The sequence below is a fragment of the Nocardia sp. NPDC003963 genome, assembly GCF_053605105.1.
The window spans coordinates 207-46,444 of the sequence record NZ_JBSGIP010000045.1 but is presented as its reverse complement, the minus strand read 5'-3'; the positions used below and the strand labels follow the sequence as shown (position 1 = coordinate 46,444).

Below are 46,238 nucleotides of genomic sequence, written 5' to 3'. Positions count from 1 at the left end.
GTTCAGGCCTCGAAGCGCATGCGCCGAAGGCGCGAGTCTCGAGGCCCGAACGGCGGGACACCAGGGGGCCTCAACCCCCGCGACGCCGAAGGCGGCGCCAAAAACACAGCGATCAGGTCGCCCCCATCGGCGAGGCCGGTTCCGCCATCCGACCCGAAACCCATCTCACCGACCGATGCCACCGCCCGCCCCGACCCATACCCCCGGCGAACCGGCCGACCGTCAATCGATCGGGTGCACCGTCAACGGCTCCCCGTCGAACCCGACCTCGAAAAAGCCGCTGTCCGATTTCGCTTCGTTCTCCACGAAGATCCTCAGCTTCGGGGCCGGTTCGCCGTACGAGGAGGTCTCGTATTCGGCCGAGATATGGCCGATCGCCCCACCCGGGGCGTTCGCCGTCGCGGCCGCCCCGGCGAGCAGTCCGGCCAGCGCGATCAGATCTATTTTCCCCAGGTCCAGCGTGGGTTCCTCGGGCCGGCGGGTAGTGCTGGTGGTCCAGCCGTCGAACTTCCCGTCCCGGTAGGTGTAGGAGGTCTTCACCCGGGTCGTGGCGTCGTACCGCTCGATGGATACATGTTCGGGATAGAACGAGACCTTGTCGGCGATCGTATCGCCGAATTCGGCACCGTAGGTCGCCACGAAACCGGCGATACCGGCGGCCGTCGTCGTATCCGGCAGCTCCGGTCTCGCGAATCCGGAGGTCTCCCGATCCGTGAGACCGGCCGCCCCGCCGAGCACCAGCGCGGCGGCGGTCACCGCCGCGACGATCGCCCATCGCCGGGATCGTCGCTGCCCGCGCAGCACCGGCACCTTCGCCAGATCGCCGGGTATCTGCAGATCGTCGATCAGCGTATCGAGGTCACCGAATGTCTTCGCCTGCATCGCGGCCGCGGTTCGCTGCTCGTGTTCGCCCGCGGTGAGCTGGCCTTCGGCCAGCGCGGTATCGAGCAGTCCGCAGATATCGGCACGGTCGCTGTCGCGTGCCCGGAGCCGGTTCGTCGCCACGCGCTCTACCCTTCGAAAGCCCGGACGCGCAGAACCGCGCCGGCCGGATCGGTGTATATCGAGCCCGATTCGTGGAACTCGTTGTCCACCAGGATCCGGACGATCGGCCGGCCCGCGAGATCACCGGAGGTCTCGACCTCGATGCTGATCATGGAGACCGCGCCCTCGGGGACCCGGGTGGTCCGGACCGCGGTGGCCGCCACCGCGGCGACAGCGGCCGGGTCCAGTTGCCCCAGATCCAGCGCCACCGTATCGGCGCGGCGGGTGGTCACCGAACCGGACTGCGTGAAACCACCACGGAAGTCGTAATCGATCTGCCGGTTCGGCGCCCCCGGGACCGCCCGGTCGATCGAGGCGAATTCGGAGTAGAAATCGACGGAGTCCGCTGCCGTATCCCCGAACTTCGCCCGGTATCGGTCCAGGAAGTGCGCCATACCTTCGCCGGTCAGGAGGTCGGGTGTCGCGATCACCACGGGGGCCACCTCGTACCGGTCCGGTGCCGGCCCCGCCGCGGCTTCCGGTGCGGGTGGATCCGAGCCGGGGCTCGTCACCGCGAACCCCACGAAGGCGGCCACCAGTCCCAGCGCGACCATCAGTGCCGCGAACGGCCCCGAACCCGGACGGGTGGCGGATACCGGACGGGTTCGTACCGACCTGCTGCCCTGCAGGTCGGACACCAGATCCGACAGCTCGCCGAGCGTACGCGCCGAACCCAGGAGTTCGGTCAGGACTCGATGTTCTTCCTCGGACAGCTGGCCGTCGCGCCGGCCGGCATCGATCAGCTCACCGGCGTTCGCCCGGTCGGAGTCGCGGGCTTTCGTGCGCGGCGGGTAGTCCGTACCCGATCCGATCCGGCGTATCGCGGGCCCGGTCCGGCGGGCCGCCCCCGGCGGCGGCGCATCCGTACCGGCGGGCGGTTGCAGGTCGGCCACCAGGACACGCAGGTCACCGAGGGTTTTCGCGGTCCGGGCCTGCGCCACCCGGTCGTGGTATTCGCCGGCTCCGAGCTGTCCCTCCGCGTATGCGGCGTCCAGCAGGGTGGACGTCTCGGCGCGATCGATATCCCGGGCGCGGATGGCATCGGCGGGTACTGCGGTGGACACCTTCGGATCGTACGGGTCGGGCGGTGCCGGTAGGTCGCCTCCGTCAGCTGTTCACACGCCCGCGGCCACCTGGAAACCGGCGCTCCGATGGCCCAAGTGCGCCAATCGGTGGCCTGCTTCCGCCTGCGACCGGGAACCGCCGGCAGCCCACGAGTCGAAAACACCCGGCCGCGGTGACCGGAAAAACCCGCGTGGTGCGAATATGCCTCGGACCCCGGGAAGTCCGGCCGGACCCACGCGACCGGCCCCCGGCACGGAGTTCGGGCGAACGGATCCAATGCAGCCGCGGGCGGCGCAAATACAACACCGCTACTCTGGGAGCGTGCGAATTCAGCGGCAAGTGGTCGACTATGCGCTCCGGCGCAAGTCGCTGCTGGCTGACGTCTATGCGGGCCGTGTCGATGTCGCCGAGGTATGTGACGCCAATCCCTACCTGCTGCGTGCGGCCAAATTTCACGGCCGGGGGAGCGAGGTCACATGCCCTATCTGCCGGAAGGAACAACTCACCCTCGTATCCTGGGTCTACGGCGACGGCCTGGGGCCGGTCGCGGGTTCCGCGCGCAGCCCGGAAGAGCTGGTACGCCTGGCCGAGACCCGAGAGGAATTCTCGGTTCACGTGGTCGAGGTGTGCCGGACATGCAGCTGGAATCATCTGGTGCAGTCCTATGTGCTCGGGAAGACGCCGCAGGGCCGGCGTTCCGGTTCCCGGGTGAACCGGCGCACCGCCGCGGAATGACCCCGTCCGGCCCGACGATGGTGCACGCGCCGTGCCCCCCGGGGCGCCGCGGAGCGAGCCCATCAGACCGATACGAGCTTTGGAGACCTTGTCAGTGACTTCGCCCTACGAGCCCCCACCCGGCGATGACCCGCGCGGTGGTCGCACCCAGCGCGGACCGCTTCCGGGTCGAGAGCCGCAGCAGCGACCGGGGGTGCCCAACCGGGGTCCCGCACCGAACGCGAACGCGCCGCGCCCCGGACCGGGCGGGCGGCCACCGACACCCGGCGGGCCGCGTCCGGGCCCGGGTGGGCCGCGACCGGGCCCGGTGACAGGTCCACGACCCGCCGCGAACGGACCACGTCCGGGGCCGAACGGGCCGCGCCCCGGACCGAACGGCGCGGGGCGCCCGCAGGCACCCGGACCGCGCCCCGGCCCCGACGGCCGCCGCCCGGGTCCGAACACCGGTGGGATGCCCGGCGCACCGCGGGGTCAGCAGCCGCCGCAGCGCCCCGGCGGCCCACCGCCCGGCCGGCCCGCACCGGGTCAGCCGCCCAATCAACCCACGCAACGCATGGGCCGTCCCGGGGAGCCGGGTGCGCCGCGCGGCGAGCAGGGCACCGCGAAGATGGCGCAACCCGGTGCGCCCGCCGAAACCACCCGCCGTGAACGCACCGCGACCGGTCCGCGACCGGTGACCGGAAGGCCCGGCCCGAACACCGGTGAGCGCCGGGCCGTCGGCCCCGACGGCCGGCCGACCCGGTCCGGTGCCGCGGGCGGTCCGCCGCCGCGGCGCCCGGGTGGCCGTTCCGGCGGCCCCGGCGGTCCGGACGGACGCGGTCCGGGGCAGAAACGCAGGAACTGGTGGAAGATCGCGCGACGGACGGCATACGTGCTGGTCGCGCTCGCCATCGTGGTGCCCAGCACGGTGTTCCTGGTCGCCTACTCGACGGTTTCGGTGCCCGAACCGGGCGATATCCAGAACAACCAGGTCGCAACGATTCTCGCCGCCGACGGGGAGACCGAGATCACCCGGGTGGTTCCGCCGCAGGGCAACCGCACCGATGTGACGATCGATCAGATTCCGCCCCATGTGCGCAACGCGGTGATCGCCGCCGAGGACCGGGACTTCTACAGCAACCCCGGTTTCTCGATCTCCGGTTTCGCCCGCGCCGCCCGCGACAATGTGCTCGGGCGCGAAAGCGCCGGTGGTGGTTCGACGATCACCCAGCAGTATGTGAAGAACGCGCTCGTCGGTGACGAACGCAGCCTCACCCGTAAGCTGCACGAGCTGGTCATCTCGGCGAAGATGGCCCGGCAGTGGAGTAAGGACGAGATCCTCACCGCCTACCTGAACACCATCTATTTCGGGCGCGGCGCCTACGGTATCGATGCCGCGGCCAAGGCGTACTTCGCCAAGCCGGTGGCCGAGCTGAGCCCCGCCGAGGGCGCGGTACTCGCCGCCACGATCCAGCTGCCGTCGCTGCTGGATCCGGAATCCAATCCCGAGGGTGCCGAGACCCGCTGGAACTACGTGCTCGACGGTATGGTCGCCGGCGGAAATCTGGACCGCACCGAACGCGCGGGCATGACCTATCCCCAGGTGGTGTCGTCCGCGGCGGCCGGTCAGAAGACCGATTCGACCGGGCCGGAGGGGCATATCAAAGCGCAGGTGCTGCGCGAACTCTCCGAGGCCGGGATCAGCGAACAGCAGCTGAACACGGCGGGCCTGGAGATCACCACGACCATCGACGCGAAAGCACAGGCGGCGGCGGTGGACTCCGCGCGCAAGAACATGGAGGGCGAGCCCGACAAATTGCGGACCGCGGTGACTTCCATCGACCCGAAAACAGGCGCAGTGCGCGCCTATTACGGTGGCGAGGACGGTTACGGATACGACTTCGCGAACGCCGCGCTGCAGACCGGCTCCTCGTTCAAGGTGGTCGGCCTGGCCCAGAACCTGGAGAACGGTGTCCCGCTGTCACAGATGTACGACAGCTCGCCGATCACGGTGAATGGTATCGAGATCACCAACGTCGAGGGTGAGCAGTGCGGGGTCTGCACCATCGCCGAAGCGCTCAAGCGCTCGCTGAACACCAGCTTCTACCGGATGCAGCTGGATATGCAGAACGGTCCGCAGAAGATCGCCGATATGGGTCACAAACTGGGCATTCCCGAGGAGCTTCCCGGCGTCGGCCCCACGCTGACGGAGCCCGGCGGCGCCGGCCCGAACAACGGAATCGTGCTCGGCCAGTACCAGGCCCGCCCGCTGGATATGGCGTCGGCCTACGCGACGCTGGCGGCATCGGGTATGTACCACAAGCCGCATTTCGTGACCAAGGTCGTATCCGCGGACGGTACGGTACTGCTCGATCGTGGTGACGTGGCGGGTGAGCGGCGAGTCTCCGAAGCTGTCGCCGACAACGTCACGGCGGCCATGGAACCGATCGCCGGGTACTCCCGCAACCACGGGCTGGCCGGCGGCCGGGCCTCGGCCGCCAAGACCGGTACCGCGCAGCTGGGTGACACCGGGGAGAACAAGGACGTGTGGATGGTGGGCTACACACCGTCGCTGTCCACCGCCGTCTGGGTGGGCAGCACCGACAACTCGCCGCTGCGCAACTACGGCGGCGCGATGATCTACGGTTCCGGCCTGGCGTCGGATATCTGGAAGGGCACCATGGACGGCGCCCTCGAGGGCACCCCCAACGAGAAGTTCCCCAAACCGGCGCCGATCAAGGGTCAGGCCGGGGTGCCGAAGTGGACAGCTCCCTATACGGCGCCGTCGACCACGAATCCGACCTTCGAGCCGCCGGTGGTGATCCAGCCGAGCCAGGTGGAGATCCTGCCCGGTATCACCATTCCGGTGCCCGGTATGCAGCCCAATCCGCGGAGCCAGCAGCAACCGCAGAGCCAGCCGCAGGGCAACGGCGAAGGGCCGATGCCCGGTCAGCCGACCGCCGGGCAGACGAGTACGGCCCCGACGGTCACCCAGTCGCCGAGCGCCGGCGGTGGAACCGATTCCGGCGATGGTGGTGACAGCGGCGGCGACAGCAGCGACAGCAGCCGTCCGGACGGCGGCGGATAACCCGCAACTCTGTCCGGGGGTCCGGCTCGGTCCGGGCCGGGACCCCGGTAACAGGTAACGTCGGGTGCCGTGAGCGAGCAGCGACTGGTGGGTGGGCCGGACGACGGTATGGATCCCGGAAACGGGCGAACCGACCGGCCCACCACAGCCGCGTACGACTCGCCGGCCCCGCTCGCCCACGATCTCCGCTCGGCCGACGCGCGCGATAAGCCGAGCCGCAACGATTCGATGACCGCCCAGCTGTGCACGGTTGTGGGCGGTCCGGTCGGCGACCACGCGCTGATCGGACGTACCCGGTTCTGGACCCCGATGCGGGTGCTGCTGGCGTTCACGGTGATCTTCCTGGCCTTCGGCTGGTTCGCGAAGGCCGGATGTATCCAGCAGACCACCACCTCGGGCGGGCTGCTCACCCTCGACTGGAACAACGGCCGCCAGTACACGGCCATGTGTTATTCCGATACCGTCCCGCTCTACGGCGCCGAAAGGCTGAACGAGGGGGCGTTCCCGTACAAGAAATCCTGGGTGGAGGAGACTCCCGGCGGGGATACCGAGGTCCGGCATATGGAGTATCCGGTGCTGTCGGGCATGTACCAGTACGTCTCCATGCTGGTGGCCAAGAGCTGGGATGCCAGCCCGCTTCCGGGTGCGCTGCAGGTGGTCCTGTACTTCAATGTGGTGGCACTGGGGCTGGCGGTGGCCTGGCTCGCCACCATCTGGGCGACGGCGCTGCTGGCCGGGCGCCGGATCTGGGATGCGGCGCTGGTGGCGTGTTCACCGCTGGTGATCGTGCACGCCTTCACCAATTTCGACTTCCTGGCGACCGCCTTCGCCGCGCTGGGCCTGCTCGCGTGGGCGCGGCGGCGGCCGTTGCTGGCCGGGGTCCTGTTGGGCCTGGGTGGCGCGGCGAAGCTGTATCCACTGCTGCTGCTCGGCCCGATCCTGGTGCTGTGTCTACGCGCCGATCCGATGCATCGCACCCCGCGGGCGCACCAGGCGACACGCCTACGCGATATCGACAGTGCTGCGGCGCTGCGCACCTGGCTCGAGGAGATCCCCGCGCGGACCCGGTTGCTGGGCACTCGCCCGCTGGGCGCGGCGGGTCTGACCGCCGGTGGCGCACTGGTCACCTGGGCGGCCGTAAATCTGCCGATCGCCCTGCTGTACCCGCAGGGCTGGCGGGAGTTCTTCCGGCTCAACACCACCCGGCACGCCGATCCGGATTCGCTCTACAACGTGGTGATGTCGTTCACCGACTGGTCCGGTTTCGACGGTGTGCTGCAGCACGGGGAACCGCCCACCGTCCTCAATCTGGTGTCGCTGCTGCTGTTCGTGGCGGCCTGTCTGGGTATCGCCTATATCGGCCTGACCGCGCCGCGCCGCCCCCGGCTGGCACAGCTGTGTTTTCTGGTGATCGCGGCGTTCCTCTTGACGAACAAAGTGTGGAGTCCACAGTATTCGCTGTGGCTGGTGCCGATCGCGGTACTCGCGCTACCGCATCGGCGGGTGCTGCTGGCCTGGATGACGATCGACGCCCTGGTCTGGGTGCCGCGCATGTTCTACTACCTCGGCGTGGACCGCAAGGGGTTGCCGGAGCAGTGGTTCACCGCGACAGTGCTGCTGCGCGACCTCGCGGTGATCGGGCTGTGCGCGCTGATCATCCGGCAGATCTACCGGCCCGAGCAGGATCTGGTGCGCCGGGACTATCTGGACGACCCGGTCGGCGGGGTGGTCGACAACGCTCCGGACCCACTGCTGCCGTGGCTACCGGAGGCATTGCGGCCCAGGATCTCCCGCGATACCCATTGGACCGGCGCCGCGGCCGCGAACCGCACCCGTTCGGGGGATCCCGCCACCGCGACGGCTGCTGTCCGGACAGCGCGGGAGCCGGCCCCCGCCGCGCGGCCACCCGCGCATCTGAGCTGACACCCGGCTGCCGGTATATCCACTTACCGATCCGGCGCCGGGCCCGACACCCGCGGTCCGCCTCAGCCGGCCCGCAGGATCCGCGCTCGCTGTTCGGGTTCCTGCGGTAGCAGATCCAGATCCAGTTGCCAGGCATTACCGGTCCACGGGTCGAACAGCGGTGTTCCGGTCGCCGTCGGCAGGTGGCGGCAGGCCCGCGAGAGGCCGGCCACTGTGCTGTCGCTCGAATCGGATTCGTTGCTGCCGACGATCACGGTCGACAGTCCGATCAGTTCACCACGCGCCAGCAGCGCGACCAGTCGCTGTGCGTCGGCGGCCTGGTAGCCGTGCGGGAAATCCGCGGCGAGCAGGATACGGTGCTCGGCCGGTGGGCTGGCCTGCCCGGCGTTGTAGGCCATCTCCGCAAGTTCGGCGGCGTCTACCAGTTGCTGCAGTCGCGGGGAGATATCGGCATGATCGGTGATCGGCGGGCCGGCCAGTACGGGCGCGAGCATACCGGTGAAACCGCCGAAAGCGCCGGTGAGATCGATGATGTCGACCAGGGTCCGGCGGCCCGGGGCGGCCCGCAGCAGCCGGGCCAGCAGCGCACCGATCACCGGCGCGGCGGCCGCCGAGGATTCGGTATCGACCCACAGCGGCCGGTTCAACGGAACCGGGACACAGTACGGGACCCGCAGCGCGCCCCGGTCGAATGCGTAGAGCTCGCCGAGCCGGATTCCGTCGGCCGGCGCGGCCGGGCGATCCCAGGCGGGTGAATTCCACGAGGCCAGCGCGGCCGGGAGTGCCGCGTCCGCTTCGCGCAGTTCGCGCTGCAGCTGGGCGCTGTCGCGCTGGTGATTGCTCTCGGCGGTATTCGCGAGCTCGTCGTGACGCCGCTGGGCGGCCGCCCGCGCGGCTTCGGCGGCGGGGGTGTTACGGGTGGTGGGATCGGAGACCGCGGCCGAGAGCTCCTGGTCGAGCCGTTCGGCCGCGTAGCCGCGCGCCGATTCCAGCGCGGCTGCCGAACGCGCGGCATCCTCGAAGATCATCCACAGCCGTTCCAGTCCGTGCCCGACCTCGAGGGGCGGCATATCGGCCGGCGCGGGAGCCGCGGTGGGAGCTACGACGGTCGCGTCGAGCACCGTGGGTGCCATGGCGGCCGCGGCCGGCGCGGCGGTGACGTAACCATCCGCGCCGTGTATCCGCAGCAGTTCCGCGATACCGCCCGCGTAGCCCTGGCCCACCGCGCGCACTTTCCAGCCCGCGCCACGCCGGTACAGCTCGAAGCAGATCAACGCCGCTTCCCCGGCCTGCGGAGCGATCACGAACTCGACTGCCGGAGTGTCGTTCTCCGACAACGTCGCGGTGACCACGCCGAGCCCGCTCTGCGCGGCGACGACCAGAAGTACCGCCTGGGCATCCGCACGTACCTCCGCCGGCGTGACGACGACGGCCGCGGCCGCCTCGTCGACCCGGATCCCGGGCCCCGCCGGACGTTCGGACACCAGCACATCGGCAGCCGAGCCGACCCGCAGATCGGTGCCCACCACCAGCGCCGAAACCGTCAGCGGCACTGCCGCGTTCACCCGGAATCCGACGATCCCACCGCTGAGCGCGATGTTCTGCCCCGCCTGCAACTGCTTCATATCCTGTCCCCCGGCGCTGTTCATGCCGGCAGGAACCGGCCCAACTGCGGAATCGCCTCGCCCGGATGTTTGGCGTTGAGACCTTCGCCGATGGCCTGCATCTTCCAGTCGGCGCCGACGCGGAAGAGTTTCGCCATGGCCATCGCGGTGGTGGGGGTACCGCCGGTGAGCGAATACCGGGCCAGTTCCGCGTTGCTGGCGCCGTCGATCAACCGGCAGAACGCGTTCTGCACCTGGCCGAAGGTATGACCCTTGTAGGAGGTCACGACGAAGATCAAGTTGTTGACATGGGCCGGGATCCGCGTCAGGTCGACCAGGATCACCTCGTCGTCGCCCGCGCCCTCACCGGTCAGGTTGTCGCCCTGGTGCCGGATCGATCCGTCCTTGGAGGTCAGCTGCCCGTAATAGGCGACATCGACCGGATTCATATCGGCGAACATGACCACCGAGGCGTCGAGGTCGATATCCACGGTGCGGCTACCGAACATGCCGCGCTGCTGCACCGGATCCCAGCCCAGCCCCATCTTGACGAAGGTGAGCGCGGCACCGTCCTCCTTGCGGAGGCTGACCCGCTGACCTTTCTGCAGGCTCACCGGGCCGGTTTTGCTCAGGCTGATCTCGCCCGGCTGCTGCTGGGTGGGTGCCTGCGGCGGGGGCTGCTGCGGATAGCCGGGTCCCGGCGGCGGCGGATAGCCCCCACCGGGCGGCGGAAAACCACCACCCTGGGGCGGATAGCCCCCGCCCTGCGGCGGGTAGGGCGGGGCCGGCGGCGGCTGCTGGGCGGGGTAGGCCTGCTGGGTGGGCGGCGGCACCGGCGCGGTCTGCTGCACGGGCGGCGGCGGAGGTGGCGGCGCGGCAGCCGGGGCGGCCTGTGTCTCGGCCGGGGAATCGTCCACCGTGACACCGTGGTCGGTGACCAGCGCGGCGAAACCGCCCGCGTAGCCCTGCCCGACCGCACGCACCTTCCACGCGCCCTGGCGCCGGTACAGTTCGAGCGCGATCACGATGGACTCGGTGGCGAGGCCGTCGATCCGGTATTCGAACAATTGCGCGCCGGACTGATCCGATACGTAGGCCACCGGGGGGGCGAACTGCCCGAAATTCGTATTCGGGTCGTCGAGGGTGATGACCGCACGCACCTGTGCGATATCGGCGGGGACGGCGCCGAGGTTCACCGTCAGCGAGGCGGGCTGCCCGGCCGGCCCGGGACGCAGGTTCACGCCCGGACCGCTGGGCTGGTTGTAGAAGACGAAATCCGCGTCGGTCCGGACTTTGCCCTGCTCGGTGACCAGTAGGGCGGACAGATCGGCCGGAGCCGCCAACTGGATGGAGACCACCACGTCGTTCGTGGCCAGTGGACCGTTCTGGCCCTTTGCGAGTGTTGCGGACAAGTCAGACCCTTCGCTTGTCGGTGCGTATTGGTGCCACTCTACGAGATAGGGGGCGGGCACGAATTCTGTTGACACCGGGAGGTGAACGGACCAGCGTAACTCGAACCGATGGACTGGATCGACCTGCGCCGATTAAGGTGTGCGCGACGGATGAGCACCGGCACAGTGCGCGGTGCTCGGGGCGGTGAGGACAGGCGATTATCCATGGCACAACTCTTCGAACAATCGAAGAAGGTGATCGAGGTACACCTGGCGAACACCAGTATTCGCGCCATCTCCGGTTCGATGGTCGCCTACGAGGGGGCCGTGCAGTTCAAATCGGCCGGGTTCGGCGGCGGTGACGGTGTCCTGGCCGGGATGAAGCGGCGCGCCACCGGCGAGAAACTCTCGCTGATGGAATGCGGCGGACAGGGCCGGGTCTTCCTGGCGGTCAACGGCCAGTACGTCTCGGTGGTGAATCTGAACAACGAGACCCTGCAGGTCGAATCGCAGCAGTTGCTGGCCTTCGCCGGGAACCTGCGCACCGATGTGCGATTCGCCGGGGTGCGTGGGGCTTCCAGCGGGCAGGGGCTCTTCACCACCACGGTCAGCGGTCAGGGTCAGGTCGCGCTGCTGTCCGCGGGCGGGCCGCTCATCCACCTCGAGGTGTCACCGCAGTTCCCGCTGGTGGTGGACCCCGACGCGTTCGTCGCCGCCCGCGGCAACCTCAACCAGTCCTTCGTCACCGATGTCTCGTGGCGTTCGATGATGGGACACGACGGCGGCGAGGCCTTCTCGCTGCGCTGGGACGGGCAGGGCGTGGTCTCGATCCAACCGGCGGAACGGTAGGACATGTTCGAGCAGATCAATTCCAAGGTCGTGGCGGTCGATACCGGTAGGGCGGGCGGCGTGGTCGCCCGTACCGGCGGCATGCTCTTCTACACCGGCGATGTGTCCTTCGCGCCGCACGAGATCCCGGGCGGCGCGGGTATGGGTGGCGGCGGTCTGGTGCGAATGGCCGGCCGGATGATGGCCGGCGAACACCAGCGCACCATGATCGCGCAGGGCAACGGCCGGGTGCACTACGGGTTCGCGGGCCTGGAAGTGCAGGTGGTCCAGGTACAACCGGGCGCGGTGCTGCAGGTGGAGGCTTCTCGCCTGCTGGCCTACACCGCCGGGTTGCAGACCTCGGTGGTATCGGTCGCGAGTTCCGGGGGCGGAGGCGGCGGCGGTCTGATGGGCGCGCTGCGCGGTGCGGCCTCCGGCGCGCTGACCGGTCAGGGCATGTTCACCACGCAGCTCTCCGGTCAGGGCAGCGCGGTTCTGCTGGCGCACGGCGGCTTCCTGGAACTGCAGGTGGGCGGACCGAATCCGGTGGTGGTGGACCCGCAGGCCTTCATCGCCTCCTACGGAAATGTGCGTACCGAACTGAAAGCCGCAGTGAGCTGGCGCGATGCCGTCGGCCGCGGATCCGGAGAGGCCATGCAACTGCAGTGCGCGGGCCAGGGGCTGGTGTACGTGCAGGCATCGGAGGAGAAACTGTGAGCGAGATCCTCAGCCCGCTGACGCTCGGGGAAAGCGACAACATCCCCGGCAACAGCTACGCGTTCTGCATCGACCTCACGAAACCGTGGTTCATGCGCAAGGGCGCGATGATCGCCTACTACGGGCAGATGCGTTTCCAGGCCCTCACCCACGGTTTGCAGGGTCAGCTGTTGCACATGGTGGCGCATCAGTTCTCCGCGCCGCTGTTCACCGGGGACTACGTGGTCGCCGAGGGACAGGGCAAACTGCTGATCGGCGACCGCGGCTACGACATCAACTCCTACGACCTCGACGACGGCAACCTCACCATCCGCGCGGCCAATCTGCTCGCGTTCGAACCGGGTCTGTCGTTGAACCAGTCGATCGTGCCCGGCTTCCTGACGCTGATCGGTACCGGGAAATTCCTGGCGTCCTCGAACGGGCCGGTGATCTTCGCCGAACCACCGTTGCGGGTGGATCCGGAATCCTTGGTGGGCTGGGCGGACTGCCCGTCACCGAGCCACCACTACGACCAGCGCTGGGTATCGGGTTTCCTGGCCGCCGGCGCTGCCGCGTTCGGGGTGAACTCGGGTGAGGAACGGCAGTTCGATTTCACCGGCGCCGGGACGGTACTCATCCAGTCGAGTGAGAAGGTGCTCAGCGACCACGCTCTCATCCGCACCATCGAGGGGCAGTTGCAGAGCGGGATCACGGTGCCGGGCCTGCAACGTCTGCAGGGGGTCATCGGACAGCAGCTCGCGGGGCAGCAGGGGTACTGAGGGCCGGGCCCATCCGACACGACCGGGTCGTACGGACTGGGAACCCCACTGCCGCACAGGCAGACTTGGCCCATGCTGCATCTGCGGATAATGTCGCCCACCGCGCTGACCGGCGAGGTGGTCGAGATCCTGGAATCCGACCCGGCCGTCAGCGGCCTCGCGGTACTGCGCGGCAGCGCGCTGCGCCCGGAAGGCGATGTGGTGCTGGCCGATCTGGCCAGGGAAGCCGCCAACGAGGTTCTCGAACGGTTGCGGGCGACCGGGCTGCACCACCGGGGAAGTATCGAACTGCAGCCGGTGCACACCTGGCTGTCGCTCTCGGGTTTCCTCACCGAACTGCGCACCCCCGGATACAGTGCGGACGCGGTGATCTGGGCCGATGTGACCCAGCGGTCCTATGAGGAGACCGAACTCAACTGGACCTACCTGAGTTTCATGACCCTGGCGACGGTGCTGGCCGGTATCGCGATCGTGGTGGATTCGCAGATCCTGATCATCGGAGCGATGGTGCTGGGCCCGGAGTTCGGCGCGATCGCCGCGCTCGGGGTCGCGCTGGTGCGGCGGCGACTCGCCCTGTTCGGACGCGCGCTGGCCACTCTCGTGACGGGGTTCGCCGCGGGGATCGCGATCACGCTCGTGCTCGTGGTGATGGGCCGGCTGCTCGGCTGGATCACCGTCGACGCGGTCACCGGGGACAGGCCCGAGACCGCCTTCGTCTACACACCGGACAAATGGTCGTTCATCGTGGCGTTGATCGCCGCCGCGGCCGGGGTCCTCTCGCTGACCTCGTCCAAATCGGGTGCGCTGGTCGGGGTGTTCATCTCCGTGACCACCGTTCCGGCGGCAGGCAATATAGCGCTCGGTCTCGCCTTCGGCGTGGGTTCGGCCATCTGGGGCAGCACCCTGCAATTGGTGATGAACCTGGCCGGGATGGCGATAGCGGGATGGGCGACGCTGGCCCTGCAGGACCTCGTCTGGTCCCGGGTCTCGCCCCGCCGCCCGCGCGCCGAGGCGCGGGCGAAGCGGCGCATGCTCTAGCCCCCTACCCCCGAGCCCCCTGCCCCCGCGGCGACCGGATCGGTGAGTGCGGCGGTGAGCCAGTCCAGGATCTCCTCTCCCGCAACGATTCCCGAGGCCGCGGTGACGGTGAGACCGGGGCGGTTCCAGCCGAGTTCTTCGAGCTCACCGTGGCGGGGCCGGATCGCGTGATCGGCGGCGACGAGCATTTCCGCGTCCAGCGCGCCGTCGCCGGCGGCCAGTGTGGGTGCGGCCGTGTCCAACCGGCCCGACGCCACCAGCCGGGTCCGGACCTCGGCGACCGCCCGGCTCTTGCACACCGCCATCGGCATCGTGTAGATCTTGCGCCCCTGCCGGGATGCCGACCAGCCGCGCGGACGGCACCAGGCATCCCAGTCGGCGAGGAATTCCGGTGGGGTGGCGGCGAGATCCACCACCAGATAGCAGAAGAGGTCGTCGGCGCCGCGGAATTTCAGCACCCAGGAATCATCTATCCGGGCCCGCAGCGCGGTTTCGATCTCGGCGAGCCCGGCGCCTCCCGCCCGGACCGCCGCCTCGATCCCGCTGCGCCACCGGGGGTCGGGCACACCGTCGACCAGGATATTCCCCCCGTTGCTGGTGACCGCGTACGGCCAGGGCGCACCCGGAAGCCCGATCCGCGCGAATTGCTCCATGGTCCGGGTGGTGGTGGGTAGTACCACCGCCGCGGCCGCCAGTTCCCGCATCCGCTCCGCGGCCACAGCCGTCATATAGGACAGTGGAGCACCGTCCAGGTGTTCGACGCAGACCGTCGCCGCGCCCGCGTCTCCGGCGGCGGCGCTCGAATAGATCATGGTGCGATCCAGATCGGTGGCCACCAGCAGTGGTTTCGAGACGGTCATCTACCGCTGCACATCCTTGATCAGACCCATGCACGAATACGCCAGATCCCCCACGACCTCCACCGGCACCGCCCGAGCCCGCGCCAGCAACCGGATATGCGCGTGCTCGGGCGCATCCGGTTCCCGGACCAGTACCCGCCAGGGCACCCGGCGCAGCAACACCCTGGTGGTCTCTCCGACACCCGGTTTCACGAAGTTCACGGTATCGATCCCGTACTCGGCGCGTACCTGTTCCACCGAGGCCCAACCGGCCCAGGTGGGTGCGCGGTCACCGGATCGCACCGCGGCTACCTGCGCGGATACCTGCGGCCGGACACTGCCGAACGCCGCGGTGACCGTATCGATCAGGCGCGCCGACACATCGTCTGCAGCCAGTTCGGCGTAGAACTTGGCGCCGTGGAAATCCCGCGGCCCGATGAGGTCCCGATTGAGCACAGTGCGCGAGACCAGACCCGAGACAGTGGAGTTCAGACAGGCCGAGGCGATCAGGAAATCGTCGCGGGTGCCGTAGGTGCGGACGCAATGCCCCGGGTCGGCCAGGACAGCCAGATCGTCGTCGAACCGGGCACCACCGACGCGGTGGTACTCGGCCAGTGCCGCGGTCAGTTCCCGGGCGATCGCGCCCTTTCCGGTCCAGCCGTCCACGAACACCACCGAATCCGGGTCGTGCCGATGGGCCAGGTAGTCCAGTGCCACCGGGTCGATCCCGCGATCGCGCACGATCGACAGCGCGTAGTGCGGGATATCGAGCGCGGGGCGGTCCTCGTGCCGGTCGGCCAGCCAGCGGCGGATGAGGATCCCGACCGGGGTGCCCGCCCGGGCCAGCGACGCCAGCACGATATCGGTACCGCGTTCGGCGGCCACGAGTTCGGCCACCGTACCCACCGCCAGGGCCAGCCGTTCGGCGCTCTCGGCCAGTACCCGGTCGAACAGTTCCCGATACGCGGCGTCGGGCTGGTATTCGATGGGCAGCGATTCGGAATAGTGCGCGAGCCCGGCCTGGATCCGCTGCTCCCGCGAGGCGGTATCGGCCTCCAGATCGGCGCCGGACAGATCCTTCAACAGCCAGGCCACATCGGCGCGGTCGTAGGAACCGAATCCGGGACCGTACAGCGGTTCCGGCCCGGCGAAAGTACCCGTTCGCGCGGCGGCCAGGGTACGTGGGTCCGCACCCCGGACCACCGCCACCAGTACATCGGAACCGGCGGCGGTGAGCACATCCACCAAACCGCCCGGGGCCACGAGCACTTCGCTGTCGGCGGGTGAATCGGCCACGAAGACCAGTACCGGATCCGCGTTCGGATCGTCGGGCCAGGACGCGTTGTAGAGGTAGCGTGGCTGCTCCTCGCCCGGCTCGGGAGCCGGGAACCGGAAGCCGCGCCGTAGTGGATAACCCGGCTCGTCCTGGACATGAGCCGGTGATCGAGTGGTGGTCTGGTACCGCACCGCTGTCCCGGACTCGGCGAGCAGGACCGCCAGGCACAGCGGGAGATACATCAGCTCTTCGTGGGCGAGTACGACCACCGGGCGGCCGGTGTACTCGGTGACCAGCTGGTCCCGCAGCATTTTGGCCGCGGCGCTCACGGCCTGTTCGAAACCCGCGCGATCGGCACGCAGGAATCCGTGCCGTCCGCCTTCGGGCACATCGTGCGGCCAGGGCAGTTCCAGTCGCGCCGACGCACCGCGGCGGCCGGCCACCGGGTTCAGTTCGGCCGCGGGCAACTCCGCGACCGTCGCCACCAGTCCCTCCGGCAGGACCGCGCTACCCGAAGCCAGGCATACCGTATCGATACGCGCCCCCAGGGCCGCGGCCGCCGCGGCGAACCGGTCGCGGTCGGCGTCGGTACGCATATCCACCAGCGTGGCCAGCACATAGTGGGTCCGCGGCGCGAATTCGTGCAGCGCCTCGATGGCATCCAACGCGGTATTGCCCGTGGAGATCTCGTCGTCCACCAGCACCAGCGGCAGCCCCGCGGTGAACACGTCCCCGGGCATCGGCTGCAGCAGATGCGAGGTCGCGTGCGAATGTCCCTCCTCGAACCCGGTGAGCGTCACCGCCCCCGGCACCACGCGGCGCGTCGAATGCAGATAGCACGCGGCATCGATCCGTGCCGCGACGCAGTGCCCCAGCCCCGTGGCGGTCTCGGCGAATCCGAGCACCACCGCGTCCTGTTCGCCGAGCACCCCGCGCACCAGATCGCCGAGCCGGTGGCCGGCATCCCGGACCCGCAGCGGGTCGGTCGGCAGATGTTTGCCCAGTACCGTGGATACCAGCAGATGCGCGCGCCGCGGATTCCTGCGCAGTGCGGGTTGCAGCAGATCGGTGATCTCCGGGGCGGGCGGCAGGCTGTCCGGGGTGTCACCGTGCCGGAACGCGTTCCCGTGCTGTAGTTCGATACCCAGCGCGCGGGTCGCCCAATACGACTCGCCGATCCGCGAACTCATACCGTGACCAGCGCCGATAGCAGATCCACGAAGGACACCCCTTTCTTGGCCACCCCGAAGACCCGGGCCCGGGTCAGGGTGTTGCGCGCCCAGCTTCGATGGGGGCGCATCTCGTTCATCTTGTTGCGGTAGCCGGACGCGGCGACTCCGCCGACCTCGACCTGGAGGATGTCCAGTGCGTCCGTGTACTCCTCGTGGGTGACCACCGACAGCGCGTGCACGGCCGCCACATGCGAGGGGTGGATAACCGTTTTGCCCTGGATACCGTTGGCGCGGTCGAGGGTTATCTCACGCAGCAGACCGTCGAGGTCCCGGCTCACCAGATAGCTGCGGAACGGCACCGCGTCGGATTCCTCGAACGGCGCGGTACGCAACAGCGGGCGGAACATCCGCTCGTGATCGGCGAAGTACTCCCACACCGGCCCGGTGATCACGAAACCGGTATCGTCGGCCCGCCCCAGGTAGTTGACGATATCGGCGATCACGTCCGCGATGACCCGCACATCGTAGATGGTCAGGTCACGGTCGCGGCGGATCCCGAAGGTCGAGCACATATCGGTGGCGCCGACCCGCACCGCCAGGATCCGTTCCCGGTGTTCGGCCAGGCATGCCGCGATCTGCGTGAGTTCGCTGTCCCGGGTCTGCCGATGTACCAGCGCGGCCGATTCGAGTACCGGCATCCCGTAGAGCGGACGCTGCGTGCGGGCGCCGGCCGCGGTGAGCGCGGCGAGGTATTCGGGTGCCGAGGAACTGTCGAATTTGGGGAAGACGAAACCGGTCAGCACCTGCGCACCGGCGCCCAGCCGGTCGAGTAGTTCGGGCACCGTATCGGCATCGCGGACCCGGACGAACAGCATCGGGCTCGGATCGGGACGGGCCGCGAGCTCGTCGAGCGTGCGGACGGTCTGCAACTTCGCGAACTCGACCTCGTGGTCGGCGACGGCATCCTCGAGGTCGATCACCATCGAACACACCCCACGATCGGCCCGGCGCACGATCGTCGCCGTCAGATCGGTGCGGGTGGCCGGTACGTACAGGGTGGCGCCCAGCGCCATCCCCAGTATCTCCCGATCGGCGAGATCATCGAACGGCTCGGGTTGCCGGTGGAACAGCGCTCTGGCGTCCGGACCCTGTAATTGCCTGAAATGTCGGCGCGGTATCCGTTTGTGCAGGGAAATTTCCTGCCGGACGGCCATGCCTACGGTCATCGAGCCCCCGTCTCATCCTCGTCGTTGTCCCGGTGGAGATTGTTTGCGCATCCGCTCGACGATCCCGGCAATGAATTCGGTGATGGTGTCGAGTTCGTTTACATACGCCCAATAGTCGGGGTGCCGTCCGGTGAGGGATGCGGCGACCCGGTCCAGGCGTTCGACCTGAGCATCCAGCACCGACCCCCATTCCGGCACCAGTCCCCGTGACACCGCGAGCATCTGGGCATCCCGGAGCCGGAATCGTACGGTCTCGGCCCGTTGTCGCGGATCGTCGCGGACCGCCCGCAACTCGGCCAGCCGTTTGGTGACGGCGTCGACCAGTTGTTCGGCGTCGGCGAGATGGCCGCGCGCGATGGTGGTCAGTTCAAGGGCCTGCTCCGGGGTGTTCTCGGCCGCGGCGGCGCGGGCCCCGGCGAGGGCCTGTGCCGCGGCGGCCGTATGACGCTCGCTGGTGCGCTCATTGTCTGCCAGATCGGCCGAACTCGCAGCATTGAACTCACGCAGCAGCGCGGAGTGCGCGGGCCCGATCCCCTCGGCCCGGGTGCGGACCGCGTCGAGCCTGGTGGTGACCGACGCGATCGCGTTACGCGCGGCTCCGGCCCGAGATGGGGCCTGGGCCAACGATTCCGACAAATCGGCCGTTGCCGATGCCAGCCGATTCGCCGCCGCACGTGCCCGCCCCAGCTGGTCGGACGGGATCGCCGCCGATGTGACCATTGCCTCATCCACGGCCGCGGCCCCATCACGCACCGAGGGGTACTCGGCGTACTCCGATTCGGCTGCCTGCCTGCGCACCCGTGCCGCGTCGGCGGTGACCCGCTCGACCAGTTCCGGTACCGCCCGCCGCACCGCGATCGCTTCCTCGAGCGCGGCCCGATCACCGTGATAGAACCGATCGACCTGCTGCGCGGCGCTCCCCAGCTGCCGCACCACCGCGTCCACCCGCTGCTGCCGGTCCGCCCGGCGGGTACCGGCCTGCTCCTCCTGCTCCAGCTCACCGGTGAGCTGGAGGTACGCGCCCGCCGCCGTATAGCAGCCCTCACGTACCGTTGCCCAGCGGCGGCCCACCTCCCGCTCCGGGAACATCTCCTCCGCGGCGACAGCGGCCGCCTCCGCGGCCGATTGCCGCCGGTCCATATCCAGGAACGCCGTCGTCAACGCCGACCGTGCCTGTTCGAACCACGGATCCTCCCCCGACCGGAACCATCCACGTCTACGGCCTGCCACAGACCCGATGGTATGAGATCCCACCGTCCGCGCGCCGCCACAGGGCGGACCGCCCGGTCCACCCTCGTCCCGTCGAACGCGACAGCAGTGGACAGAGCATGTATCCGGATGCTCCGAAAGCCCTCGCTACCAGAACATCCGGGCACCGCGCCGCCACCGGGCCGGTGAGCGGCTTACCCGAGTTTGTACGCAAGTTCACCGAAAACCACTACTGTCGTATTTCGTACCCGGCGGTTACCGACATGCTGGGAATCACAGACGACTACGAAAGGGAATCCCGCATGGGTGTCAGTTTGTCCAAGGGCGGTAACGTCTCGCTGAGCAAGGCGGCTCCGGGCCTCACTGCGGTCGCCGTCGGCCTGGGCTGGGATGTGCGTACCACCACGGGCACCGATTTCGATCTGGACGCCAGCGCGATCGCCACCGGTGCCGACAAGAAAGTCGTCTCCGACCAGCACTTCGTGTTCTTCAACAACCTCAAGTCCCCCGAGGGCGCCATCGAGCACGCCGGTGACAACACCACCGGTGAGGGCGAGGGCGACGACGAGGTCATCAATGTCGACCTCGCCAACACCCCGCCCACCATCGAGAGCATCTTCTTCCCGGTCTCGATCTACGAGGCGGACGGCCGCTCGCAGTCGTTCGGCCAGGTGCGCAACGCCTACATCCGCGTGGTGAACCGGGCCAACGGCGAGGAGCTCGCCCGCTACGACCTCTCCGAGGACGCCTCGACCGAAACCGCCATGGTCTTCGGTGAGCTGTACCGCAACGGAGACGAGTGGAAGTTCCGTGCCATCGGCCAGGGTTACGCGTCCGGCCTGGCCGGGATCGCGCGCGACTACGGTGTGAACGTCTGACGATCCACACCTCCGGGTAGCGTGAGGGGGTCCGGTGACGGGCCCCCTCGTCCCTGCCTACCGGGGCGCCAGGGGACAAATTGGACAAATAGGCGGTCGACGGCAACGCTGGTGACTGGTCGTCGATACCGCCGATCAGGTTTCTCGTACAGGCCGGGATACCGACCGCAGTCCGGCCACCGCACACGAAAGGTCCCAGCGTGGTCCTGCGCATATTCGGCTTATCCCTAGTAGTCACGGTGCTGTCGCTGGGGGTGGCGTTCCTCTACGGCGGCCCGACCGCCCTGGCGCTCTGCCTGATCCTCGGCATTCTCGAGGTCTCGCTGTCCTTCGACAACGCCGTCATCAACGCCACCATCTTGGAGAAGATGAGTGAGTTCTGGCAGAAGATCTTCCTCACCATCGGCATCCTGATCGCCGTCTTCGGTATGCGTCTGGTCTTCCCGCTGGCCATCGTGTGGGTCAGCGCGGGGCTGAACCCGGTCCAGGCCTTCGACCTGGCGTTGAACCCGCCCGCGGACGACGCCGCCTACTTCCCCGACGGCAGCCCCAGCTACGAGACCCTGCTCACCGACGCGCATCCGCAGATCGCCGCGTTCGGCGGCATGTTCCTGGCGATGCTGTTCCTCAACTTCATCCTCGCCGAACGCGAGATCACCTGGCTGACCTGGCTGGAGCGGCCGCTGGCCAAGGCCGGCAAGCTGGATATGGTCTCGGTGGTCATCGCCGGTATCGGACTCATCCTGGCCGCGGAATTCCTCGCCGACGAGGACGCCCGGTCCACCGTACTGCTGGCCGGCCTGCTCGGCATGGTCGTCTATATCGCCGTCGACGGTCTCGGCTCGATGTTCAACGCCGAGGAGCACGCCGAAGAAGCCGCCGGCGGTCCGTCGAAGCTGGCGAAGGCGACGGGTAAGGCCGGGTTCTTCCTGTTCCTCTACCTCGAGGTCCTGGACGCCTCGTTCTCCTTCGACGGAGTCATCGGCGCGTTCGCCATCACCTCGGACCCGATCATCATCGCGCTGGGCCTCGGCCTGATCGGTGCCATGTTCGTCCGGTCCATCACCGTCTATCTGGTGCGCAAGGGCACGCTGTCGGAATACGTGTACCTGGAACACGGCGCCCACTGGGCCATCGGCGCCCTGGCGCTGATCCTGCTGGTCTCGATCGGCGTGCACGTCAACGAGCTCATCACCGGCCTGATCGGTATCGCGTTCATCGGCGCCGCCGTGCTCTCCAGCATCCGGCGCAACAACAAGGAAGACGATCCGAAGCCCACCGAGGCATCGGAACCGACACCGGTGGCCTGATACAGCCTGACTCACCAGCGCGGGAGCGGACCTCGACGGTCCGCTCCCGTTGTCGTTTCATCCGCCGGAAGACCCGAAGTACGCCTGCCCCACCGCGAACATGCCGCGCTGGGGCAACCAGAAATCTCCCAGTCCCGTCTGTTCGTCCAGCGGTCCGGCCGGTCCGATATCGATGCCGTCGATCCGGGCCGTAGTGCGATCGACCACCCACAGCATCCGTGGGTTGGTCGAGAACCACTGCCCGTTCGGCGTGGTGCCGTGCAAGCGCACGCGGCCGACACCCAGGGCCGGTCCCGCGATCCGCGACATGGCCGACAGCACGGCCGGGTTCCGCCACAGGGCCGAGGGCATGACGCCGCCGAGCCGCGTCATCGCCGTCGTCGCCGGCGACCGGCGCAGCTCGATATCCCATACCAGTTCCCCGGGCACTTCCACCGTCAACGCGTAAGGTCCGGTCCAGGTCACCGAGATGTTCTCGACCCGGGCCGACACGAGCGCGGATCCGTAGTAGCGGGCACAGCTCATCTCCGGCGCGACACTGCTGTAGATGACCCATTCCCGGTCCGGGTTCCGGTGCCATACCGATTCGTATCCGGGCCCCACCGAACTGGCGGCGAAATGCCGGAAGGCCAGATAGTGACCACTCACGAACGGCTGGCCCATCACGCCGTACCCCGCGAATCGCTCCGCCTGCGCGCCGGAGGGCAGAGCAGGTTCGATTCCGGCGATCGATCGCGGACTCCCGGTCATGGCCGTCCTCCTCGGCGAGCGGACGCTGATCTCTCCAGACTACGTCCATGAACTGGGAAAACACCTACCAGGACCGGAATCGGGACAGAACCGCCGCTCCGGGGAACGCGCGATCTCGCGGCTGTACGGCACAGCGATCCGTCCGCGCTGCCCGGCCCGTATCCGCGGACCACAGCCCATCGGCCCACGGGCAACGGGTCGCTGCGCCCGGACCGGCGATCCGGCAGGATCGAGGCCATGGCGACCGATAAGGAACGTATGCTGCGTGGCGATCTCTATCGCGACAACGACCCCGAACTCCTCGCCGAACGCCTGGCCTGCCGTATATCGGTCGCCCGCTACAACGACACGGCACCCGAAGCCGATACCGAACGGCAGGAGATCCTCGGCCGCCTGCTCGGCGCATGCGGCGCCGACACTGTGATCATGCCGCCCTTCCGCTGCGACTACGGCTATCCGACCACGATCGGCAGCAACACCTTCCTCAACTACGACGCCGTGATCCTCGACTGTGCCCCGGTCACCATCGGCAACGATGTCTCGATCGGTCCCCGCGCGCAGATCCTCACCCCGCTGCACCCCATGGAAGATCACGAACTCCGCCGCGCCCGCTGGGAATCCGCCGCGCCCATCACGATCGGCGACAATGCCTGGCTGGGCGGTGGGGTCATTGTCTGCGCTGGGGTCGCGATCGGTGAGAACACGGTGATCGGTGCGGGCAGCGTGGTCACCCGGGACATCCCGCCCCGGGTATTCGCCGCCGGTAATCCGTGCCGGGTCATCCGGGACCTGTAGAGCACCGTCCGGCCCCCGGACATCGTCCGGACACTGGTCGCCGAAATCGCGGCTGTCGGCGCCACCCGAACCGATCCGGTGTTCACGCCTTGATCACCATTTCCAGACCGCCCGGAAAAGGCAGAGTCTGGGTGAGCAACCCATTGGCCGGGTCGTCGATATAGTCGAAAGCATCCCGGTAGATCTCCGGGTGGTTCTCGGTGTTGTCGATCAGCACCACACCGCCGGACCGCAGTTTCGGCACGATCGCTTCCAGCGCGGGACGGGCCACGGCCGGCCAGATATCGATCAACGCGAGATCGACCGGGCCGTCCAGATCGCACAGGGATACCCGCACATCGCCTTCGCGCAGATCTAACCCCAATGTGTCGAAGGTGTCCCAACCGCTGCCCCCGGGCCGCCGGCGCCGCAGCCCGGCGACGCGCGGCGGCCGCCCGACGCTGACCGCGGATTCGATCGCCACCGCCATGCTCGAACTGGCGGGGCGCCGCGGGTTCGGATCGGTCACGATGCAGGATCTCGCCGCGGACCTGGGCGTCACCGTCCGTGCCCTGTACCGGCATGTGCGGGACCGGGAAGAGGTCGTCGACCGGGCAGTCGAATTGTGGCTTTCCCGCTGGCCCGTGCCGCGACTCGACCCCGCCGCCTGGCGTACCGGACTACGCGACTACTGCCGTGAACTCCGCACGACCGCCCGCCGCCACCCACGCGCGCTACTGGTCTCGCTGGACGAGCGTGTGGGTGACGCCCGCATACCCGCACAGCGCCTCACCACCCCGGAACTGTTCCTGGAATTCCTGGTCGCGATCGGGCTCGATCTGCGGGACGCGCTGTTCGTCCACAGCGACCTCATGGTCCGCATCTACGGATTCGTCCTCTTCATCGACTACCGGACCGATACCGGCGAACCCACCGGCACGGTCCCGCAGGCCTGGCTGGACGGCCACCCCGACCTCGATCTTCCGCTGCTGCACCGAGTGCAGCGCGAAACCCCCTACGACACCGAGGAACTGTTCGATCGCCTCGTCGACGAGGTGATCCACACCGTCGCACGCCTCTCACGCGGTGACTGACGTAAACCCGCCCAGTCCGCCCCACCGGGCCTCGCTGCCCGATTCGTATCCCAGCCAGAGGCGCTGTACGGCGCGGTCGCACACTTGCGCCGCGCTTCCGGTCTCAACCCGGCGGCACTTCTCCGGTGCCGGCCCTGTCGTCGAAGCCCGCGCGGGCGGACTCGACCTCGGGCAATGTGGCAGTGGCCCAGTGCAGCAGTGCGTCTATGAGATCCTGCAGCGACCGCCCGACCGCTGTGATGCGGTACTCGACGGCGATCGGTCGCGTATTCACGATGACGCGCTCGACCATCCCGTTGCGCTCCAGGCGCCGCAGCGCGGCAGTGAGCGATTTCTGCGTAACAACGGGAATCGCCCGACGGAGCTCGTTGAACCGCAACGGCTCCGCGCACAGCGCGTCGAGCACCTGGAGCGACCACTTGTCGAGCACTTGGTCGAGCAACTCGCGGTGTCGCTCGGTGAGCTGCGGGCTGCCCGGCCGCGGGGAGGCGGTTTCCGTCATGACACCTAGTCTCGTTGAAGTTCCCTCGGGGCACCAGGTAGACATCAGATACCTACTCCGACAGTGAAGGGATATCCCGTGCCGGTTCAGTTACTGACCCCCGAGGGCATGTTCGCTCCCGTTCCGTACCACCATGTTTCGATCAGCACCGGCACTCGCCAGGTCCACGTGGCCGGGCAGATCGCGCGCGACGCCGACGGAAATCCCGTCGCGACCGGTGATCTCGCCGGCCAGGTAGCGCACGCGCTCCGCAATACGGCGCGCGGTCTGGCCGGCGCCGGAGCGAGCTTCGCCGACGTCGTACGCCTCCGGTTCTTCGTCACGAAGTGGACCCCGGACAAGTACCACGACTTCGTCGCGGGAATCGATCGCGTCGTGACAGAACTCGGGATACCGCGGCCGCTACCACCCCTGTCGGCGATCGGCGTCGACTATTTGTTCGAGCCCGATGTGCTCGTCGAAGTCGAGGCGTTCGCCGTGCTCGACTGATCGAAGCTATCCCGAGACGCGGGCTTCGATGCCGTCGAGCAGGAAGTCGAGACCGATACGAAAGGTCTGGTCGGCGTCCAGATGGGCGGCGTCGCGAATAACCGTGGACAGCGCCGGGAAGCGGCCGGTGGCGAAGGTCCGCTGCAGATAGGGGCCGTGGGCGGCCTGCCACTGGTTCTGATCCAGCCCGGTGGACCGTTCGGCGCGCTGTTCGGTGATCTCCCGGCGCACCGCGCCGATCACGTACGCGTTGACCGCGTCGACCACCGGCATGACGGCGTCCACGCCGATACCGCCCATCGCGGCCACCACCGCCTCTCCCCTGGCCAGCGCGTGCGGGCCGAGCTGGGGCCGCCCACCGATCAGATCGGCCAGCCATTCGTGCCGATGAGCGGCCTGCCGGGTGGTTTCGGCAAGGGAACGCAGCACCTCTCGCCAACCGTCGCCGAGCGGCCGGATCTCGGCATAGACCGCATCGACCATTAGATCGAGCAGTTCCTCCTTGGTGGCGATATATCCGTACAGCCGCATCGGCCCGACATCCAGTGCGGCGGCGACCTTGCGCAGCGATACCGCCGCGAGTCCGTCCGCATCGGCCAGCCCGATCGCCGCGTCCACGATCCGCTCTCGGCTCAGCCGTGCCGGCGTCGGTCGATCCGGCGGCTCCGGCCGCTCCCACACCAACATGCGGCCGACGATACATCGCATCCTCCGATACACTGTATCGAGCAATTCAGCGTATCGGAGGGGCGATCATGACCATCACCATCATCGGAGCCGGACTCGGCGGCCTGACCCTCGCCAGGGTCTTGCACCTCAACGGCATCGATGCCGTCGTGTACGAACGTGAATCCGCACGCGACGCACGTGGCCAGGGCGGCATGCTCGATATACATTCCGGGCAGCGCGCGCTGCGCGAGGCCGGCCTGATCGACGAGTTCCACGCGATCGCCCGTAGCGAAGGACAGGACATGCGCCTGCTGCAGCCGGACGGCACCCTCCTGCTCCAGGAGGACACACCCGACGATGCCCCGCTCGCGCGACCCGAGGTAGACCGCGCCGATCTGCGCGACCTGCTCCTGGATTCCCTCCCCGAAGGCATCGTGCGCTGGGGATACGCGTTCGAATCCGCGGCCGGGGGCCGGCTGCGCTTCGTCGGCGGCAGCAGCACGGCCTACGACCTGCTGGTCGGCGCGGACGGTGCGCAGTCCCGGGTCCGCGCGCTGCTCACCGACGCCAGCCCGGCGCATATCGGGCAGAACACAATCGAGGTCGGCATTCCCGATATCGACCGCACGCATCCCGACCTCGCGGCGATGGTCGGGCGCGGCAACTACTGGGTGCTCGGCGACGGGCTGTCCCTGGCAGCGCAGCGCAACGGCGACGGCCGCGTTCGTATCGGCCTCAGCTTCTACAACACCGCCGCGGACTGGTTCGCCACCAGCGGAATACCGTTGGCAAACCCGCCCGCCGCCCGGGCGCGACTGATCGAACTGCTCGCCGGCTGGGATACCCGGTTCACCGCGCTGATCGCGGCCTGCGACGATACGGTCGTGGCGCGCTCGATCACCGCGCTCCCGGCCGGACTCACCTGGCCGACGACACCGGGCGTCACACTGCTCGGGGATGCCGCGCACCTGATGCCGCCGGTGGGCGAGGGCGCCAATATGGCACTGCTCGACGGCGCCCTGCTCGGCCGCGCACTGGCCGCGCACCCGGGCGACTTTCCCACCGCCGTAGCGGAATACGAACGCGAGATGTTCGAACGCACCGGCGCTGCCGCCCGGATGTCCGCGGATATACAGGAACTGCTGATGTCGCCGGACGCGGCCCGCAGAATGCTGGAGTTCTTCCAACCGAACTGACGAACCGGATCCGATCACGCAACAGGATCCGGCCCGATCTGCCCGGACCCCGTGCGGTCACGATGCCGTCACCGCCGGATTCGAGTGCCGATTCAGTCGTTGTCGGCCAGGCGGACGATATGCGGGACGCCGACCGGATTGCTGATCCAGTGGGCGTTCATGCCCGAAGGGAATGGTTCCAGTTCGTCCTGCGCGGGGATACCGTGGGCGGCCAGGTGTTCGGTCGCCCGCTCGACATCATCGGTGAACAGTTCGAGCCAGAGGTCGGCGCGTGCGTAGTTGTCGATACGGTCGAGCCACAGCGTGACGGGCCCGAACCGGACAGCGGCGCTCTGGATCACTCCCTCGGCGACAGCTGCGCCGCTGTCCTCGGTCACTTCCAGGCCCAGGACGTCACGATAGAAGGCGACGGTCCGATCGAACTGCGCCAGGGGGAGTTTCATGGCGATATTGTGTCCGCCGCGGAAGGTGGGGGTCATGTTCCAGTTCTCCTATGCCTGATCGAGGTGATCGCGCAGTGCGCTCAGGCGGCGGTCCCAGGTATGCGCGAGGACGGCGAGGTACGACTGGGCCACGGCCATCGGCTGGGTTCGCAGGCGATAGCGGATCCGGCGCCGTTCTCCGGGTTCGGCTCGGACGAGTCCGGCATCGGCCAGGAGGCCGAGGTGTTTGGCGATCCCCTGTCGTGAGATCGGCAGCCGGTCCGCCAGTTCGGTCGCGGTCGCCGGGCCGTGCGCGGCGAGTTCGGCGAGGAGGGCACGGCGGGTCGGGTCCGCCAGCGCGGTGAACACCGTCTGGGCGATCAGTTCGGTATCGCGATCGTCAGGCCGCGGCATCGAGGTACTCGGCCAGTTCGGTCAGCTCCGCCGCCCACCCTTTCACGTTGCCTTCGTAGGCGGCGGTCAGGTGGTCGGGCAGTTGGGCGAAGCCGGTCTCGACAACCGTGAGCCGGGTACCGGCCGGCGTCGGCACCAGCGAGAACTCCACGTCCGTCCGGCGTGGATCACCCGCCGGTAGCCCTTCGATCGCCCAGCTGAACGCAAACTTGCGGGGCGGCTCGACGATCCGGATCCACAGCGTATGCGGTCCGTCCTCGTCCCACCACACCCGCACCGTGCCGCCGGGGCGCAGGTCTTCCAGTTCGGCTCGGGAGCCGAACCAAGCTCCGAGACCTTCCGGCGTGGTCAGGGCGTTCCACACTCGCTCGGGCGGGTGGCGGAGTTCGAGCTCACGCTCGATGCGATCGGGTATGGGCACGGCAACCTCGCATTTATAGCAACCAATGGGTTGCTATAACCTATCGCAACCCATGAGTTGCGACAAGCCCCCGCCACCGGAACCGCGCAAGCGTCCGAGGGGGGCCCGTTGCCGACCAGGTCGAGCCGGAGTGCCGGGGATGGTGCGGGCATACCTCTCGGTCGCAGGTTCGATCGCCACGTCCAGGCGGTCCGGGCCGCGCAACCCGTTGTCGATCAATGGCCGGCGATCGAGGATTCCGAAGCGGGCCACTCGGTCGGCCGGCGTTTCCAGCAGTGCGTTCATTTCCAGCCGAGCGAGATGCATTCCGACGCAGACGTGTTCACCCCACCCGAAGGCGAGGTGGTCCGCGGCGCGACGGGGGATATCGAAGCGCGCCGGGTCCGGATACCGGCGTTCGTCGCGGTATAGAGATCGACATCGCCGGTCGGGACCGACAACGGGACTCCTGGAGACGAAGGCGTGGCACCAGGAGCGACCACCGGCGCCGAAACCCCTGCGGCAACGAGGAATCCGGCGGCGAGGATCCCGAACCCGAGTGCCGACCCGTAACCCATCCGAAATTCACTCCCTCGACAGCTCCGGCCCGAAGGCCGGGTGCGTGGCGACATCCCAGGTCCGGTTCTGCCGCGCCGACACCTTCAGCAGAAACCGAGCCGTTTCGGCACAGTCAATTCCTGGTGGGTACTTCGAGACCGGTGGTTGGGCGACGGACATTTCGCGAAATTGCATACACGTCAACGGGTATGGATACTCATGCCGATAATTGCCGAGTCACAGCTTCGTGGAGCCGCTACAACCCGGTCGGCCCTCGGTACCCGCAGCCACCGATATGAGGCGTGCGGGACCACGGCCCCGGGCAACAGCGTCCCCGGTACGGCCACGGCCCGGATGCTCCGATCCGCACGCCGAAGAGATCGAAAGGGGGTTGCCATGACCGCCTCGCGGCGCGTGTTACCGGTCGATGCCGGCCGGCCGGCATCGAGTCTCCCGCGCGCGGACGCCGCCTCGACACCGAGGGTGCTGTGGCGCCTGTCGTGGCAACCGCGGGGGACAGAGGTCATCGCGATCACCGTTCCCGAACCGGCCATCCGCCTCGCCGACCTCGAGATATCGACGCCCGACGATCCCATGATCAACGCGAGCTCGCCGCCGTTCTCCCCGAAGACCGGGCAGGTTCAGCGTCCGATGGCAACGCCGAAACACCTTTTGCCCATTTCGATTCGGCAATATCACGATCACCTCGCCGATACACGAATCGTGTTACGGACACATGACTGAGAAGTTTCTGAGAATGGTCGTACAAGGTGATCGCGGACACAGGATGCGGGAGCAAGGGGATCTATGGTTCTCCCGTGCTCGACACCCGCACCGGTTCATCCGGCACATTCTGTGCACTCCGGGCTCCGGCGATATCGAAGGCCCGCTTCGACCGGGCCTGCACGACCTGCCGCGCAGCGAACGAGGTACACGACTGCTTCGCGCATCGCGGCGCGGCGCGGGGACCGGCGCGACGACCCGGGCGCAATCCGCTTCCCGCACCGGGGGCGAGGCGTCGAGCCGGCAGATCCGGCGCGGCGGTACACCTGCGGACAGAACAGCTCGTCACCCGGTAGCGATGAAATATCGGGCGGAGACTCGGGCGAGCGGTCGACAACGGTCGTACCGCCGCCTTGCCGTGACGTGGGTTACCGCGATCTTGGTTCTGGTGTTCTCACTGGCCGGCTGCGACGGCGAACGCGACTATCTCCACCAGACGACCACCTCCGCCTCCGGCGCCGCGGCTTTCGGCCCCGCGGAAGCCGAGTTCTGCGCCCCGGCCGGTAGGCCCGACGAGCAACCACACGCCCGCCACATCGCCTCCGACGAGTTCGCTGCCACCGGATCGGATACTCCGAAAGCGCGTACCGCACCCGAGCAGAGCGGGCACGCGGCGGTCGAGGACGCACTCACACCCGCCGCCTTTCCACTCGCCACCGGCCCGCCCACCGCTTCGGGTGGCCGTGCCATCTTGACCCGTTTCTGTATCTCCAGACGCTGACAGGCCAGCGCCAGGCCGACGACCCACAGGGGTCGCGCGGCCGGTGTCCGCTGCCCGAAAACGTCTGCGCCGCAGCGGCGCACATACAGAAAGCGATACCCATGGACGATATCGTCGTATCCGGAGCTCTCGCGGACCTCGCCGAGCCGTGGGGCGAAGCGCTACGCCGCGCCCGCTCTCCCCACGAACTGATCGGTAACACCCCGGTGCAATGGATCGGGGCGCCCCTGGCACCTCCGGACCGGGGCTTCTGGGCGAAACTCGAAGGCGCGAACCCGGGCGGTATGAAGGACCGACCCGCCCTCCATATGGTGCGGCAGGCCGAGATACGCGGCGATCTGGCGCCCGGAGCACGGATCATCGAATCCAGCAGCGGAACCCTGGGCCTCGGCCTGGCCCTCGCGGGAATCGTCACCGGACATCCGACCACCGTGGTGACCGACCCCGGACTAGAACCGATCGTCTCCCGAATGCTGGCCGCCTACGGCGCACAGGTCGATCTGGTGACCGAACCGCATCCGGCCGGCGGCTGGCAGCAGGCCCGCCGGGACCGGGTCGAGGAATTGCTGGCGGGCGAGCCCGGCTCGTGGTGCCCGGACCAGTACACCAATCCCGACAATGTCGCCGGTTACGAATCGCTGGCACTGGAGCTGATGAACCAGGTCGGTGGAGTCGACGTGCTGGTCTGCGCGGTCGGCACCGGCGGCCACTCCGCGGGCGTGGCACGAGTGCTACGCCGGTTCCAGCCGGAAATGAAGCTCATCGGGGTGGACACCATCGGCTCCACCATCTTCGGCCAACCGGCGCAACCTCGCCTGATGCGTGGTCTGGGTTCGAGCATCTACCCGGCCAACGTCGACTACGGCGCCTTCGACGAAGTGCACTGGGTCGGCCCGGCCGACGCGGTCTGGGCCTGCCGCGCTCTGGCCTCGACCCATTACGCCAGTGGCGGCTGGAGTGTGGGAGCGGCGGCACTGGTGGCCGGATGGGTGGCACGCACGCACGAGGCCGGTTCCCGGATCGCCGCGGTGTTCCCCGATGGACCGCACCGTTATTTCGACACCGTCTACAATGACACCTACTGTGCTGAGCACGGACTACTCGACGCCGAACCGCCACTCGATCCGGAAGTCGTCGATCATCCTGGGCAACGGGTGGTGCAGACCTGGACCCGGTGCACCACCGTGATCGACCCGCGCGCCCTCTCGGTCTACTCCGAGGTGACGCGATGACCCTGCTGGGAAAGTTCCGCAGCTTCGACCTGCCGGCACGGCTGCTGATGATCAACCAGTTCGGCATCAATCTCGGCTTCTACATGCTCATGCCCTACCTCGCCGGGTACCTGGCCGGACCCCTCGGTCTCGCCGCCTGGGCAGTGGGCCTGGTGCTGGGCGTCCGCAACTTCTCCCAGCAGGGCATGTTCCTCATCGGCGGCACCCTCGCCGACCGGCTCGGCTACAAACCGCTCATCGTCGCCGGATGCCTGCTGCGCACCGGCGGTTTCGCGCTACTCGTCTTCGCGACATCGCTACCGGCGATACTGATCGCCTCGGCGGCGACCGGTTTCGCGGGCGCGCTGTTCAACCCGGCGGTCCGGGCCTACCTCGCCGCCGATACCGGCGAACGCCGCGTCGAGGCCTTCGCCGTATTCAACGTGTTCTACCAGGCCGGAATCCTGGCAGGCCCCCTGGTCGGGCTGGCGCTGATGGCCCTGGACTTCCGCGTCACCGCCGGCGCCGCGGCCGTAGTCTTCGCCGCACTCACCGTGGCGCAACTATGCGCTCTGCCCACCCGGCAGGCCCCGGAGACTCGGGAGAAGACCTCCGTGCTCCACGACTGGCGGACCGTCGCGGGCAATCGCCGCTTCGTCTGGTTCTCCGTCGCGATGATCGGGTCCTATGTGCTGTCGTTCCAGACCTATCTGGCACTACCGCTGCAGGCCGAGGCCATCGCGGGCGATCGTGCCCAGATTCTGGTTTCCGCCGTGTTCGTCGTGTCCGCGATCGTGGCGATCGCCGGACAACTGCGTATCACCGCGTTCTTCGCCGACCGCTTCGGAAACGGGCGCTCCCTGGTGATCGGGATGTGCGTTCTCACCTTCGCGTTCCTACCGCTGGCCATCGTGCCGGGTACCGGCACTTTCGGCGTGGTCGCCGCCTGCGCCGCCCTGCTGATCTCGGCGGCGTTGCTGGCCGTCGGCACGGCCACGGTGTTCCCGTTCGAAATGGACAGCGTGGTCTCGTTGGCCGGAGACCGGCTCGTCGCTACCCATTACGGCTTCTACAACACCATCGTCGGTGTCGGGATCCTGCTCGGGAACCTGGCCACCGGAGCCGTCCTGGGCGCCGCACGAGAAGCAGATGCCGAAGTCCTCGTCTGGGTCGGACTCGCGGCCATCGGCGCGGTCTCCGCCCTGGCCCTACACCGCCTCGACCGGTCCCGACCCGCGCAACACACCCGGCCGGAGCCCGCACCGGTCTGATCGATCGACTCGCCGGTGCCCAGCGCACCGCGATCCATCCTGTTCGACCATCACAGCAAAGGAATACTGTGAAACTCTTCGTTCCACTCACCGTTCTCACCGCCCCTCTCGGCTGTCTCCTGATGACGAGCGCGCCGGCGGCGGCGGTATCGGTGACGCCCTCCGACACCACGGTCACTGTGAAACTGACGCAGGCCGAGGCCGCAGCGATCACCGCACTCGATCTGGGCCCTGCCCTGGGTGCGCTGCCTCCCGGTTTCACCCCGCAAGCCGAACAGGCTCTCGCCGACAACATCTCCCGGTTCGCCGCCCGGGCAGCCCGAACCCCCGGTTCCACACTGTCGGTGGTGATCGATCAACCGGTGGCGAACACTCCCGGCGTCAGCGTCTCCACAACCCGCTGACCGAACGCCGCTCGGACGGTACGGGGCCGACCTCGGCACCGTGGACCAGGCGCTCACTCACCGGGGCGCCTGGTCCGGTGTTCACGCTGCGGCCACCGACGCCACGCTTGAATACCCTAGGGGGGTAATGTATAGATAGAAGTGCTTCTCCCGCGGCCGGTGATCACGAATCCGGTGATCCGCGGGCCCTTACTCGATCGACAGGAACCGATATGAGCACCTCGATCATCACCGTCGCGGGAATGACCTGCGGCGGTTGCGCTTCCAAGGTCCGCGCCGAGCTCGGCGCCCTCGCCGGTGTCACCGGCGTCGAAGCCGATCCGTCCACCGGCCGTGTCACCGTCGAATCCGGTGAGACGGTCGACCCCGATGCCATCAGCACTGCGGTGGAGGCCGCCGGCTACCGAGTCGTCACCTGAGTGCCGAGCCCTGGACACAGTCGTAACCCGGGCCCGGTCGTCGGCGCACCGCCTGGTTCCGCCCCGCCGGACGGTGCGCCGATGAGACGCCATACCCCCGTTCGTGTCTCCCATGGCCGGTGCAATCGGCGGCCCGGTAACAGGAGGGCGAGGGAAGACCGCGATGACAACTGTGTCGTGTCACGACCGTTGCGGTGTTGCGGCGCAGATCCCGCGGCACGGCGAGAACAATGAAGACAAGGAGGTGGTGCAGGTGAGCGGGATGTTCGCACCTGCCGCTGTAGCACGCGGACGCGCAGCCGGTGTCCGGCGTGGCGACGCCGGTGCGCCACCTGCGGTGAGCGGCGCGCTTGCCCGCGACCACCTGCGGTGCCCGGATCCGAGTGGTCCGCGGTGAACACCTCCCGCGGTCTACGACGTACGTCGGTGGCGCTGCTGTTGATGGCGGTGCTGCTGATCGCCCCGATCGTGCACTGCACCCTGGACCGGGTCGACGAGCACACTCACGTCCACTCCACCGGTGCGGTGGCCGCGCTGTCCGTCGGTAGCTCCCAGATCGATCATCTGGACGGAACGAGTGGCCCTGCCGGTCACCACGGTGATCAGCACATGATCCTCTGCGTCGAGAAGTCGCTGCTGCCCTCCGGTGGCGCGACCGTGGCTCCGTTGCTGTGGATGACGCTGATCGGTGTGATCACCGTGGCCACGGTGATCGTGATGGTCACCGGCAGTGCCCAGGGGATCCGTGGGCCGCCGCGTCCCGGTTCACCCGCGTTGAACGGGCAAGCCATCCTCACGAATTTCTGTATCTCCCGACGCTGACAGGTCAGCGCCAGGCCGTCCTGTGCCGTCGGCCGGTGTTCGCTACCCGCTCACCGTCTCGACCGCCCTGTGTGGCGGTTCGGATACAGAAAGCGACGAATCATGAACAACGTCGTGTCCGGCAAGTCCGCCAGGTCTGCGACTGCGCTCACCCCGCCTGCTCCGGTGCGGGAGTCGAGTTCGCTGGTCGGCAATACCCCGGTTCTGTGGGTGGGGGCGCCACTGGCGCCCACCGGCCGCGGGTTCTGGGCGAAATTGGAGGGATTCAACCCCGGCGGGATCAAGGATCGCCCCGCCCTGCACATGGTCCGGCGCGCGAAACAGCGCGGTGACCTGGCGCCGGGGGCCCGCATCATCGAATCCACCAGCGGCACGCTGGGACTGGGGCTGGCACTGGCGGGCGCGGTGTTCCACCATCCCGTCACCGTGGTCACCGACCCGGGCTTGGAACCGATCGTGGCGCGCATGCTCGCTTCCTACGGAGCACGCGTCGAGTCGGTGGCCGAGCCGCACCCGATCGGAGGCTGGCAGCAGTCCCGCCGCGACCGTGTCGATGAACTATTGGCGGCCGATCCCGGCGCATGGTGCCCCGATCAGTACAACAACCCCGACAACGTGGACGGATACGAATCCCTCGGTCTGGAGTTGACGCAACAATTGGGCGGAGTCGACGTGCTGGTGTGTGCCGTCGGCACCGGCGGTCACTCGGCCGGTGTGGCGCGAGTACTGCGCCGGAACAATCCCGACCTGAAGCTGATCGGCGTGGACACGGTCGCCTCCACGATCTTCGGCCAGCCCGCCGGCCCGCGCGTCATGCGTGGGCTCGGCTCCAGCATCTTCCCCCGCAACGTCGACTACCCGGCCTTCCACGAAGTGCACTGGGTGGCACCGGCGGAAGCCGTCTGGGCCTGCCGCGCCCTGGCCGGTACCCATTACGCGACCGGCGGCTGGAGTGTAGGGGCAGTCGCGCTGGTCGCCGGGTGGGCCGCGCGCTCCTTCCCGGCCGAAACCCGGATCGCGGCAGTGTTCCCGGATGGTCCAGAACGCTATTTCGACACCGTCTACAACGACGACTACTGCCGCGAGCACGGACTGCTCGACGCTGCTCCGCCGATCGAACCGAACGTGATCGCACACCCGGGCCGGCAGGTGGTGCGGTCGTGGACGCGCTGCACCACCGTAATCGATCCACACCCTTCCGACCCGGCAGGAGAGGGCGCATCGTGACCGTACTGAGGAGCTTCCGCGGCTTCGATCCGGCCGCGCGGCTGCTGATGATCAACCAGTTCGGCATCAATCTCGGCTTCTACATGCTGATGCCGTACCTGGCCGGCTACCTCGCCGGGCCCCTGGGGCTGGCCGCGTGGGCAGTCGGGCTGGTACTCGGGGTCCGTAATTTCTCGCAGCAGGGCATGTTCCTCATCGGCGGCACACTGGCCGACCGGCTCGGCTACAAACCGCTGATCGTCGCGGGCTGTCTGCTGCGCACCGGCGGATTCGCGCTGCTGGTTTTCGCGACCTCCCTGCCCTGGCTGCTGATCGCCTCCGCCGCAACCGGGTTCGCCGGCGCGTTGTTCAACCCGGCCGTGCGCGCCTATCTGGCCGCCGACACCGGCGAACGCCGCGTCGAGGCGTTCGCGGTGTTCAACATCTTCTACCAAGCCGGCATCCTGGCCGGGCCGCTGGTGGGCCTGGCCCTGATGCTCCTCGACTTCCGCGTCACCGCCGCCGCCGCGGCAGTCGTGTTCGCGGTCCTGACCGTGGCACAACTGTTCGCCCTCCCGGCCCACCGCGACCGGATAGCCGCGGAACCGGCGTCGGTGCTGCAGGATTGGCGCACCATAGCGGCCAACCGCCGGTTCCTGTGGTTCTCGCTGACGATGATCGGCTCCTATGTGCTGTCGTTCCAGGTGTATCTGGCCCTGCCGCTGCAAGCCGAATACCTGGTCGGCACCCACACCCAGCTGCTGGTCTCGGCACTGTTCGTGGTCTCCGGAATCGTCGCCGTGGCCGGACAGCTGCGGATCACCGGATGGTTCGCCGCGCGCTGGGGAACCGGACGCAGCCTCGCGGTGGGCATGGCGATCCTGGCCGCCGCGTTCCTCCCACTACTCGCTGTCCCCGGACCCGGACGATTCGGCATCGCGGCCGCCGTCGCCGCGCTACTGCTTTCCACGGCAGTGCTCGCGGTCGGCACCGCGGCGGTCTTCCCCTTCGAAATGGACACCGTCATCTCCCTGGCGGGCGGGAAACTGGTCGCCACCCACTACGGCTTCTACAACACGATCGTCGGCATCGGCATCCTGGCCGGCAACCTCGCCACCGGCGCCGTTGTCGGCGCCGCCCGAGCCGCCGGCGCGGACTGGGCGGTATGGGCCGGACTCGGCCTCATCGGCGCACTGTCGGCCTTCGCGCTACACCGACTCGACCGGTCCCAACCGCAGGTACAGGCCACTCGCGGCGAGCAGGACATACACCCGACCACCGAGGCCCGCCCTTCCGGCCCGGCAGCCACCCGGCCGGATATGACGGCCACTCACCACCTGCCCGTCGGCGTCGACCGTCAGGAAGACGAGCCGGCGAGGACAACGCGGCGCGTACCCCGACCGGTTTCGCGCAGGTAGGTCGAGGCGAACCCACCGTCCGCGGCCGATCGGGAGATGAACGCCGCGCACGAACTGCAGCACACGAGGGCGCCGGGATCTCGGGGTCTACGCTACGGTGCTCAGCCGCGGGCCATATCGACGAAGCGCGACAGATGCAGCTGGTGGGCGACGGTAATGGTCGCCGTCGGCCCGTTTCGGTGCTTGCCGACGATCAGGTCCGCTTCGCCGCCGCGCGGATCGTCGCGTTCGAACGCGTCCGGCCGGTGCAGCAGGATGACCATATCCGCGTCCTGCTCGAGCGAACCGGATTCACGCAGGTCGGATACCTGTGGACGTTTATCGGTGCGCTGTTCCGGCCCACGGTTCAGCTGACTGATCGCGATGACGGGGACTTCCAGCTCCTTGGCCAGCAGCTTCAGGTTTCGCGAGAATTCCGAAACCTCCTGCTGCCGTGATTCGACCTTCTTACCGGAGGTCATCAGCTGGAGGTAGTCCACCACGACCAATTTCAGGTCGTGGCGCTGTTTCAATCGCCGCGCCTTGGCCCGGATCTCCATCATGGTGAGGTTCGGCGAATCGTCCACGAACAGTGGCGCTTCGCTGATCTCGCTCATCCGCCGCGCCAGCTTGGTCCAGTCGTCATCGCTCATCCGCCCGGCCCGCATATCCCCGAGTTTGATCTTCGCCTCGGCCGACAGCAGGCGCATGACGATCTCGGTCCGGCTCATTTCCAGTGAGAAGATCGCGCTCGTCAGTCCGTGCCGGATAGAGGCACTGCGCATGAAATCCATACCGAGCGTGGAATTATGAGTCGGCACCATCGAGCGGCCGGCGAGGTACATATGGGCGCTGTTGTCGACCTCCACGCAGCGGACCGGTACGGACTCGATCCGCCGGATATCGACGATGAACCGTGAACACGACCTGCTCGTATTGCGGGCCGCGCGCCGCTCCTTGTGCAGGATCGCCTTGCGGAAGAGGCCGAAGACTTCGTCGTCGGTGGCGAAGGTGAGCGTGTACGCGATCGATCGTTCCCGCGTACGCCCCCGCACTGCCTTGGTCGACACACCGCACTGGTAGCCCAGGCCGACCACGAGTTCGCGAACATCCGCGAACAGACGCTCGTCGGTGACCGAGAACTGCACCGAGCCGCCGCCGCTGACGGTGCCGTCGGTATCGAGCAGCCCGGCGAGCAGAGCACGGCGCTGCACTTCCGAGGCACGCAGGTATTCGACGGGAATGTGTTTGTTCCCGAGCACACCGATGGTGCGCAGCCGCGCCTGCACGCTGCCGAATTCGTTACGGCAGGTCTGGCACATCCGCAGGCCGATCGACCGCTCGCCACAGCGCGGGCAGGCCGGGGCGGATTGCGGCGGGGATAGGAACCTCGCGCGCCCGCCGCAGGATCGGCCGCAGGTCCGCACCGCACCGGTGAACGGCGTCAACGGCGGACCGCATACTGCGCACAGCCGCTCGGTCACCGGCTCGTCGTCCGGCAACCGCAACTGATAGCGCGGCCGCGCCGAGCCGGAAGGGACAGCGACGATTCCCTCGCCTTCGATACAGGCGATGATCTCCGGGTCGGCAGAGGTGATCCGGGCGGCCGCAGCCGTCCCGCCGCCCAACCAGGCACCGAGGGTATAAGGCGGGACGAGCAGATCACGTGCGGGCAGTCGTAGCGGCCGCGCATTCGTCACCGAATGGTTGATCCGGCGATCCGCGGTGGCGCAGCGCAAGGTCGCCGCGATTTCGCCGGTGGTGCGCACGGCGGCGGAACTCCCCTGTTCACGATGACGCCGGTACCCGGTGGCGGCCTCTTGCGCGACTCGCCCCGAAGCCCTGGTCTCGGTCAGCCACTGGTGCTGCTCATCGGCGACGATGACTGTGCCGTCGGAGAATTCGACCTCGTAGCACGGACGGTCCGCCAACACCTCGGTAGCCCCGACGACCCGGGTGGGTTCGCCGTCGGCACCGAGGAGATGGTCCCCGACCCGCACCTCACCCATCGTGGTCCAGCCGTCCGGCGTGGGCAGCGGCGTATCCAGCGCAAGCGCCTTACCGACACCCGGGCGCGCCGCGACGATGATCATCTGACCGGGGTGCAGACCGTTGGTGAGCTCGTCGAGTTCGGAGAATCCGGTCGGTACACCGAGCGAGATACCGCCGCGGGAGGCGATGGAGTCGATCTCGTCCATGGTGGGCTGGAGCAGTTCTTCGAGCGGGAGGTAGTCCTCGGTGCTCCGGCGTTCGGTGACCTCGTAGACCTCGGCCTGGGCGCGGTCGACCACTTCGGCGACATCTTGACCGTCGGCACCGGCGTAGCCGTACTGCACAATGCGGGTCCCGGCTTCCACCAACCGCCGCAGGATCGCCTTCTCGGCCACGATCTCGGCGTAGAAACCGGCGTTGGCCGCGGTGGGGACGGTCTGCGTCAGGGTGACCAGATACGGGGCGCCGCCGATCCGTTTCAGCTCGCCGCTGCGGTCCAGGCCGGCGGCGACGGTGACCGGGTCGGCGGGTTCGCCGCGACCGTACAGATCGAGGATGGCGTCGTAGACGGCCTGGTGAGCCGGTCGGTAGAAATCGCCGGAACGCAGCACTTCGACCACATCGGCGATGGCGTCCTTGCTGAGGAGCATGCCGCCGAGCACCGACTGTTCGGCCGCCATATCGTGTGGCGGCTGGCGCCCGAAATCCTCGCCCGGGGGCTCCGGCGGGAAATCCGTGTGCCCGCGGTCATCGACGACTGCCATCCGACTCGACCGTCCTCTCCTTCAGACCGGACGCCACCCTTCGACGACCGGTTCTACCCCACGGGTCCGACAGGTTCGCCGAGGTCCGGCATGCCGGTGACCAGTGGTCAGACGTACCAGCTATCACCCAGATCGAGCCGATACGCCACATCGCGGCCGTGTGTCGCCAATGGTGCTGCGATGAACCTAAGCGAGGTTCTATCCACATGCCAACCGGGGCTGTGCACAGACCTGTGGATAACCTGGGGATAGTTAACCTCTGGTTGTGCACAACTTGTGGACAACTTGGGGAAAACGCAGGTCAGCCGCAGAAAATACCCAGCTAGATCCAGATTTTCGCGCCCCACACAGTGTGGATAAATAAAGTATCGGCGTGTCGGAGATGTTGAACAGCCGGGCGTGTTGAGTTAACGGATAGGCGAACAGATATGACCTGGGTCACATTACGTCCGGTTGGTTTTGTGATCGATCCACAGGACTCACATCTTGTGGATAAGACACATACAGAACGAACGGATGCCATCGACGAGTGGGCAGGCAACCGCCGTCACATGGACCACCGCAAACTGGCGGCTAATCTACTGTTGCTGTGGCAGAGCACAACCGACCGGGGATCGCGTCCACCCTTCACAGAGCGGACGTGATCCCCGGTTTCGGGTATCTGTGGCGAACCGGCTCAGCCGGCGGCCACGACCTCCAGCGCGAACTTCGCGGCGACGTCCGGGTGCAGGTGGACGGTCACCTGGTGCTTACCGGTGGCCTTGATATGCGACTTCGGCAGTTCGATACTGCGCTTGTCCAGAACCGGGCCCCCGGCCGATTTGATCGCGGCAGCGACATCGGACTGGGTGACCGAACCGAAGAGCTTGCCGGTGCCCGCGGTCTTGACCGACAGCGAGACCGACTCCAGGCCCTCGATGGCCTGCTTCAGTTCATTGGCATGGCCGAGATCGCGCACCCGGCGGGACTCCTGAGCCCGGCGGATTCCCTCGACCTGCTTCTGCGCACCGCGGCTGGCAACGATCGCCAGACCCCGGGGCAGGAGGAAGTTACGACCGTAGCCGTCCTTGACCTCGACGGTATCGCCGGGAGCGCCGAGGTTGTCCACATCGGCAGTCAGAATGAGCTTCATTTGCTTGACCGACCTTTCTCAGCGAGCCGTCGAGACGTAGGGCAGCAGCGCCATCTCACGCGAGTTCTTCACCGCGATGGCGACATCACGCTGGTGCTGTACGCAGTTGCCGGTGACCCGGCGAGCACGGATCTTGCCGCGCTCACTGACGTACTTGCGCAGCAGCGGCACGTCCTTGTAGTCGATGTCGACGATTCCGGTCTTGCTCTCTTTGCAGAAAGTGCAAGCCTTCTTCTTGAGCACCTTTTCGCGCGCCGGTGCCTTGGCCATTTTCGTTCACTCCGTCTTCTTGGTGGCCCGCCGTCGCGGGCCGATGCGGGCCGTCTCAGAACGGCGGTTCATCATCCGTCCGGCCGCCCCCGAAGGAGCCGGCCGCGGGCGCGCTACCCCACGGGTCTTCCGCAGCGCCCTGTTCGGACCGTCCACCGCCACCGTTGCCGGCGTTGTAGTTACCACCACCGCCGCTGTTGGAACCGAATCCACCGCCGCCACCGCCGCCGCCACGACTGGTCTTGTTGACCTTGGCCGTGGCGTACCGCAGCGAGGGGCCGACCTCGTCGACCTCGAGCTCGACGACCGTGCGCTTCTCGCCCTCGCGGGTTTCGAAAGAGCGCTGCTTGAGTCGTCCGCTGACGATCACGCGGGATCCCCTGGTCAGGCTTTCGGCAACGTTCTCCGCGGCCTCGCGCCAGATATTGCAGCGCAGGAACAGCGCCTCGCCGTCTTTCCACTCGTTGGTATTACGGTCGAAGATGCGGGGCGTGGAGGCCACGGTGAAATTCGCCACCGCCGCGCCCGCGGGCGTGAATCGAAGCTCGGGATCGGCCGTCAGATTTCCGATGACCGTTATTACCGTATCGCCAGCTGCCATGGGGGTTCCTCCTGCTCGGTGTGCAGTCCGGGTGCACTCGCCTGTTGCGCTAGAGCCTAGAGACAGGCTCCGACGAAACGGCGGTAGCGCCGGAACTACTTGTCGTTGCGCAGAACCTTGGTGCGCAGGACCTGCTCGTTGAGGCCCAGCTGGCGGTCGAGTTCGTTCACGGTGGCGGGCTCCGCGGTCAGATCGACCACCGCGTAGATGCCTTCGGCCTGTTTACGAATCTCGTAGGCGAGGCGCTTACGGCCCCAGATATCGACCTTGTCGATTTTGCCGCCCTCGGTGCGGACAACGCCGAGCATATTTTCCAAAGACGGTCCGACAGTACGCTCGTCCATGCTCGGATCGAGGATGACCATCACTTCGTAATGACGCACGAACCAATCACCTCCTGTGGTCTGGGGTCGGCCACGGACGGTCCGTGGCAGGAGGTCGTCGCGTCAGCAACCGGGCAAGAGTACCTGAGTGGACTGCCCGCGGCGAAATCGATCTTCGACGCGGTGATCGCGTTGTGGCCGCGAGCGCGAAATGAATTCCCACAATCGCGGGGCGGCGTATTTCCGTATTCCGCGCACCGGGCGTGACCAGGCGGTACCCCGGCGATATAGCAGGCCGGGGACCATCCGATCGAACAGCGGACCGTGGTGTAGCCCACTAGGGTGTCGGTATGTCGATCGGACCGGCCGCGGGTGTGCTCGGGGCCGATCGCGTGGCCCGGCGCACCGCCGTTCTCGCGGTAGTGCTGCTGTGCGGTGCCACTCTGGTGGTGGCATTCCTCAACAAGGCACGCTGCGCCGGAGCGCCTTTCCGCGCCGACGGCCGCAGTGCCGCTTTCGATTACGTCAAGGACGCCCGCGTCTGCTATTCCGATATCCAGTTCCTCTGGCTGGGCCGCGATATCGATCAGCATATTTTCCCTTACATACACGGCGGTATCACCGCCGACGGCACCCTGACCGGCGGCGCTGTGGAATACCCGGTGCTGAGCGGTCTGCTGATGTGGCTCGGCGCGCTGGGCGCGCACAACGACGCGGCATTCCTCCTCCGCTCGGCATTGCTGTTGGCACCGTTCGCCCTGGTCACGGCCTGGCTGCTGGCCCGGATGGCAGGCCGGGCCGCGCTGCTGTGGGCGGCGGGACCGCCGCTGGTGCTGTACGCGTTCCACAACTGGGAACTGCCGGTGGTGTGCACGACCGTGGCGGCCGCCGCGGTGATGGCCGCGACCCGGTATCCGTTGCGCGTACGCGGAGCGCTGGCCGCGATACTGCTGGCGCTGGGTTTCTGTTTCAAGATCTATCCGGCGATTTTCGTGATCCCGCTGGTGCTGTATGTACTGACCGGCGGGGAGCGGGAACGCGCCGGGCCCGGGCAACGCCACCGCTCGGATATCGCCGGAGCGCTGATGACCGCGGCGGCCGCCGTCGCCACGGTGGTGGTGATCAACTTGCCGTTCGCCCTCGCCGGCTACGACGGCTGGCGGGCCTCGATCGAGTTCCAGCAGCAGCGCGAAGCCGATATCACCACGAACTCGATCTGGTATTGGGGTCTGCGACCACTGTTCGGCTCGGATCCACTGAGCAGCGCCGCCTTCAGCGAAACGGTCTCGATCGCCTCACCGACGCTGATCATCGTGTCGTTCGTCGTCGCGCTGTGGACGGGATGGCGGCGGTATGCCGAAACGGGTGTGTATCCGTGGCTCGGCGTGAGCGGGGCGATGCTGTGTGGGTTCCTGGTGTTCCACAAGGTCCATTCGCCGCAGTACACGCTGTGGCTGATTCCGTTCCTGGTGCTGCTCGCGGTTCCGTGGCCGGTGGTGTGGAGCTACCTGGTCGCCGATATAGCGATCGGCGTCGGTGTCTTCCGCTACTTCTACACCATGGGCACCGGGCATTCGGTCGAACTCACGGAGGCGGTGGTCCGGTTCGGCGTCTGGGGGCGGGCCACGCTGCTGGTGCTGCTGTTCTGGCTGTTCCTGAAGGTCCCGGTGCGGGCAACGCGGACGTTCAGGGGCGCGGACCCGGAGCCGGCGGACCTGATTCGCGAGGACGTGCCGAGGACACACGGCTGAAGCGGTTCCAATAAAACTAGAACGTGTTACATTCAAAGTATGGCACCAGTCGGATCGGGTTGCGCCGGGCATCGTTGTAGGAGGTACCCGGCGTATTCGCGGTCGTCGGGTGACAGCGGCCGGATCAGCCGCCGCGCGGCAATTATGTAACTTGTTCCAGGCATAGGGAGACCAGCACCGCCATGCGTACCGATATCTGCGACCGGCTGGGGATCGAGTTCCCCATCTTCGCCTTCACCCACTGCCGCGATGTGGCGGCCGCGGTCAGCAACGCCGGCGGTCTCGGCGTCCTCGGCGCGGTCGGATTCACCGCCGAACAGCTCGAGGTCGAGCTGGCCTGGCTGGACGAGCACGTCGGCGACAACCCCTACGGTGTCGACCTGGTGATCCCCTCCAAATACGAGGGCAAGGGCATCGACGGACTCTCCCCCGAACAGCTCGAAGCCGAACTCGTCAAACACGTCCCCCAGGGCCATCGCGACTTCGCCGAGAAGATCCTCGCCGACCACGGCGTACCGAAACTCCCCGAAGAAGAGGTCCACCCGCAGCTGCTCGGCTGGACGGCCACCACCGCCGCACCCCAGGTCGAGGTGATCCTGCGGCATCCGAAGGCGAAGCTGGTCGCCAACGCGCTCGGCACGCCCCCGCCGGAATTCGTCTCCCAGATCCAGGAATCCGGCCGGCTGATCGGCGCACTCTGCGGTTCGGTGAAGCACGCCATGAACCACAAGGACGCCGGCCTCGACTTCGTGGTCTGCCAGGGCACCGAGGGCGGCGGCCACTGCGGCGAGGTCTCCTCGCTGGTGCTGTGGCCGCAGGTCATCGACGCGGTGGGCGATCTGCCGGTACTCGCGGCCGGCGGTATCGGCGACGGCCGCCAGGTCGCGGCCGCGATGGCGATGGGCGCCGCGGGTGCGTGGACCGGATCGATCTGGCTCACGGTGGAAGAGGCCAATGTGCCGCCCGCCCAGATGAAGACCTACATCGACGCCACCAGCCACGACACCATCCGCTCCCGCGCCTGGACCGGCAAACCGGCTCGTATGCTGCGCAACGACTGGACCGATGCCTGGGAATCGGCGGACACCCCGGACCCGCTCCCCATGCCGCTGCAGATGATGGTGGCCCTCGACGGTGTGAAGCGCGGCCACCGCTACCCCGAAGCAGCCAAGGACGTGAACTTCAACCCGGTCGGCCAGGTGGTCGGGATGATGAACAAGATGGAACGTTCGGGCGAGGTCATGAGCCGGCTGGTCGACGAGTACGTGACGGCCTGCGAACGGTTGAACAAGCTGAACGGCGATATCTGATCGCACCGGTGGGGTGAGCCCCGCGAAGCTGGAATGACGAACGCCGCCGGGGAGATTCCCGGCGGCGTTCTTCTGTTCGGGGGCCGACGTCACGAGCTGCGCGGACACGGGAAGGGTCTGCGGGTGGATCGCGGTGGTGGACCACCGATGGAGGCGGTGGGTGATCCAGCCGGTGGAGGTCGGTGGGAGGCGAGATTGCCTGTGAGACGCACGGGGTGGGGGATTTTGTGCGCTGGTCCTTCACCGACTGCGACGAGATGGCGCTGGAACTGGTGGGGCGCAGTGATTTCCGGGAGACGGATCCGTGGCTACAGGATCGAACGGGGGGAGCTTTCGGTGCGGCGCTGACCGGGCGTGCGGCGAGACCGCCCCGTCCGCCAACGCGAGGGCCCACACCCGTCCGCCAACGGGAGGAACCACACCCGTCCGCCAACGGGAGGAACCACACCCGTCCGCCAACGGGAGGAACCACACCCGTCCGCCAACGGGAGGAACCACACCCGTCCGCCAAAG

General features: G+C 67.8%; 45 protein-coding genes. 24 read left to right on the top strand and 21 right to left on the bottom strand.

Features of this window, described 5'->3' with window-relative positions; translation table 11 throughout:
- Positions 1 to 222 precede the first annotated feature (222 nt).
- Both ACWEWT_RS33445 and ACWEWT_RS33440 read right to left on the bottom strand, forming a co-directional pair.
- Entirely contained in the window at positions 223 to 1,005 is a 783-nt protein-coding gene (locus ACWEWT_RS33445; RefSeq protein WP_452564842.1) for a DUF1707 SHOCT-like domain-containing protein, read from the bottom strand.
- Between the two features lie 5 nt (positions 1,006 to 1,010).
- On the bottom strand, positions 1,011 to 2,108 hold the full coding sequence (locus tag ACWEWT_RS33440) for a DUF1707 SHOCT-like domain-containing protein (protein ID WP_452564841.1): 1,098 nt from the start codon (positions 2,106 to 2,108) through the stop codon (positions 1,011 to 1,013).
- A gap of 322 nt (positions 2,109 to 2,430) precedes the next feature.
- Between ACWEWT_RS33440 and ACWEWT_RS33435 the strand changes: the two genes are divergently transcribed.
- The 3 genes from ACWEWT_RS33435 (at position 2,431) to ACWEWT_RS33425 (ending at position 7,834) form a co-directional block, all read left to right on the top strand.
- Positions 2,431 to 2,844: a DUF5318 domain-containing protein gene (locus ACWEWT_RS33435; RefSeq protein ID WP_174372459.1), complete on the top strand. Its 414-nt coding sequence runs from the start codon at positions 2,431 to 2,433 to the stop codon at positions 2,842 to 2,844.
- Between the two features lie 607 nt (positions 2,845 to 3,451).
- A complete protein-coding gene (locus ACWEWT_RS33430; RefSeq protein WP_452564848.1) occupies positions 3,452 to 5,911 on the top strand; it encodes a transglycosylase domain-containing protein in 2,460 nt (819 codons plus the stop codon).
- Positions 5,912 to 6,019: 108 nt separating this feature from the next.
- On the top strand, positions 6,020 to 7,834 hold the full coding sequence (locus ACWEWT_RS33425) for a glycosyltransferase family 87 protein (protein ID WP_452564847.1): 1,815 nt from the start codon (positions 6,020 to 6,022) through the stop codon (positions 7,832 to 7,834).
- A gap of 62 nt (positions 7,835 to 7,896) precedes the next feature.
- Here the strand turns inward: ACWEWT_RS33425 and ACWEWT_RS33420 are convergent, their stop codons facing one another.
- Both ACWEWT_RS33420 and ACWEWT_RS33415 read right to left on the bottom strand, forming a co-directional pair.
- Positions 7,897 to 9,459 (bottom strand): TerD family protein, encoded by a 1,563-nt coding sequence (locus ACWEWT_RS33420; RefSeq protein WP_452564840.1) that lies wholly within the window; start codon positions 9,457 to 9,459, stop codon positions 7,897 to 7,899.
- Between the two features lie 20 nt (positions 9,460 to 9,479).
- A complete protein-coding gene (locus tag ACWEWT_RS33415) occupies positions 9,480 to 10,850 on the bottom strand; it encodes a TerD family protein (RefSeq protein ID WP_452564839.1) in 1,371 nt (456 codons plus the stop codon).
- 204 nt (positions 10,851 to 11,054) lie between these two features.
- Between ACWEWT_RS33415 and ACWEWT_RS33410 the strand changes: the two genes are divergently transcribed.
- The 4 genes from ACWEWT_RS33410 to ACWEWT_RS33395 all read left to right on the top strand — a co-directional run bounded on the left by ACWEWT_RS33410 (position 11,055) and on the right by ACWEWT_RS33395 (position 14,170).
- Complete coding sequence (locus ACWEWT_RS33410) at positions 11,055 to 11,678, top strand: AIM24 family protein (protein ID WP_452564846.1); 624 nt, start codon at positions 11,055 to 11,057, stop codon at positions 11,676 to 11,678.
- A gap of 3 nt (positions 11,679 to 11,681) precedes the next feature.
- Positions 11,682 to 12,374 carry an AIM24 family protein gene (locus ACWEWT_RS33405; protein WP_452564838.1) on the top strand — a complete coding sequence of 231 codons (693 nt, stop codon included), beginning with the start codon at positions 11,682 to 11,684 and terminating at the stop codon, positions 12,372 to 12,374.
- Positions 12,371 to 13,132: an AIM24 family protein gene (locus tag ACWEWT_RS33400; protein WP_452564837.1), complete on the top strand. Its 762-nt coding sequence runs from the start codon at positions 12,371 to 12,373 to the stop codon at positions 13,130 to 13,132. The genes ACWEWT_RS33405 and ACWEWT_RS33400 overlap by 4 nt, the downstream gene beginning before the upstream one ends.
- A gap of 72 nt (positions 13,133 to 13,204) precedes the next feature.
- Complete coding sequence (locus ACWEWT_RS33395; protein WP_452564836.1) at positions 13,205 to 14,170, top strand: DUF389 domain-containing protein; 966 nt, start codon at positions 13,205 to 13,207, stop codon at positions 14,168 to 14,170.
- Here ACWEWT_RS33395 and ACWEWT_RS33390 read toward each other — a convergent pair.
- From ACWEWT_RS33390 to ACWEWT_RS33375, 4 genes are read right to left on the bottom strand one after another with little or no spacing between them, the layout of a single operon-like run.
- On the bottom strand, positions 14,167 to 15,030 hold the full coding sequence (locus tag ACWEWT_RS33390; protein ID WP_452564835.1) for an HAD family hydrolase: 864 nt from the start codon (positions 15,028 to 15,030) through the stop codon (positions 14,167 to 14,169). The genes ACWEWT_RS33395 and ACWEWT_RS33390 overlap by 4 nt on opposite strands.
- Positions 15,031 to 17,475 carry a phosphoribosyltransferase gene (locus ACWEWT_RS33385; RefSeq protein WP_452564834.1) on the bottom strand — a complete coding sequence of 815 codons (2,445 nt, stop codon included), beginning with the start codon at positions 17,473 to 17,475 and terminating at the stop codon, positions 15,031 to 15,033.
- Positions 17,472 to 18,683, bottom strand: a complete 1,212-nt coding sequence (locus tag ACWEWT_RS33380) for an HpcH/HpaI aldolase/citrate lyase family protein (RefSeq protein WP_452564833.1) — start codon at positions 18,681 to 18,683, stop codon at positions 17,472 to 17,474. The genes ACWEWT_RS33385 and ACWEWT_RS33380 overlap by 4 nt, the downstream gene beginning before the upstream one ends.
- A 12-nt stretch (positions 18,684 to 18,695) precedes the next feature.
- A complete protein-coding gene (locus ACWEWT_RS33375) occupies positions 18,696 to 19,913 on the bottom strand; it encodes a hypothetical protein (RefSeq protein ID WP_452564832.1) in 1,218 nt (405 codons plus the stop codon).
- 281 nt (positions 19,914 to 20,194) lie between these two features.
- Here ACWEWT_RS33375 and ACWEWT_RS33370 point away from each other — a divergent pair, with 281 nt between their 5' ends.
- Together ACWEWT_RS33370 and ACWEWT_RS33365 are read left to right on the top strand one after the other, a co-directional pair.
- Positions 20,195 to 20,770: a TerD family protein gene (locus ACWEWT_RS33370; RefSeq protein WP_452564831.1), complete on the top strand. Its 576-nt coding sequence runs from the start codon at positions 20,195 to 20,197 to the stop codon at positions 20,768 to 20,770.
- A gap of 200 nt (positions 20,771 to 20,970) precedes the next feature.
- Positions 20,971 to 22,080: a DUF475 domain-containing protein gene (locus ACWEWT_RS33365; RefSeq protein WP_452564830.1), complete on the top strand. Its 1,110-nt coding sequence runs from the start codon at positions 20,971 to 20,973 to the stop codon at positions 22,078 to 22,080.
- Between the two features lie 57 nt (positions 22,081 to 22,137).
- Here ACWEWT_RS33365 and ACWEWT_RS33360 read toward each other — a convergent pair whose 3' ends face one another.
- The gene (locus tag ACWEWT_RS33360) at positions 22,138 to 22,830 is read right to left on the bottom strand and encodes a hypothetical protein (protein ID WP_452564829.1); all 693 of its coding nucleotides are present in this window, start codon (positions 22,828 to 22,830) and stop codon (positions 22,138 to 22,140) included.
- A gap of 237 nt (positions 22,831 to 23,067) precedes the next feature.
- On the opposite strand from ACWEWT_RS33360, the gene ACWEWT_RS33355 reads away from it, so the two are divergent.
- A complete protein-coding gene (locus ACWEWT_RS33355; RefSeq protein ID WP_452564828.1) occupies positions 23,068 to 23,625 on the top strand; it encodes a sugar O-acetyltransferase in 558 nt (185 codons plus the stop codon).
- A gap of 82 nt (positions 23,626 to 23,707) precedes the next feature.
- Here the strand turns inward: ACWEWT_RS33355 and ACWEWT_RS33350 are convergent, their stop codons facing one another.
- Positions 23,708 to 23,989 (bottom strand): hypothetical protein, encoded by a 282-nt coding sequence (locus tag ACWEWT_RS33350; RefSeq protein ID WP_452564827.1) that lies wholly within the window; start codon positions 23,987 to 23,989, stop codon positions 23,708 to 23,710.
- Positions 23,990 to 23,999: 10 nt separating this feature from the next.
- On the opposite strand from ACWEWT_RS33350, the gene ACWEWT_RS33345 reads away from it, so the two are divergent.
- Positions 24,000 to 24,698, top strand: a complete 699-nt coding sequence (locus tag ACWEWT_RS33345; protein WP_452564826.1) for a TetR/AcrR family transcriptional regulator — start codon at positions 24,000 to 24,002, stop codon at positions 24,696 to 24,698.
- Between the two features lie 103 nt (positions 24,699 to 24,801).
- On the opposite strand, the gene ACWEWT_RS33340 is transcribed toward ACWEWT_RS33345, so the two are convergent.
- A complete protein-coding gene (locus tag ACWEWT_RS33340; RefSeq protein ID WP_452564825.1) occupies positions 24,802 to 25,200 on the bottom strand; it encodes a winged helix-turn-helix transcriptional regulator in 399 nt (132 codons plus the stop codon).
- A gap of 78 nt (positions 25,201 to 25,278) precedes the next feature.
- On the opposite strand from ACWEWT_RS33340, the gene ACWEWT_RS33335 reads away from it, so the two are divergent.
- A complete protein-coding gene (locus tag ACWEWT_RS33335; RefSeq protein WP_452564824.1) occupies positions 25,279 to 25,689 on the top strand; it encodes a RidA family protein in 411 nt (136 codons plus the stop codon).
- A gap of 6 nt (positions 25,690 to 25,695) precedes the next feature.
- On the opposite strand, the gene ACWEWT_RS33330 is transcribed toward ACWEWT_RS33335, so the two are convergent.
- Positions 25,696 to 26,376, bottom strand: a complete 681-nt coding sequence (locus tag ACWEWT_RS33330; protein WP_452564823.1) for a TetR/AcrR family transcriptional regulator — start codon at positions 26,374 to 26,376, stop codon at positions 25,696 to 25,698.
- 68 nt (positions 26,377 to 26,444) lie between these two features.
- Here ACWEWT_RS33330 and ACWEWT_RS33325 point away from each other — a divergent pair, with 68 nt between their 5' ends.
- Positions 26,445 to 27,554 (top strand): FAD-dependent oxidoreductase, encoded by a 1,110-nt coding sequence (locus tag ACWEWT_RS33325; RefSeq protein WP_452564822.1) that lies wholly within the window; start codon positions 26,445 to 26,447, stop codon positions 27,552 to 27,554.
- A 92-nt stretch (positions 27,555 to 27,646) separates the two neighbouring features.
- On the opposite strand, the gene ACWEWT_RS33320 is transcribed toward ACWEWT_RS33325, so the two are convergent.
- Genes ACWEWT_RS33320 through ACWEWT_RS33305 form a run of 4 tightly spaced genes read right to left on the bottom strand, consistent with a single transcriptional unit; the run spans position 27,647 to position 29,177 of the window.
- A complete protein-coding gene (locus ACWEWT_RS33320) occupies positions 27,647 to 28,033 on the bottom strand; it encodes a VOC family protein (protein ID WP_452564821.1) in 387 nt (128 codons plus the stop codon).
- A gap of 12 nt (positions 28,034 to 28,045) precedes the next feature.
- Positions 28,046 to 28,390, bottom strand: a complete 345-nt coding sequence (locus ACWEWT_RS33315; RefSeq protein WP_452564820.1) for an ArsR/SmtB family transcription factor — start codon at positions 28,388 to 28,390, stop codon at positions 28,046 to 28,048.
- A complete protein-coding gene (locus tag ACWEWT_RS33310) occupies positions 28,377 to 28,811 on the bottom strand; it encodes an SRPBCC domain-containing protein (RefSeq protein ID WP_452564819.1) in 435 nt (144 codons plus the stop codon). The genes ACWEWT_RS33315 and ACWEWT_RS33310 overlap by 14 nt, the downstream gene beginning before the upstream one ends.
- A gap of 33 nt (positions 28,812 to 28,844) precedes the next feature.
- Positions 28,845 to 29,177, bottom strand: coding sequence for a cytochrome P450 (locus tag ACWEWT_RS33305; RefSeq protein WP_452564845.1), 333 nt, complete (start codon positions 29,175 to 29,177; stop codon positions 28,845 to 28,847).
- Positions 29,178 to 29,831: 654 nt separating this feature from the next.
- On the opposite strand from ACWEWT_RS33305, the gene ACWEWT_RS33300 reads away from it, so the two are divergent.
- The 9 genes from ACWEWT_RS33300 to ACWEWT_RS33260 all read left to right on the top strand — a co-directional run bounded on the left by ACWEWT_RS33300 (position 29,832) and on the right by ACWEWT_RS33260 (position 37,603).
- A complete protein-coding gene (locus ACWEWT_RS33300) occupies positions 29,832 to 30,092 on the top strand; it encodes a hypothetical protein (protein ID WP_452564818.1) in 261 nt (86 codons plus the stop codon).
- A gap of 427 nt (positions 30,093 to 30,519) precedes the next feature.
- Complete coding sequence (locus tag ACWEWT_RS33295) at positions 30,520 to 30,852, top strand: hypothetical protein (RefSeq protein ID WP_452564817.1); 333 nt, start codon at positions 30,520 to 30,522, stop codon at positions 30,850 to 30,852.
- 188 nt (positions 30,853 to 31,040) lie between these two features.
- Entirely contained in the window at positions 31,041 to 32,084 is a 1,044-nt protein-coding gene (locus ACWEWT_RS33290) for a PLP-dependent cysteine synthase family protein (RefSeq protein ID WP_452564844.1), read from the top strand.
- A complete protein-coding gene (locus ACWEWT_RS33285) occupies positions 32,081 to 33,334 on the top strand; it encodes an MFS transporter (RefSeq protein WP_452564816.1) in 1,254 nt (417 codons plus the stop codon). The genes ACWEWT_RS33290 and ACWEWT_RS33285 overlap by 4 nt, the downstream gene beginning before the upstream one ends.
- A gap of 68 nt (positions 33,335 to 33,402) precedes the next feature.
- A complete protein-coding gene (locus ACWEWT_RS33280; protein ID WP_452564815.1) occupies positions 33,403 to 33,738 on the top strand; it encodes a hypothetical protein in 336 nt (111 codons plus the stop codon).
- Between the two features lie 212 nt (positions 33,739 to 33,950).
- Complete coding sequence (locus tag ACWEWT_RS33275; protein WP_452564814.1) at positions 33,951 to 34,157, top strand: heavy-metal-associated domain-containing protein; 207 nt, start codon at positions 33,951 to 33,953, stop codon at positions 34,155 to 34,157.
- 393 nt (positions 34,158 to 34,550) lie between these two features.
- Complete coding sequence (gene lpqS / locus ACWEWT_RS33270; protein ID WP_452564813.1) at positions 34,551 to 34,979, top strand: putative copper homeostasis (lipo)protein LpqS; 429 nt, start codon at positions 34,551 to 34,553, stop codon at positions 34,977 to 34,979.
- A 102-nt stretch (positions 34,980 to 35,081) separates the two neighbouring features.
- Positions 35,082 to 36,206, top strand: a complete 1,125-nt coding sequence (locus tag ACWEWT_RS33265) for a PLP-dependent cysteine synthase family protein (protein WP_452564812.1) — start codon at positions 35,082 to 35,084, stop codon at positions 36,204 to 36,206.
- Positions 36,207 to 36,253: 47 nt separating this feature from the next.
- A complete protein-coding gene (locus ACWEWT_RS33260) occupies positions 36,254 to 37,603 on the top strand; it encodes an MFS transporter (protein ID WP_452564843.1) in 1,350 nt (449 codons plus the stop codon).
- Between the two features lie 101 nt (positions 37,604 to 37,704).
- Here the strand turns inward: ACWEWT_RS33260 and dnaB are convergent, their stop codons facing one another.
- From dnaB to rpsF, 5 genes are all read right to left on the bottom strand, one after another.
- The gene (gene dnaB, locus ACWEWT_RS33255; protein WP_452564811.1) at positions 37,705 to 40,338 is read right to left on the bottom strand and encodes a replicative DNA helicase; all 2,634 of its coding nucleotides are present in this window, start codon (positions 40,336 to 40,338) and stop codon (positions 37,705 to 37,707) included.
- Between the two features lie 676 nt (positions 40,339 to 41,014).
- Positions 41,015 to 41,470, bottom strand: a complete 456-nt coding sequence (rplI, locus tag ACWEWT_RS33250; RefSeq protein WP_452564810.1) for a 50S ribosomal protein L9 — start codon at positions 41,468 to 41,470, stop codon at positions 41,015 to 41,017.
- 18 nt (positions 41,471 to 41,488) lie between these two features.
- Positions 41,489 to 41,740, bottom strand: coding sequence for a 30S ribosomal protein S18 (rpsR, locus tag ACWEWT_RS33245; RefSeq protein WP_452564809.1), 252 nt, complete (start codon positions 41,738 to 41,740; stop codon positions 41,489 to 41,491).
- A gap of 55 nt (positions 41,741 to 41,795) precedes the next feature.
- Entirely contained in the window at positions 41,796 to 42,341 is a 546-nt protein-coding gene (locus tag ACWEWT_RS33240; protein WP_058856131.1) for a single-stranded DNA-binding protein, read from the bottom strand.
- A gap of 95 nt (positions 42,342 to 42,436) precedes the next feature.
- Entirely contained in the window at positions 42,437 to 42,724 is a 288-nt protein-coding gene (rpsF, locus tag ACWEWT_RS33235) for a 30S ribosomal protein S6 (protein WP_449897796.1), read from the bottom strand.
- 290 nt (positions 42,725 to 43,014) lie between these two features.
- Between rpsF and ACWEWT_RS33230 the strand changes: the two genes are divergently transcribed.
- Positions 43,015 to 44,415, top strand: a complete 1,401-nt coding sequence (locus ACWEWT_RS33230) for a hypothetical protein (RefSeq protein ID WP_452564808.1) — start codon at positions 43,015 to 43,017, stop codon at positions 44,413 to 44,415.
- Positions 44,416 to 44,597: 182 nt separating this feature from the next.
- Entirely contained in the window at positions 44,598 to 45,725 is a 1,128-nt protein-coding gene (locus ACWEWT_RS33225) for a nitronate monooxygenase (RefSeq protein ID WP_452564807.1), read from the top strand.
- Positions 45,726 to 46,238 lie beyond the last annotated feature (513 nt).

Coding starts and splice junctions, on each gene's coding strand:
- ACWEWT_RS33430 (WP_452564848.1), top strand. CDS start 3,452: ATGGCGCAACCCGGTGCGCCCGCCGAAACCACCCGCCGTGAACGCACC.
- ACWEWT_RS33425 (WP_452564847.1), top strand. CDS start 6,020: ATGGATCCCGGAAACGGGCGAACCGACCGGCCCACCACAGCCGCGTAC.
- ACWEWT_RS33420 (WP_452564840.1), bottom strand. CDS start 9,459: ATGAAGCAGTTGCAGGCGGGGCAGAACATCGCGCTCAGCGGTGGGATC.
- ACWEWT_RS33410 (WP_452564846.1), top strand. CDS start 11,055: ATGGCACAACTCTTCGAACAATCGAAGAAGGTGATCGAGGTACACCTG.
- ACWEWT_RS33405 (WP_452564838.1), top strand. CDS start 11,682: ATGTTCGAGCAGATCAATTCCAAGGTCGTGGCGGTCGATACCGGTAGG.
- ACWEWT_RS33395 (WP_452564836.1), top strand. CDS start 13,205: ATGCTGCATCTGCGGATAATGTCGCCCACCGCGCTGACCGGCGAGGTG.
- ACWEWT_RS33390 (WP_452564835.1), bottom strand. CDS start 15,030: ATGACCGTCTCGAAACCACTGCTGGTGGCCACCGATCTGGATCGCACC.
- ACWEWT_RS33385 (WP_452564834.1), bottom strand. CDS start 17,475: ATGAGTTCGCGGATCGGCGAGTCGTATTGGGCGACCCGCGCGCTGGGT.
- ACWEWT_RS33380 (WP_452564833.1), bottom strand. CDS start 18,683: ATGACCGTAGGCATGGCCGTCCGGCAGGAAATTTCCCTGCACAAACGG.
- ACWEWT_RS33370 (WP_452564831.1), top strand. CDS start 20,195: ATGGGTGTCAGTTTGTCCAAGGGCGGTAACGTCTCGCTGAGCAAGGCG.
- ACWEWT_RS33360 (WP_452564829.1), bottom strand. CDS start 22,830: ATGACCGGGAGTCCGCGATCGATCGCCGGAATCGAACCTGCTCTGCCC.
- ACWEWT_RS33355 (WP_452564828.1), top strand. CDS start 23,068: ATGGCGACCGATAAGGAACGTATGCTGCGTGGCGATCTCTATCGCGAC.
- ACWEWT_RS33340 (WP_452564825.1), bottom strand. CDS start 25,200: ATGACGGAAACCGCCTCCCCGCGGCCGGGCAGCCCGCAGCTCACCGAG.
- ACWEWT_RS33330 (WP_452564823.1), bottom strand. CDS start 26,376: ATGTTGGTGTGGGAGCGGCCGGAGCCGCCGGATCGACCGACGCCGGCA.
- ACWEWT_RS33325 (WP_452564822.1), top strand. CDS start 26,445: ATGACCATCACCATCATCGGAGCCGGACTCGGCGGCCTGACCCTCGCC.
- ACWEWT_RS33320 (WP_452564821.1), bottom strand. CDS start 28,033: ATGACCCCCACCTTCCGCGGCGGACACAATATCGCCATGAAACTCCCC.
- ACWEWT_RS33315 (WP_452564820.1), bottom strand. CDS start 28,390: ATGCCGCGGCCTGACGATCGCGATACCGAACTGATCGCCCAGACGGTG.
- ACWEWT_RS33285 (WP_452564816.1), top strand. CDS start 32,081: ATGACCCTGCTGGGAAAGTTCCGCAGCTTCGACCTGCCGGCACGGCTG.
- ACWEWT_RS33275 (WP_452564814.1), top strand. CDS start 33,951: ATGAGCACCTCGATCATCACCGTCGCGGGAATGACCTGCGGCGGTTGC.
- ACWEWT_RS33265 (WP_452564812.1), top strand. CDS start 35,082: ATGAACAACGTCGTGTCCGGCAAGTCCGCCAGGTCTGCGACTGCGCTC.
- ACWEWT_RS33260 (WP_452564843.1), top strand. CDS start 36,254: ATGATCAACCAGTTCGGCATCAATCTCGGCTTCTACATGCTGATGCCG.
- dnaB (WP_452564811.1), bottom strand. CDS start 40,338: ATGGCAGTCGTCGATGACCGCGGGCACACGGATTTCCCGCCGGAGCCC.
- rplI (WP_452564810.1), bottom strand. CDS start 41,470: ATGAAGCTCATTCTGACTGCCGATGTGGACAACCTCGGCGCTCCCGGC.
- rpsR (WP_452564809.1), bottom strand. CDS start 41,740: ATGGCCAAGGCACCGGCGCGCGAAAAGGTGCTCAAGAAGAAGGCTTGC.
- ACWEWT_RS33240 (WP_058856131.1), bottom strand. CDS start 42,341: ATGGCAGCTGGCGATACGGTAATAACGGTCATCGGAAATCTGACGGCC.
- ACWEWT_RS33230 (WP_452564808.1), top strand. CDS start 43,015: ATGTCGATCGGACCGGCCGCGGGTGTGCTCGGGGCCGATCGCGTGGCC.
- ACWEWT_RS33225 (WP_452564807.1), top strand. CDS start 44,598: ATGCGTACCGATATCTGCGACCGGCTGGGGATCGAGTTCCCCATCTTC.